This is a genomic window from Pseudomonas sp. MOIL14HWK12:I2 (assembly GCF_000510745.1).
GTDB lineage: Bacteria > Pseudomonadota > Gammaproteobacteria > Pseudomonadales > Pseudomonadaceae > Chryseomonas > Chryseomonas oryzihabitans.
In genome coordinates, this window is record NZ_AZOA01000007.1 from 109,095 (window position 1) to 166,303 (window position 57,209).

Sequence of the window (57,209 nt, forward strand, 5' to 3'; positions counted from 1 at the left end):
GCGTCAAACCCGCGCAACTGGTCGAGCAGTTGCCCTACGTCAATAGCGCCGATGAACTGGCCGTGCTGTTGCAGCAACTGTCGCCACGGCGCTGGGGACACGTCGAATTCGATCCGGCCAGCCAGGAAATTCGGGGTTGGGCGCTGGATACCCGTCATCCGCAAACCCCGGTCAAGCTCACCTTGAAACTGGGTGATCGCCAACAGACCCTCGTTGCCAACCTGCCCAGTCCATTGCTGGCCAAGTCAGTCAATGGAGGGCGTCATGGTGGCATTCGCATCCGTTTGCCTGCTCCCCTCGGGCGTGTGCGCCTGGGCTGGGCGGATGGCAGCGAGGTTCTGGGCAGTCCCCTGGCGGCCGTCGAGCCCTTGCGGCCTATCCCAGTTGAAACACCGGTAGCGTCCATCGAACCGCTCGTGGATGTGCTCATTCCCATCTACCGCGGGCGTGAGGCATCGCTCGCCTGTATCCACGGCGTGCTCGATAGCCTGGACGCCAACCGGACCCCGATGAATGTGGTGGTGCTGGACGACGAAAGTCCCGAACCTGAGTTGAGTCAGGCGCTGCGCGAACTGGCCGAGGCGGGTCGAATCGAGCTCCATCGCAGTCCGGCCAACCTGGGCTTCATCCGCAACATGAATCGAGGTATGGCGCTGCATCCCGGGCGTGATGTGGTGTGGTTGAATGCTGATGCGCGCGTCTGCGATGACTGGCTTGACAGGTTGCGCGAGGCAGCCTATTCCGCAGCCGATGTAGCCACTGCCACCCCTTTCAGCAACAACGGCGAGCTGCTCAGCTTTCCGGAAAGCCGCAAGAGCCACGTCATGCCCACGCTGGACGAACAGCGTGCCCTGCATCGCCAGGCAGCCAGCGACCTGTCGGCGCCGCCCGAGATCGAGGTGGGTTGTGGCTTCTGCTTCTACATCAAGCGTCGCGCACTGGAGCAGGTCGGCCTGCTTGACGAGATCCAGCTCAAGCGAGGTTATGGCGAAGAAACCGATTGGTGCCTGAGGGCCAAGGCCCAGGGCTGGCGGCACGTGGCAGCACAGCGGGCCTTCGTTGCGCATCGGGGCGGTGTTTCCTTTGGTGCGGAAAAGCTCGAGCGGGTGGCCTTCAACAACGCCATTCTCCGCCAGCGCTATCCTGGTGCAGAGCGCGCCTTCGAGCGCTTCTATCGTCACGATCCGCTCAAGCCCTACCGCCAGCGCCTGCAGCGCGAGCGACTTGCTGAGCTCGGCGCACAGCTGGCGACAGCCAAAACTGGCGCAGCCATCATCGCAATTGATCGACTGGATCTTCTTACGGCGCTGGGCGGCGACGGGCCTGCCTTTGTACTGGCCTTTCGGCAGACGGATGCCGAGCTGGAGGTCAGCCTTCAGGTTCATGGCCAGGGGTTGCCGGTGCTCTTGGACTATCGTCTACCCGAAGATTTGGAGCAGCTGATCACAGACCTGCAGCGGTTGCGGCCGAGCGCTCTGGACTACATTCAGCCGGAGCGCTGTCCCACCTTGCTGCAGACCCTGGCCGCACGGATCGGCGTACCCTATCGCCTGATTGATCCGGTCGCTGGTACCTGCTCCCCGGTCACTGGCTTCCGCGAGGCGGCCGGCGAGCAGCGTGTGACCTTCGCCGCGCTCGCCACCGCGTTGCTGATGAGCAATTCCCAGGTCCCTGTGGCGGCGGGCGCACCTTTTGCGTCGCTCGACCAACCACCAGCCCAACGCCTGGGCAATATCCTGATCGCCGATTCCCTGGCTGATCCACGCCTGGCCCAGGCCTGGTTGCAGCTGGTTCGCCTGACCCGGCGGCAGGGCCTGGCCTGCCGGTTCCTGCTTCTCGAGCGCACGCACTGGGAAAAGAGCCTGCTCGCCAGCGGTAATGTCAGCCCCTTGATCGAGCTACCCGGTGTCTCCCGGTCCCGGATACCTGCCCTGGCTGGCTGTACCCTGGCTTTGAGTCTCGAGGCCGCACCGGCCAGCGCCTGGTTTGCCCCTCAGATTGCCCGGCATACCGCTTTGCCCCTCTATGCACCCGCAGGTGCGGTCGCGACCGAAGCGGGCGCCCATCCCCTCAGTCTGCTGCCCGCGCCCCTGAATGCCCTGCTAGGCGACGCCCTTCCCGACAGGTTTCTCCATGACTGAACTCTCTCAAGCTCCCGCCCTGGTCACTGTGCAAGGTCAGATCCAAGGCCTTCACGGCAATGTACTGGAGGGCTGGGCCTTCGATCCTGCGCAGCCCGATCTGCGTCTGGCACTGGAGGTCGTCATCGATGGGGCTTCCGTAGCCTTGGTACGGGCGGATACCTATCAGCACGATCCGCTGGCCGGTGACGGCTTTCATGGCTTCGCTCTCCAGCTGCAGCCGGCCTGGCTCAGTGGAGCTCGGCGTATCGCCGTGCGGTTGGCCAACGAAGGCCCGTGGATCGGTGAACCCCTGGAGCTGCCCAACGAGAAGCCGCGCAAGGCCGAGGCTCAGGTACCGGGCAGTCAGGTCTGGTATGGCGGTGGTCTGGCCGTGGGCGGCTGGGTCTGGGATGACGCTACCCCGGGGCGTCACGTCGAGGTGAGGGCGCGCCTGGGCGATCAGATCGTCGCCCGTTGCCTGGCCGATCTGCACCATCCCGCCCTCATCTATCGCGCCGATGCCGATCATGGCTACAGCTTGGAGCTGCCTTGGCAATTCGGGGACGGCGAGCGTCGCGAAGTGCATATCGAAGACGATCAGGGCCGCCCCTTGCAGGGTAGCCCCATCACCGTCTGTTGCCACACCGATGGGCTCGGCGCACTGGTAGCCGCTCACTGGCCGGAGCAGGCCGATCCGGCACCCCGCGACCTGCTCATTCGCCTGGCGCGCGATTACGATCAGCGCTGCCCGCGTAGTGCCGGCTTCGGCCACTATCCTCAGTGGTTCGCTCATTACCAGCGCGCACCTCAGTATCCAGAAGCCGTGACCGGTAGCCGGATCGCCGTGCTGCTCCATGGGGACGCCGATGAAACCGAGCGGCAGGCGTGCCTGGACAGCCTGAGCCAACAACGCCTGCGACCTTTCACGCAGGCCGTCGCCGATCCCGCTGATGTGTCTACCTCCTTGCAGCTGCTACTGGAGGAGGGGGCCGAAGCCGTGCTGCTCCAGCCACTGGACAGCCGCCTGCTGCCCCACGCCCTCGATCAACTGGCGCTGGCTCTGCAACCGAAAGAGGCAGGCAAGCAAGCGGCCTGGGCTTTCGCTGATAGCGATCAGGACGGAGCGGATGGCCTACGTAGCAACCCCTGGTTCAAACCGAGCTGGGATCTGGACCTCTACCTGGGCGCCGATCTCTTTACCGCCGGCGCCCTGTTTGGCCGCGACATCATCCAGCGCGCCGTCCGACTGCTGAACGCAGCGCCCGAGCTGCCACGCGATCACGAAGGTGTACTCGCCGCCCTTATCCTGGCCACCGAGCAAGATAACCTGGGTGTCACCCGCGTGACCCAGGTGCTCAGCCATCGCAGTGCCAACAGTCCCGCAACGCCGGCCGCCTGCGATGCCGGCAAGCCGCAGCGTCTGGAGCGCTTGACCTGGCTGGTGAACAAGCTGCGTCCCGGTACCCGTCTGAGCCGCCAGTCCAAATTGCCCGGTGCGCTACGCACCCACTGGCCATTGCCCGAGCGACTGCCCAAGGTCAGCCTGATCATCCCTACCCGGGATGCCTACAATCTCCTGCATGCCTGCATGGAAGGTCTGCTGACCCAGACCGACTACCCGGATCTGGAACTCATCATCGTCGACAACCAGACCAGCGATCCCCAGACCCTGGAGTACTTCGACGAACTCAAGACCCGCGGTGTACGCATCCTGCCGCACCCCTATCCCTTCAACTACGCCACCCTGAACAATGTCGGTGCCGAGTTCGCCACGGGGGAATACATAGGGCTGGTCAACAACGACATCGAGATCCTGCATCCCGACTGGCTCAAGGAAATGATGAGTCTGGTCGTACGACCTGATGTTGGAGCTGTAGGCGCCAAGCTGCTGTGGAAGAACGATATGGTCCAGCACGCCGGTGTCGTCATCGGCATCAACGGCCTGGCCGCCCATACGGGCAACAACTGGCTGCGCAACGATCCCGGCTATCTGGGCTTCAACCATCTTGCTCGTCGTCAGAGCGCCTGCACCACCGCCTGCTTGATTCTGCGCCGCGACCTTTATCTGCAGATCGAGGGCATGGACGAGGTACGCCACCCCGTCGCCTTCAACGATGTGGACATGTGCCTGCGCATCAATGAGCTGGGCCTGAAGATCCTCTGGACGCCGTTCGCCGAGTTGATCCATGCGGAATCGGCGAGTCGGGGGAAGGACTCCACGGCGGACAAGGCTGCGCGATCCAAGAGAGAACAAAATCTCCTGCTGTCGCGCTGGGGGAGGTCATACAGGTATGACCCTGCCTATCATCCGTCTCTAAACGCGGACTGGGCATTGGGTACTTACGCCGGCATGAGTTTCTCATCCATGAACGGCGGTGCTTTGGGGGAGGGTAGATGAACTTCTCCCAATACTTCGAGGAGCCAAATAGTTTCGTATCAGCTACCCATTATTATTACGACGAGATTCCTGAACTAGGGGTGGCCGGGATTTCTAAGTTTTACCATATACACCTTGCGATATTGCAGTTGCGCGAAAAGAGTTTCCCAGGGATTTCATTGGAAAGTACTGATTCGCGTCTAGGTTTTTTGGGCTGGTGTGTAGTGCACGGCCGCAGAGAATATCAAGCGCTACGTGAGTTTTCCCAGTACTGGCGAGACCTATCTGTACCAGCAAGCCTCCCTAGAACCAGGTGGTCAGCCGGGATTTCCCGGATGCTGCAACTCGTAATAGCGGGGAGGCCAGACTTAAATATAGATAGCAGGCTAGCCACTGAAGATGATCAGCTAAAGGCGCTGGCATGGTTTTTTGTCGGCGGTGGGCTGGCGGATATCGGCATGACCGCGAAGGATGTACCGGCTTGGCAAAAGAGAGTTCTTTTCCATACTGATCAGATAGAGAAGACAATCTTCTCTCAGCTCATATATTCAGTCAGGCTAGACATACGTTCTGCTTTTGATCTAGGTGATAAAGAAGGTTTGTTAGCCTACCGCTCTTGGATCTACAACTGCGGAATAGTGGAAGCAGGCCTGTCTAATATCTTGAAGGCAAGACCTACTGCATGGCCGGCCTATGAAGAAAAGGCGGAAGAAAGCAGAAGTCTGGTTGGTGGCGTAAATCTCATAGGTTACGCCTATGGTGAGTTGGGCATCGGCGAAGATGTGAGAATGGCGGCCCGTTGTCTCATCGAGCGTGATATTCCTTTCGTAATCGTGAATGTGAGGCCAGGACAGGAGATAAGTCAGGGCGACCGGAGCCTGGAGGCATGGGTTAGCGACGAGCCAAAGTATGCGGTAAACATCATCTGCCTAACGGCGCTTGAGATGCTTCGGGTTTTCTTAGAGCAGGGGAGACGACTCTTCTCAGGTCGATACAATATAGGTTATTGGCCTTGGGAGCTGAGTTCGTGGCCTGGAAACTGGACGCATACCTTTTGCCTAGTTGATGAAATTTGGTGTTCGAGCCAGCATACTTTTTGGGCTATTGATCCAGTTTCCGCAGTGCCGGTAAAGCACATGCCTATGGCGGTATGGATTAATGCAAATCTCCCATCCGTGGTGGATTCTAGAGAAAAATTCAAGCTGCCTCTCGATAGTTTTATATTTATTTTTTCGTTCGATGGTAACTCTTCGGCATATAGGAAGAACCCAGCCGCTGTGTTGAATGCTTTTATATCCGCCTTTAAGGAGGAGCATAAGCAAGTTTTTCTCGTAATAAAAGCAATGAGAGCTACACAAGGTCCTGTCTGGGATCAGATAGTCGCTGCAGCTAAAGAAGATAAGCGAATTAAGATAATAGACGCTGTTCTTGCTAAGGAAGAGGTGGTTTCACTATATAACGCGTGCAACTGCTTTGTTTCCCTTCATAGAGCAGAGGGCTTTGGTCGAGGAATTGCTGAGGCGCTTTTGTTGGGAATGGACGTTATAGCTACCAATTATGGGGGAAACAGGGATTTTTGTATTGGTGAAGGTGCTTACCTGATCCCGTACAAAATGATTTCAGTGGGTTCGGACGAGTACGTCGAAGCTGTTGGCCAACGATGGGCAGATCCTGAGGTTGAGATCGCGGCTCAGGCAATGCGGCAGGTTTACCTAAAAAATGAAGGTAGGTATTTCGAAAAGCACGACATTTCGGAGTATGACGACTTGTTCGGCCTAAAAGAAATCGGGCGAAAGTACTATGATAGGTTGGCTGAGTTAGGATACGTTTGATATGGCACTTGATAATGACGCAGAGCTAATGTTAGGCGCCTATCAAGTTAAGCTCAGATTGAATGAAAATGTAAGCTCCGTAGTAATAATTCTTGCAGGAATTGGCAGCGATTTTTCCAAAGACCCTGAGTTTGACTTTCAAGGTGTAGGTAAGCCTTTTTTTAATCATTCATTTGTCTATGTAAAGGATAATAGTCGGTCGTGGTATACAAATCCCCATGGCTGGATGGACTTGGTGGATTTTATACAGGACCTTATTCCAGACAATACAGAGTCACGAATTACCCTTTTAGGCTCAAGCATGGGAGGAGCTGGGGTTTTAAGGTTGGCGAAGTATGTCAAAGCGGATAGGGTTGTCGCAATCTCGCCCAGATCAACTCTCTCGACCGATTTCGACATTCGTAACATCGAAATCGTAAATGCGGTTGAAAATCCGGAGTTGTTGGACTATTTTCCAGCGGCCGCAGGTGTCGAATATATCGTTCTATTCTCGATCGATGATTACGAAGATACACTGCATGTTGCGCGGCTTCCGTTCACTTCTTACTGGGTAAGAGGCGGGCATAATGTGGCCTATACCTTTAAGAAGCTGAATTTACTAGATGTGCTTTTCGAGGCGCTGTGCGCTCCCGTGCTTTCAATAGCGGATCTAGGGTTCAATAATTCGAATCTTTCGACATTTGACTGCGCTTTGCAAAGAAATAATAACAATTTTGAATTGGCGGCATGTGATGAAAGCATAATGCCTGAGTATCTATTCGATTCTTGGTATCAAAAAAAGCTCTTAGATTATTCGGCTAGTCAATGCAAAGGTCATCTTTTCTTTCCCATGCATTATCTCAGTAGAGTAGCGGGAGTAGAACTTGAGAGATATCTATTCTATGGATGGTCCTACCTGGAGGAGTGGGGCGTTTGGGGCATAGGTCCCGTCCACACGCTTGGTTTCCAGCTCCTTGATCACGGACGTGATTTTGATGTGCATGTCAACATCATGCTTGCGGTGTTCAAACCAAATCCTGAGTATGAACAGCATATTGAAGTCTTACTAAACGGTGAAGCCGTTTTTGACGGCTTCCTGAGTAATGAAAGATGCCTGCTGACCTTTCCTGCAGCGGCAAAGGACAATAGTATTGTTATCCTTACAAAAAATCATATATCTCCTGCAGAATGCGACATCGCTGGTGATGATAGAAGTCTTTCAGTGGGCGTTGAAGAAGTTTTCCTCAAGCCAGTGTTCTAATTGGAATAGACATGAAAAAAATTGAGAGAGTCCTCCTAGAAGGGTCTTTTTGTGGTGACTATAGCCTTGCAATCGTTAATAGAAGCATCGCTGTAGCCCTGCTGCAGGAAGGCTATGAGGTATACATAACCTCCTCGAACGAGGTTTTTGAAAAGATCGCTGCTGACAGTGAAGTCATCAAGGCTGGTTTGAGTGATAAAGTTTTTTCCCAGTCATCCAGCAATGATTTCGATTTGCACCTTTTTAATGATTGGCCAGTACACGTTGATCGGAAGGCCCCTCTGGTTGGAGCAATATGTTGGGCTTGGGAAGAGACTGTAGTTCCTTTTGAAATAGTCGATAAGTTCAACAGGGATTTCGATTTCGTTGCCGTTGCCAGCAAATTCACTGAAGACGCGCTGCTGGTCGGAGGACTGACCGTTCCGGTCTTCGTCGTTGGGGAGGGCGTGGATCACCTTGCCAGCTACTCCAAATTAGATAGGTTCGATAAAAAGAGCAAAGACAAATTTCAATTTCTTCATATTTCGTCCTGCTTCTGGCGGAAAGGGGTCGACGCACTGCTCAATGCCTTTAATGATGAATTCTCCGAAGACAATGGTGCAGAGCTCATCATTAAAACGTTTAGAAATCCGCACAATGGATGGCTCGATGAATTCGTAGATGGCTTGAAACCTTCGGTAAGGTCAAAGATAACGATAATCTATGATTCGTTGGATAGTGGGGACCTCGCAAGGCTTTACCTATCTGCAGATTGCACCGTGTTTCCAACTCGTGGCGAGGGGTTTCTACTTCCTGCTGCAGAGTCCATGCTTTATGGAACGCCGGTTATAGTGACGGGCTTTTCGGGGCATATGGATTATTGTAATCACGGAAATTCGGTGCTCGTAGACTATTCGCTGATTCAGTCTATATCTCACGTTTCTTTTCCAGGCTCTATGGTTGCAGAGCCTGATGTCATGAGCTTGAGGCGAGGAATGCGGCGTGTCCAAAAGTCCTCTCCGATTGCATTGGAAAAATTGGCAGCCGCCGGTATAGAAACTGCTAAATCTTTGACTTGGCGTTCAACGATAGTCCAGCTCAAGAATGGGTTGGAAAAGTCCTTTGGCAAAAAGAAGAAGGCTAAGGTAGTACGTGATATTTCCGTCATTTCGACTTGGGGGGTCGAGTGCGGTATCGCTACTTACAGCCAAGAGCTTCTGGCAGCCTCTTCAATGGCAGAAAGAATCAGGAACGTATTTTGTGAGCGGGTTGTTGCATTAGATGAAGATCAATCGTCGCCTGCTTGCCTTATTGCAAAGGAAGGCGCTGTCGACATTATTCCCGTATGGTATCGCCATAGTAAAGGCATTAAAGCGCTTATAACATCGCTTTTGGAAAGAGCGAGTGACGTGGTTGTGTTGCAACACCACTTCGGCTTCTTCTCGGTTGCAGATATTAATGACATCTCTATGGCGCTTCATTATGCAAATAAAAAGCTGATTCTAGAGTTTCATGGAATACCCGCTGAGGTGGATCTTTCCTTGATAGAGAGCTCTTATATATCACTGTCGATTGCACACAGCAAAGTGGACTTTGGTCGTCTCAAGGCGGCTGGGTTTGAAGATGTAATAAGAGTACCTCATGGAATAGCAGCGAGTGCTCGGGGCCTTGAGGCTAGACAGAGTAGGGATAATAAAGAGATAGTACTATCTACTTTTGGATTTTGCTTGCCGCACAAGAACTTTGAGGTTGTCCTCTATCTGGTCTCACTATTGAATTCGATAGGGGTCGCGTGCCGAGCAAAAATGCTGATTAGCGTCAAGAAGGAGCGCTCGAGTTATGATTACTTGCTTCGGCTCAAAGCGATCATCAGAGCACTATCGCTTGAAGATAAAATCCAACTGGACACTAGATTCAATTCGTTAGATACAGTCATAGCGGAGTTGGCTGATTCCGATGTGGCGGTTTTTCCCTACGCGGAGGTTCCTGAGTCGGCGAGCGGAGCTATCAGAGTCGCGATCCGCGCTGAAATTCCAATAATCTGTTCCACAGCAAGTATGTTCGATGAATTTGAAGGTGTCATTCCTCGTATAGATCCTCAATCTATCTATACGCTAGCAAGTAAGGTCTTGGAAGCGTCTTCGATAAGTGACTCTTCAAGACGTTTGAATGATGCTATCAAGTCTTTTGCACATGCAAACTCCTTTGAACGCATTGGAAGCTTCTACTCGAATGTCATTGATGCTTATTGCTAGTGGAACGTCTTATGGCTAAATACTCAGGTTTTGTTGATACCGTAAATTCAGATCTGATCGCGGGTTGGCTATATGACGCGGACTCTCCAAAAAAACGAATTGACGTGGTGGTTGTCCAGGGAGAGCAGGTATTGGGGAAAGCTACCTGTACGGAGTTTCGTCCCGACCTCTTGTCGCTCGGAATCGCCGATGGGAAGTATGGATTTCGTTTGGAACTCACGTCTAGCTTGTTAAATGTTAAGGCTCCGTTAAGCCTCTATTTTTACGATGAGGGAAAAATCCTGGCTTTTCCCGGAAAATCTGCCTTTGAGATTTTGGCAGGTGACGAACAGGATTTGGAAAAGAATAGTGCGTCTAATTTGTGGTTTAAGATAGTTGCTGCGAATCTGGAAGAGTTCGAGGGATGCCGGGAGCTGATAAAAGAGATTTTGCCGGGGGGCGGATCTCAACGTTTCTGGAAAGTCTTTCGTCATAAATTGCTCTCGGTTTCAGAGGAGCAAAGGCGAGAATTATTTATATGTTTGGCAAGAAATAATGGAGCCCTGGGAAGTGGCTTTCTGACCTCGGCTGATCGAATAAAGTCTTGGATGTCTGGTAGCGAGGTTAGATATTTTTCAAAAGGTGGCGTGCCAGTAATTGATAGCGCAGATCATGTCGATACAGCAACTGTCGTATCAGAGCTGTATATGATGGTGCTCGGACGCATGCCAGATGAGAAGGGTTTGAAAGATTACTGCTCTGCAATTGAGGGTGGTCTCTCCCTTGAGGAAGCTTGGGATAACTTGTCAAATAGCGATGAGTTTTTCTCGATGGACAGGGAACACTATGTCGATATCGATAGCAGGATAGTAGCCGGTGATGATAGCCATTATGAAAACTCCGATAGCTTACCCTTTGCCTCTTATTATAGAGAATGTCCAGGCGAGAATGCTTCCTTAAACGTCAACAGAGTTTCCTGTATGAAATCCGCTAGTGAAAAGCAGTATGTTGTTGCCTATTTGTCGAAAAGCAATGAGTTTTTCCTTGGGGAAGGTGTAGTCGTTGAAGGTATGTTCAATCAAGAAAATACCTCTATCATGCGAAGTGATCCGGGGTTTTTGCTCTATGGTATGAAACTGGATCTGGCGCCCGGAACTTATGTTCTTGATTTAGAGATAGAGGCAGCAGATTGGTCTGCTTATGCTGTAGATGTGGTTTCCGATTTTGGATTCCACAAGCTTTATCACTCCGACCTTTCGGGGTCCGCCAGCTTTCGCACTACCTTTCAAGTCGATGCGAACAATACCTTTGTAGAGCCGAGATTGATTACGCTTAACAATAATGCAAGTCTTAGGGTTGTCCGGCTTTTAGTTTATAAGAAATAATTGATCTGAGGGGTTTTCATCTCAAATGAAGGTCATCACAAAAACGGACCTGCAACTGGCTTTGGAGGCTTGTAGATCAAGCTTCCTGGCAGCAGGTTTCTTTAGTTTGTTTATAAATATTTTGCTCCTGGCTCCATCTTTTTATATGCTGGAGGTTTATGATAGGGTTGTTAGTAGTCGGAGCGTTACTACGCTTTTAATGCTTACAATCCTGATATCTGTGTTGATGGCGACCTACGGGGCTTTAGAGTGGATTCGTTCTCGCATAATGGTGAGGATATCAACTAAGTTAGACCTGTTGCTTGGCGAGCGCGTATTAGGGGCTAGTTTTAAGCAGTCGCTGTACACCGGTAGTACAGGGACTTCTGCCCAGCCTATGGGAGATTTAACAGGGCTGCGTCAGTTTTTAACCGGCAGTGGTGTTTTTGCCTTTTTTGACGCTCCGTGGATGCCTATATATATCGGCATCATGTTTTTTTTCCATCCGTGGTTTGGGATGTTGACAGTCGGTGGCGCATTAGTAGCAACTGCTCTTGCTTTTGCAAATGAACGCGCTACAGCAAAAAGGCTATCTGAGGCAAATAAAGAGAACAGCGCTGCTTTGAGCTTGGTAGGAATGGCGCTGCGTAATTCTGAAGTCCTGTCGGCCATGGGAATGCTTCCTAACCTGACCAAAAAATGGAAGGTGAGAAATTACAAGACGCTTGCTCTGCAGGGCAGGGCAAGCGAGATGGGTGGAGCGATTTCTAATATATCGCGTACTTGGCGAATACTCCTGCAATCATTTGTGCTTGGACTGGGTGCTTATCTTGTCATCAACAACGAGATCACGCCTGGACTCATGACAGCTGCCTCTCTGCTGATTGGTCGGGCACTCGCGCCTATTGATCAAATGATTGCAAACTGGAAAGGCTTCGTTAATGCACGTGGACAATATGCTCGATTGAACGAGGTATTGAAGCAGATTCCAGCAGAGCCCGAGCGGATGTCTTTACCTGCTCCGACTGGAGATCTTTCTGTTGAACAACTGGTGGTTACGCCTCCCGGCGCTCATCTTCCTGTACTCAAAGGGATTAGTTTTCGAGCCCCTCCCGGCGCTTCTGTTGGTGTCCTAGGCGCGAGCGCTGCCGGTAAATCTACCTTGGCACGGGCGCTCCTTGGAATCTGGCCTGCTCAGAGCGGAAAAGTGCGCTTGGATGGGGCAGACATGTTCCACCTTGATCGAGCAGCGGTAGGTCCATACCTCGGTTACCTGCCTCAGGACATCGAGCTTTTCGAGGGTTCTATAGGTGACAATATCGCGCGCTTCGGTGAGGTGGATGCGGCAAAGGTGGTTGAGGCTGCCCAGATCGCGGGTGTCCACGAAATGATCCTCCGCTTGCCCCAAGGCTATGACACCGTCATCGGTGCCCATGGCGGTGCTTTATCGGGTGGGCAGCGTCAGCGTATCGGACTAGCGCGTGCCATATACGGCGATCCGAAACTGGTCATCCTTGATGAGCCGAACTCCAATCTGGACGACGTCGGTGAGCGCGCGCTGGGCGAGGCTCTTATAAAGCTGAAGCAGAAGGGCACTACGCTCTTCATCATTACCCACAGGGTCAGCGCCCTGGCCTATGTGGATAACCTTCTGGTACTGAGCGAAGGCCAGATCGTGATGTCCGGAGCCCGTGATCAGGTACTGGCTCAGCTCAAGGCGCAGCAGTCCGGTGGTCCGCAGCCAGTGGCTAATCCAGGTTCGGTTACCCCCTTGCCGCCCAAGCCTGGTAGTGCAGGAGGAGCGCCCGCATGAAAGACGTCTACATGGAAGCCGAGGCCGCGGGCCTGAAGGTCAATGATGCACCTGTGCGTCGGTTGGGCTTCATCATTCTCTTTGCCGTGTTCGGTATTGGCGGCGGCTGGGCAGCACTGGCGCCGCTCAATAGCGCGGCCTTCGCCACAGGCGTGGTGGCGGTAGACAGCTACCGCAAGTCAGTCCAACACCTGGAAGGCGGTATCGTCCGCGAGGTGCGGGTGCACGACGGCGACGACGTCAAGGCCGGGGACGTGCTGATCGTTCTGGACAGCACCCAGGCGGGTTCGGAACTGGAGGCGACCCGTGGTCAGCTGATCGCCGCCCAGGCGCAGGAGGCCCGGCTCATCGCCGAGCGTGACGACGTTAATGACATCACCTTTGGCGCGAGTGACTTTCCCACCGCGGATAAGCGGGTCCAAGAGGCGCGCGCCAGTGAACGGCAAATCTTCATAGCAGGCCGCAATGCACGCCGCGGTGAGATCGACGTTTTGAAGAATCGCGCCGCAGAGCTCGAACAGCAGATTCGGGGTTACAACGAGGTCATCGCCAGCAAGGAGAGCCTGACGAAATCCTATGCCAGCGAGATCAAGGATCTCACCGGCTTGTTAAAAGAGGGTTTTGTCAGCAACGAGCGTCTTCGTGACCAGGAGCGCAATCTCTCCCGTCTGCAGGCAGAGATCGCCGATCAGCGTTCGGCTATCGCCCGGGCCAAGGTCCAGATCGGTGAGACGCGGCTGCAGATCCTGCAGACTACCCAGAAATTCAAATCTGACGTGGCGAGTCGTCTGGCTGATACCCAGTCGCGAATTTATGAGGCTCGTGAACGGGTAGGGGCATTGCAGGACAAGTACAACCGGACCGAGGTCAAGGCACCGGTCAGCGGCATGGTGATGAACCTGGCGGTGCATACCATCGGGGGCGTCGTGCAATCCGGCACCAATCTGCTCGATATCGTGCCGGATGCGGCCAAGCTCATCGTCGAGGTGCATATCGAACCCAAGGACATCGACCGGGTAGAACTGGGGACCAAGGCCGAGGTTCGTTTCAGTGCCTTCAGCAATGCCACCACGCCCATCATCGAGGGCGAACTGGTCTATGTGTCGGCCGACCGCATCACCAATGAACGTGATGGCACGCCTTACTACCTGGGCCGGGTAAAGCTGACCGAACAGGGCAAGAAGGATCTCGGGCATCGGGAGCTAGTGGCAGGCATGCCTGCCGACGTGCTGATCAACACCGGTTCGCGCACCATGCTGCAATACCTGCTCAAGCCAGCGCGCAATGCCATGGCTCGCTCGATGATCGAGGAGTAGAGCAGACATGAACGCCAAGTTTCTTGCATTGGTGGCCGTGTTGGGCTGCTCTGGCTGGGTACAGGCACAGGCGCCTGTCGCGCCTAGGTCACAGGATTACGTAGACCTCTGGAAGCTCTATCAGGACAGCGCGGTCTCGGATCCCCGTATTCGTGGCGCCGAGGCCCAGGTGAAGAACCTGGAAGGCCAGGAGCGTGCCGCCTTCGGCCAGGTGCTGCCGCAGTTGAGCGGCGGGGCTTCGACCAGTCGGGTTCGGCGCGAGGAAGGCATGCAGACTCTCAACTACAACGGCGAGAGCTACAACCTGACCCTGAGTCAGGCACTCTATAACGCTGCCGCCTGGCGCGGCTTCAAGCGCTATGAGCAACTGACCGAGCAGTACCGTGCCCAATACGAGGATGCCAAGACCCAGTCGGCCGCAGACCTCGTCCAGCGCTATTTCGCCGCCTTGGCGGCCGAAGACACGCTCGAGCTGGTCACGGCCGAGCGCAAGGCGACGCAGCGCAACCTGGATCGTGCCCAGGCGCTGTTTGACAAGCAGATGAGCACCGTCACCGACGTCCTGCAGATCTCCGCCAAGGTGGACAGCCTGAAAACCCAGGAGATCGAAGCACGCAACCAGATCCAGGTGACCCGCGAGGCATTGGGCGAGCTGATCGGCCGTCCGGTCTATCAGCCGCTCAAACGCCTTAACGAAAAAGCCCAACTGGCCATGCCGCAAGGTGACGAAGAGCAGTGGGTGAATTCGGCAGTGGCGAACAACCCTGCACTGGAGGCCAAGCAGCGCGCCGTGGATGCCGCCAACTACGGTATCTCCGAGGCCAAGGCCGGTCATCTGCCGACCTTGAGTTTCAACCTGGGCGCGCAGCGCAGCGACTTCGCCTATGACAACGTCATCGCCTCCTCCGCGATCAACACCTACTCAGCCACCATCAGCGTGCAGATCCCGCTCTATAGCGGCGGCTCGACCAGCGCCCGTGTCGCCAGCTCCTATGGCTCGCGCGATGCCGCGGAGCAGGAGTACGAATCGATCCGTCGTCAGGTGGTGAAGGAAACGCGCACGGCCTACATGAAGAGCGCTGCAGACCTGGCCAAGATCGGTTCTTCGCGTAACGCCCTGGACTCGGCGATCAAGTCCCGCGCTGCCAGTGAGCGATCGCTCAGCCTGGGCGTGGCGACCGCCGTGGATGTGCTCAACGCGGTGCAGCAGGAATACAGCGCAAGACGGGATTATCTGCAGGCGCAATACGACTTCGTCACCAATCAGCTGGTGCTGTTGCGCTGGAGCGGCGGTTTCCGCGATACCGATATCCAGAAGATCAACGGTTGGCTGGCGGTACCTACGCCCGGTGAAGAGCGCAAGACTGGCGTCAAGGAAGGAGAGGTCGCCAAGGGTTAGAAAAGCCAGCAGAAGCAGGACAGGCAAATGTAGTGCTTGCATCCTGAATCGCTGGAAAGGCAGGGATGCCGATTACAGCAAAGAACGCCCTGTACGAAAGGATCGCACAGGGCGTTTTCGTTTTACGCCCAGTCAGTCTGGCCAACGATTTGAATGAAACCGTCATTGCCAGCCGTCAAATGCTGGTTTTCGACGGAATCAGTGAACTGCACCATGGCCTCACCTCGCCCCATCCCGTGATCCAGGCGTCCAGTCCAGTAATCCAGCCCTTGGGCGTCCGCCGCACGGCCAAGAACCGTCGTATATAACTGAGTGGCGAAAGAACGGTTATCCACGGCGCTGTAGAGGGTTGCGAACTCATTGGTCTGGGCGAAGGTATTGGCAATGTCCTTGAAGGTCATGCCGTGGGCCATCTGACCATACCAGTAGTTGAGCCCGTCGAAGTCCGGTACGCGGTCGAAGATCGTATAGAGCCGCGCAACGCTGGCTTGAGCTTCGGTGAGCACGAAAACGTTTTTGTCCTGGAAGCTCAGCATGTTCACGTCTTGCAGGTACATGCTTTGATGCGTCGTGGTATTCGTCACCACCAGGGTGTCGCCGTTGACCATACGGGTGTAATTGGCCGCGTTGCTCTGCAAATGGAGCGTATCGCCACCTTGATAGCCAAACAGGTGGGAGCTAAGGCTGCTGTCGAACCAGAGTTGGCTTTCGTTGAAGGAGTCGGAGAACTTGCTACCAAAGACTACGCCTTTTTCGCTCACCAGGTCGTGGTTGGTCCAGGCGGTGTCCCCTACGATCTGGATGAACCCAGAGGCGCCCTGGGTCAGTTGCTGGTTCTCCACCGAATTGGTGAATTGAACCATGGCCTCCCCCCGTGACATGCCGTGATCAAGCTGACTGGTCCAGAAGGAGACCCCGCTCGCATCGCCGTTACGACCCAGGATGGTGCTGTAGAGCTGTTCCGCAAAGCCGGAATTGCTGACCGAGTTGTAGCGGGTTGCAAACTCCTGAGTTTGGGCGAAGGTCTGGGCAATATCGGTGAACGAAGTTCCTGAAGCATGCAGATTGGTCCAGTACTTCAAACCATCAAAATCGGGAACGCGATCGAAGACCGTGTAAAGGCGGGCGATCTGCGCCTGGTCTGCATCCATGATATAGGTGGTCTTGTCCTGAAAGACCAGTGCATTGACGTCATGCAGATAAAGCTTCTGGCCAGTCACGGCATCCGTGACAAACAGAGTGCTGGTATCGCCATTGACACTTTGAATGCTGTAGCTGGTGGAGTAACCGCGCATCCAGATCTGATCGGCGCCCTTGTAGCCATAGACCGTGGTGCTGTTACTGCTATCGTAGGACAGGCGCGCTTGGATGAAGGTATCGTCATTGTCGCTGCCGCTGGAGATACCCAGGCCGATCGAGCGATACGCAGTGCTCGCGTCGATCAGTCCGTCATTGGCGGCACTGGTCGAGTTGACCCAGGTGGCATTGTCCTTGGTGAGAGCAGCATAGATCGAATAGGTATCTGCAGCGTCTCCTGCCGACAGCACGCCTCGCACGACTGGTACGCCATTGACGGTCTGCAGCATGGGACCGCCGGATGCGCCGGCTCCAAGACCAACATCGATTCGGTAGATGGGATACTGGTCGTAATAGACCGCGATGCCCGAGTCCTCCATCAGACCCGTACCACGGGCGGGATAACCATCGACGGTCGCCAGGAAGTTGCCTGTTTGCGATGAGATGGCCAGTGCACCGGTCAAGGATGAGATGTTCACATCCAGAGTTACCACGGCGAGATCACGACCCGACTCGCTGGCGCTCAACAACCCATCGTTATTGGTATCCCAGTTGCCGGAAATTCCGGTCCAACTGTTAGCGGAGTAGGTGCCCAACGGCGCGGAAAACGAACCGACATTGGCGTTGACGAAGGCGCCCGGCGTAACGGTGACACTGACCGCCTTGCCACCGTACTCGGCGTCGTAGATCACGTGCAGTGCTGTGAGAACATCATTGTTGCCCGTGATAGTGCCGGAGCCACGAACGACTGATCCATCGGGGAAGATGGATTGAATGAAACAGACTTCCTTGTAGGGGGAAATGGAGCGCGTAGTGATTTCGTTCATCCTGGGATACCACCTGTTCATGGGTATCCATGATGATACAGAGCGGTCCAGACGTGATGAGTGAGGATCACGACTACTGGTATTCTGGGTGTGATGGCTGACAGCGAAAGCTGAGGAAAGCGGAGGGAGCTGGATACCTGCGAGAGGCATCTAGAGAGATGGTGCCGGCACCAGGAGTCGAACCCGGGACCTACTGATTACAAGTCAGTTGCTCTACCAGCTGAGCTATACCGGCAAGGGGAGGCCATTATAGCCATGGGAAAGCCCTTGTAAACCAAGGATGTGCGGCGGTTAAGGCTGGCGTAAGCCAGCTGCGGCTAAAATGACGCAAAGAGCTTGCGAGGAGCCGCTGATGAGAACCAAAACCCTGGCCTTCCTGGCCGCTGCCCTGGCCGGTTGCACCAGCCAGGCGAATCTTGAACGCAATCCGCCCATGGAGCTGCGCACCGGCAAGAGTGCCGAGGACTATCGCACCTGCCTGGTGACCGGTCTGGAGAAGGACGGCCGCCATGTGCTGGTCCAGCCGCAGGGCAGCAGTGGGCAGCGGGTGCTGGTGGATAGCAAGGTGCCGGGCGCCACGGCGGCCATCATCGACATCGGCTCGGCGTCGCGCGGTACGCGCATCCAGTTGCGCGAGCAGATGGCCAACAATCCACTGCGGCCGCGGACCATTCTGACGGCGGTGAAGGATTGTCTGTGAGATGAGGGAGTGGGCGGCCCTCGCCCCGGCCCTTTCCCCGAGGGAGAGGGGAAGGAGCGGGCTGTCTTGCTGAGTCCCTTACCAGGCGATTCGAAGAGCCGGATACAAGAAGGGCGCCCGCGGGCGCCCTTCTTGTATCCGGCTGCCTGGGATCAGGCGGCCGGCTGGTTGCGGCGCTGCGGGACCGGCTCGGCGGCGCGCTGACCGTTGACGTCACGCAGCGGGGTACCCCGTACCGGCGCGCCGTTGGCGACGTAGTAGGCGGCGTTGCTGCGCGGCAGCGGGGCGCGACCGCGGATTTTGTCGGCGATCTTCTCGGCGATCATGATGGTCGGGGCGTTGAGGTTGCCCGTCGCGATGATCGGCATGATGGAGGCGTCCACCACGCGCAGGCCTTCCAGGCCGTGCACGCGACCGGCGCCGTCGACCACCGCCATGTCGTCGGTACCCATCTTGTTGGAGCAGGAAGGGTGATAGGCGGTCTCGGCGTGGGAGCGCACGAAGGCGTCCAGCTGGGCGTCGGTCACGCAGTCGCGGCCCGGGTTGATCTCTTCACCACGGTAGGGATCCAGCGCCGGCTGCTGCATGATCTCGCGGGTCAGGCGGATGCCGTCGCGGAATTCGCGCCAGTCCTGCTCGGTGCTCATGTAGTTGAACAGGATGCTCGGGTGCTGGCGCGGATCGCGCGAGGTCAGTTCGATGCGGCCGCGGCTGGGCGATCTCATGGAGCCGACGTGGGCCTGGAAGCCATGGGCCTCGATGGCGTTGGTGCCGTTGTAATTGATGGCGATCGGCAGGAAGTGGTACTGGATGTTGGGCCAGTCGAATTCTTCGCTGGAGCGGATGAAGCCGCCCGCCTCGAAGTGGTTGCTGGCGCCCAGGCCGGTGCCCTTGAGCATCCATTCCAGACCGATCTGCGGCTGGTTGTACCACTTCAGCGCCGGGTACAGCGAGACCGGCTGCTTGCACTCGTACTGCAGGTACATCTCCAGGTGGTCCTGCAGATTCTGGCCGACGCCCGGCAGGTCGTGGACCAGCGGGATGTCGAAGCGCCGCAGCAGCGGCGCGGGGCCGACGCCGGAGCGCTGCAGGATCTGCGGCGAGGCGATGGCGCCGGCGCAGAGCAGGACTTCACGACGGGCGCGCACGGTGATGGCTTCCAGCGAATCGCCCTTCATGTAGGCGACGCCATTGGCGCGCTTGCCCTCGAAGAGGATGCGATCGGTGGTGGCGTGGGTGACGATGGTCAGATTCGGGCGACCCTTGGCCTGATCCAGATAGCCACGCGCGGTGCTGGAGCGACGGCCGTTCGGGGTGACGAAGCGGTCCATCGGGCCGAAGCCTTCCTGCTGATAGCCGTTGAGGTCTTCGGTGCGCGGATAGCCCGCCTGGACACCGGCTTCGACCATGGCTTCGAACAAGGGATTGGTATTCGGCTTGGCGGTGGTCACCGAGACCGGGCCGTCGCCGCCGTGCCAGTCGTTGGCACCGGCATCGCGCTTCTCGGCCTTGCGGAAGTAGGGCAGGCAGTCGAGGTAGGTCCAGTCGTCCAGGCCGTCGAGTTGCGCCCAGTTGTCATAGTCCAGGGCGTTGCCGCGGATGTAGCACATGCCGTTGATCAGCGAGGAGCCGCCCAGGCCCTTGCCGCGACCGCATTCCATCCGGCGGTTGTCCATGTGCGGCTCGGGCTCGGTCTGGTAGGCCCAGTTGTACTGCTTGCCCTGCAGCGGATAGGCCAGAGCGGCCGGCATCTGGGTGCGGAAGTCCAGGCGGTAGTCGGGCCCGCCGGCTTCCAGCAGCAGGACGGTGACGTCCTTGTCTTCGGTCAGCCGGGTGGCCAGGACGTTGCCGGCCGAGCCGGCGCCTATGACGATGTAGTCGAATTCGTGTGCCATGAAAAAGTCTCCTCCTGACGGCGGGTGGGGTCTGGCCCCAGCCCCGGACCCTCTCCAGCGGAGAGGGGAGAACAGCGCTGCCTGAGCGGCTTAGAAGATCGAGGCGTAGTCGCCCAGCTCGACCTGCACCGACTTGATGCGGGTGTAGTGGCCGAGGGTGGTGAGGCCGTTTTCGCGACCGACGCCGGAATGCTTGTAGCCACCCACCGGCATCTCGGCGGGGGATTCGCCCCAGGTGTTGATCCAGCAGATGCCGGCTTCCAGGCGATGGATCAGGCGGTGGGCACGGGCCAGGTCACGGGTGACCACGCCGGCCGCCAGGCCGTACTCGGTGTCGTTGGCGCGACGCACCACCTCGTCTTCGTCGGCATAGGCCAGGATGCTCATGACCGGGCCGAAGATCTCTTCGCGGGCGATGGCCATGTCGTCACGGCAATCGGTGAAGACGGTGGGGGCGACGAAGTTGCCCTTGGCCAGTTCGCCCTGGGTGACGCGCTCGCCACCAATGAGCAGGCGGGCGCCTTCGGCCTGGCCCTGGGCGATGTAGCCCAGCACCTTTTCCATGTGCGGGGTGCTGACCAGCGGCCCGAAGTTGGTCTCGGCGGCCAGGGGATCGCCCAGCTTGATGCGCTTGACCCGCTCCACCACCTTGGCCTCGAAGTCGGCCTTCAGCGCCTGGGGTACGAAGACGCGGGTGCCGTTGGTGCAGACCTGGCCGGAACTGAAGAAGTTGGCCATGACGGCGATATCGGCGGCGCGCTCCAGGTCGGCGTCGTCACAGACGATCAGCGGCGACTTGCCGCCCAGCTCCATGGTGACTTCCTTGAGGGTCGAGCCGGCGGCGCTGGCCATGACCTTCTTGCCGGTGGCGACGCCGCCGGTAAAGGAGATCTTCTCGATGCCGGGATGCTCGGTCAGGGCCACGCCGACCTCCGGGCCGACGCCATTGACCACGTTGAAGACGCCAGCGGGCAGACCGGCCTCGGTGTAGATCTCGGCCAGCTTCAGCGCGGTCAGCGGGGTGACTTCGCTGGGCTTGAAGATCATGGCGTTGCCGGCGGCCAGGGCCGGGGCGGATTTCCACAGGGCGATCTGGATCGGGTAGTTCCAGGCGCCGATGCCAGCAACCACGCCCAGCGGCTCGCGGCGGGTGTAGACGAAGGAGGTCTCGCGCAGCGGGATCTGCTCGCCTTCCAGGGCCGGCACGAGGCCTGCGTAGTACTCGAGCACGTCGGCGCCGGTGACGATGTCCACGGCCTGGGTCTCGGACAGGGCCTTGCCGGTGTCCAGGGTTTCCAGCAGCGCCAGCTCGTCGTTGCGCTCGCGGAGGATGTCCACGGCCTTGCGCAGGATGCGCGAGCGCTGCATGGCGGTCATCGCGGCCCAGACCTTCTGGCCGGCGGCGGCGGCGGCCACCGCCTTGTCCACGTCGGCGCGGCTGGCGCTCTGCACCGTGGCAAGCACCTCGCCGGTGGCGGGATTCAGGGTTTCGAAGGTGGCACCACCGGTGGCGGCGACATAACGGCCACCGATGTACAGCTGCTGTTCGGCGAAACGGGCCATGGACGTTCTCCCAATCTGGGCGGGCGCCGTGGCACCCGCAAGGAACACAGGGGGCGCGAAAGAAAGGTCTCTCTGCGCCAGCGATGAATCCAGTCTACTTAATTTTTATTGAACGTTCAATCAATGAAAAATTCACAGGCGTGCCGAAACGGGGCGATGGGCGGCCCAGAGCGGTTCTGTCGAAGCGGGGAGGGAGCGGGAAACGCGGGAGGAGAGCCCCGCGCCGAGTGGACGGGGCGGGGCCTGGGCGGCGAGAGAGGTCAGGCCTTGGCCAGTTGCAGGTCCAGGTAGTCGTAGGCGATCTGCAGGGCCTGCTGGGTGTTGAAGGTGTCTCCGGAAAGGGCGCCGCGCAGCCAGAGGCCGTCGATGATGGCGGCCAGGCCGCGGGCCGAGGCGCGCGCCTGCTCATGGGGCAGGAGGCGGCGGAATTGCCAGCAGAGGTTCGAATAGAGGCGCAGGTCGTTGATGCGTTGCAGCCGGCGCAGATTGGGCTGGTGCATGCTGGTGGCCCAGAAGGCCAGCCAGGTCTTCATGGCCGGGCCGCTGACCTGGGTATCGTCGAAGTTGCCCTGGATGATGGCGCGCAGGTTGGCGGCTGGGTCGTCACCGGGCAGGGCAGCGCGGCGTTCGCGCACGGCCTGGCGCAGGGCATTCATCAGATGCCGCATGGTGGCTTCGAGCAGGCCGTTCTTGTCCTGGAAGTAGTGGCTGATGATGCCGTTGGAGACGCCGGCCTTGCGGGCGATGAAGGCGATACTGGCATCGCCCATGCCGACTTCGTCGACGGCTTCGAGGGTCGCGGCAATGAGCTGCGAACGGCGGATGGGCTGCATCCCGACCTTGGGCACGAGGCATCTCCTGGACAGAGCGGAAGGAGCCTCGGAGGGTAACTATTTTTTATTGAACGTTCAATCAATAAAAACGGTCACGACCTCCTGGATTGTGCCCTGGCCCAGGCGGCAATACCAGTCCTGACGGGTGGTTACTTTTAATAACCGCCCGAAAGACGTAGGCTGGAAGCCAGTTCTGCTTCGAGGATCGCCATGGACGCCGTGGTCAGTCGTATCTCCAGCCGTCGCCGCCTGCATGCCCACGCCTGTCCGATCAGGGACGTGCTGGACCGGATCGGCGATGCCTGGTCCCTGCTCACGCTCTTTACCCTGGAACCCGGTCCGCTGCGCTTCAACGAATTGCGCCGGCGGGTCGACGGCATTTCCCAGCGCATGCTCAGCGTGACCCTGCGCCAGCTGGAGCGCGACGGCCTGGTGTCCCGCACGGTGACGCCGAGCAAGCCGCCCCAGGTGGAATACGCCCTCACCGAACTGGGCCAGAGCCTGATGGTGCCGGTGGGCGCCCTGGCCGCCTGGGCCTCCGCGAAGCAGCCTCTCATTCAGCGCCACAGGGCGGCCTACGATCAGGTCGCCGAGGAGTTCTCTGATGACCCGTCTCGCTAAGACCGCCCTGTCGGTCCTCGACCTCGCTCCCATCCGTGACGATGGCGATGCCGCCCAGGCGTTGCACAACGCCTTGGATCTGGCGCGCCACGTCGAGCAACTCGGCTTTTCCCGCTACTGGGTCGCCGAGCACCACAACATGGACGGCATCGCCAGTTCGGCGACCGCCGTGCTACTGGGCTATCTGGCCGCTGGCACCAGCACCCTGCGGCTGGGTTCGGGCGGCATCATGCTGCCCAACCATGCGCCGCTGGTGGTGGCCGAGCAGTTCGGCACCCTGGCTTCGCTGTATCCGGGCCGCATCGAACTCGGCCTGGGTCGCGCACCGGGCTCGGATCAGCGCACCGCCTATGCCCTGCGCCGTGATCGCCTGGGCAGCTCCGACGACTTCCCGCGGGATGTGGAAGAGCTGCAGCACTACTTCGGGCCGCAACAGCCGGGGCAGGGCGTGATCGCCATGCCGGGTGCGGGCACCGAGGTGCCGATCTGGCTCCTGGGTTCGAGCCTGTTCAGCGCCCAGCTGGCGGCGGCCAAGGGCCTGCCCTATGCCTTCGCCTCGCACTTTGCGCCGCGCTACGTGCACGAGGCCATCCGCCTCTATCGCGAGAACTTCAAGCCGTCCAAGGTGCTCGATCGCCCCTATGTGATGCTCGGGGTACCGCTGGTGGCAGCCGACAGCGACGACGAAGCCAATTACCTGGCCACCACCGTCTACCAGCGCATCCTCGCCCTGTTCCGCGGCGACAGCCTGCGCCTGCAACCGCCGGTACGCAGCATGGAGGGGGTCTGGCTGCCCCATGAGAAGGAATCGGTGTCGAGCTTCCTCGGCATGGCGGTGATCGGCGGCCCGGACAAGGTCCGCGAGCGTCTGGAGCTGCTGCTGGAGAAGACCGACGCCGACGAGCTGATCTTTACCTGCGACGTCTACGACCAGGCGGATCGCCTGCGCGCCTTCTCGATCCTGGCGGATCTGAAGGGCGGTTGATGGGGATAGGTAGCGTTGGGCCTCGTTGGGCTCGGCATGACCCGGATTTATCGCGGCCATGGCGGTCCGCCGATGCGGCCGCTCCTACGAAAGCATGAAAAGCATCGCCCCTGTAGGAGCGGTCGCTACGGCGTACCGGCATGGCTGTGATCAGAACCGTAGCGTGGAAAACGGCGTAGCCTTTTCCACAGGAGACTTCCTGAGCCGGCGCTCAGGTCCATTTCCGTAGAAGCGGTCGCTACGGCGCACCGGCATGGCTGCGAATAAAAGCCGACCGTCTAGCGACGGTCGGCTTTTTTATGGGTGCTGCTGTTGGGCTTCGCTGCGCTCAACCCAACCTACGCGTGCGTAGCGTGGAAAACCGCACCAGCGTTTTCCACTGGCGGCTACCGGTTCGTACTGTGGATAAGGCTGCGCCGTTATCCACGCTACGCAGGTCTGCATTACAGGAAGGTGAAGACCTGCTCGCGGGTCAGGCGGGACTTGGGCAGGGCGGCGTTGAAGTCGCTTTCGCCGCGATAGCCCAGGCCGACCACCACCAGGGCGGTGTAGCCCTGCTCGCGCAGGCCCAGTTCCTGGTCCAGGCTGTTGGCGTCGAAGCCTTCCATGGGGGTGGCGTCGATGCCGAGGGCGGCGGCGCCCAGCAGCAGGGTGCCCAGGGCCAGGTAGGTCTGCTTCTCCATCCAGTGCTGCACGTCCTTGCGCTCATGACGATGCAGATCGACGAAGTGACGGCGGGTACCGTCCTGGGTGGCGCGCGCCTCGGGCTTGGCGAAGCGGCCGTCCTGGGCTTCCTGCTCCAGCACCTGGGCCAGGTGGCCTTCGGTCATTTCCAGGCGGGTGCACAGCACGATGACGTGGGACGCCGGCAGCACCTTGGGTTCGTTGTAGGGACTCTGCATGCCCTGGGCGATGCGCGCCTTGGCCTCGGCGCTGGTGGCGACCACGAAGTGCCAGGGCTGGGAGTTGACCGAGGAGGGCGCCTGGCGCAGCAGCTCCAGCAATTCCTCGACCTGTTCGGCCGGGATGCTGCGGGAGCCGTCGAAGGCCTTGGTGGTGTAACGGGTGCGGGCGATCTGGGACAGCTGCATGGATAACTCCTGATCGGATCAGTGGGTGGGGGCCGGCTGGGCGTCGATCTTGACGCGGAACAGGCTGTAGGGCTTCTGGCGCAGGTCCTGGCCGCTGTGGAACTGGGCCTGGCGATGGAGCTGGTTGGCGGTGAAATAGAGGTAGCCGTCCGGACCGATGCTGAAGGTGTCGGGCCAGAGCACACGGGGATCATGGACCAGGGTCTTCCAGCTGCCGTCGGCCTGGCGCTGGCGCACGGCGTTGTGCTCGTAGTCGCCGGCATAGACGCGACCCTGGGCATCGGCTTCGAGGCCGTCGGAGGCACCCTTCTCGCCGAGATCCTGCACCCCGGCGCGCACCTGAGCCTCGCTCGCCTTGGGATCGCGCAGCAGGGCGGTGGGCACGGCATAGAGGTGGCGGCTGGACAGCGGGCTGAAGTAGAGGGTGCCGCCGTCCGGCGACAGGGCGATGCCGTCGCTGGCGATGGCCGGTCGGACCTTGCTGCCATCGGGGCGCTGCATCAGCAACGGTTCGCCTTCCACCACCGGGGCGAAGCTGGGGTCGACGTTGGCCTGGGGCGCGCCGGTCAGGCGACGCTGGGCCTGGCCGGTGGCGAGATCGAGGATGATCAGGCCACCGGGAGGCGCCGAGTCGGTGACATAGGCCACTCCGGCGCGACCGACGCGAAAGTCGAAGCGCACGTCGTTGACGTAGCTGTTGGGTTCGAGCACCGCGGCCGGGAAGACCAGGGTCCTGGCGACCTTGTTGGTCTTGAGGTCGATGGCCACCAGCTTGGCGCCGCCGGCCTTGGGCGCCGCGAAGCCCGGCGCGGCGGTGTCCAGCACCCAGAGGTGTCCGCGACCATCGGCCACCACGCTCTGCACGCTGATGAAGCCCTTGCCCGGCTGGCCGGGGGTCTCGACGTTGAGCGCGGCGTCCGGGTAGGGCACGGCCTTGCCGTCCTTGAGTTCGGCCACGGTAAAGGGCACCGCGTCGCCCCAGCGCGGGTAGTTGACGAAGATCCGCCCGGTCTCGCTGACGGTGACGCCGGTGGGCATGGCGTCCTGGAAGGCGAACACCGGCTCCAGCTGGCCGAGGGTGCGCTCCTGGGGCAGGGCCGCCGCCTGGGCCGTCAGGCTACCCACGGCCAGGGCGACGGCGAGGGTCAGGGCACTCAAGCGAGGCATCAGAACCCCTCCAGCACGAGCTTGCCGCGCGCCTGATGGCTTTCCAGCTGGGCATGGGCGCGGCGCAGGTTGGCGGCATCGATCCGGCCCAGGTGTTCGCCGAGGGTGGTCTTGAGGGTGCCCTGGTCGATCAGTCCGGCGACGCGTTCGAGGATCTCGTGCTGACGCACCTTGTCCGGGGTCTGGAACAGCGAGCGGGTAAACATCAGTTCCCAGTGCAGCGACAGCGACTTGGCCTTCATCGGCACCACGTCGAGTTGCGCCGGATCGTCGATCACGCCCAGGCGACCCTGGGGCCGCAGGACATCCACCAGCTGGGTGAAGTGCTCATCGGTGTGGGTGAGGCTGGCCACCAGGGTCACGCCATCCAGACCCAGGGCTTCGAGCTGGGGTCGCAGCGGCTGGTGATGGTCGATGACGTGGTGGGCGCCGAGGGTGCGCACCCAGTCCTGGGTTTCCTGGCGCGAGGCGGTACCGATCACCGTCAGCTCGGTGAGTTGGCGGGCCAGCTGCACCAGCACGGAGCCGACGCCACCCGCCGCGCCCATCACCAGCAGCTGCTGGCCGGCGCCGCCGCCTTCGGTCGCGCCGAGACGGTCGAACAGCAATTCCCAGGCGGTGATGGCGGTCAGCGGCAGGGCCGCGGCCTGGGCATGATCCAGGCGCTTGGGCTTGTGCCCGGCCAGGTGTTCGTCGACCAGGTGCAGTTCGCTGTTGCAGCCGGGGCGGAACAGCTCGCCGGCGTAGTAGACCTCGTCACCCACGGCGAAGCGGCTGACGGCGCTGCCCACGGCGCGGACCACGCCGGAGACGTCCCAGCCCAGTACCTTGGACTCGCGCTGCACCAGGCCCTGGCGCACCTTGGTATCGACCGGATTGACCGACACGGCGCGGACTTCCACCAGGAGGTCATGGGCCTCGGGCGTGGGGTCGGGCAGCACCGCGTCCTGCAGGGCACGGGGATCGCTGGCGGGCAGGGTGGTGTCACCGTGAACGATGGCTTTCATGGGCGGGTTCCTTTGCACGATAAGAAGACGTGAGCCCATGGTCGTCTTCATGCTCGACCGGAAAAAGCGGCAGAATCGGATAGCACCTTCACTGCAGGAGTGAAAATGATCCGCTTCGACGACCTCGGCCTCTTCGTCCGCTCCGCCGCCCTCGGCAGCTTTTCCAGCGCCGCCCGCGAGGCAGACCTCCTGCCGGGGCAGGTGAGCGCCGCCATCGGCCGGCTGGAGCGCGAACTGGGCATCCGCCTGTTCGCCCGCTCGACCCGCAGCCTGCGCCTGACCGCCGAGGGCGAGGCCTATCTGCCCTATGCCCGTGAGGTGCTGGAGACCTTGCGCGAAGGGCGCGAGCGGTTGCAGGGGGAGAGTCCGGAATTGCGTGGGGTGCTGCAGGTGGCGGCGCCTTCGGATCTGGGGCGCAATCTCCTGCTGCCCTGGCTGGCCGAGTTTCGTCAGCGCCATCCCGGCCTGACCCTCAGGCTCTACGTCTCGGACCAGCAGGCCGACGTCTATCGCGATCCGGTGGACATCGCCATCCGCTACGGTCGCAGCCAGGACGACAGCCTGGTGGCCCTGCCGCTGGCCCCGGACAATCGCCGGCTGCTGGCGGCGGCGCCGGCCTATCTGGCCCGCCAGGGCGCGCCGCGCAGCCTGGACGACCTGTCCAGGCACGCCTGCCTGCTCTACCAGCTGCATGGGCGCACCTATGACAAGTGGAGCTTTCCACAGGCCGACGGCAGTCTGCGCCAGGTGGCCGTCAGCGGACCCCTGCAGAGCGACGATGCCGAGGTGGTGCGGCGCTGGGCGGTGGCTGGGGAGGGTATCGTCTACAAGTCCTGGCTGGACATGCGCGACGACCTGCAGCGCGGTCGGCTGGTGCGGCTGCTGCCCGAGCAGCCCGGCGAGCCGTTGCCGCTGCAGCTGTTCTGCCCGCACCGGCGGCAATTCTCGCCGGCGGTGCGGCAGCTGCACGGCTGGCTGGCGGAACGCTTCGCGGCCCTGGGCGAGCAGTCCTGAAACGCAAAGGGGATGGCGCCGCGAACGGAGCCACCCCCGCGGGTACCGCGCCTGCCTTACTGCAGGTGCTGCTTGAGCAACTGGCCGGCCTGGGTCAGCGCAGCCTGGACCTCGGGTACCTTGGCCAGGGCATTGAGCAGGCCATAGTCGTGGATCATGCCGTTGTAACGCACCTGGACGACATCGACGCCGGCGGCGTTGAGCTTGCGGGCATAGGCCTCGCCCTCGTCTCGTAGCACGTCGTTCTCGGCGGTCTGCACCAGCGCCGGCGGCAGACCCTTGAGCTGGGCCTCGCTGGCCCGCAACGGCGAGGCGTAGACGTTGGCGCGCTCGGTGTCGCTGGTGGTGTAGTTGTCCCAGAACCACTTCATCATGTTGCGGGTCAGGAAGCGGCCCTCGGCATAGGTCTGGTAGGAGCCGTTGTCGAAGCTCGCATCGGTCACCGGCCAGAACAGCACCTGGTAGCGCAGCTTGGGCGTGCCCTTGTCCTTGGCCATCAGGCTAACCACCGCGGCCATGTTGCCGCCGACGCTGTTGCCGGCCACCGCCAGGCGACTGCCGTCGACATCGATGTCCTTGCCGTGCTCGGCCACCCACTGGGTCGCGGCATAGGCCTGGTTGATGGCCACCGGGAAGTGGGCTTCCGGACTCGGGGTGTAGTTGACGAACACCGCCGTGGCGCCGGAGGCCACCACCAGGTCACGCACCAGGCGCTGGTGGGTGGGGAAGTCGCCCAGCACCCAGCCGCCGCCGTGGAAGAACATGAAGGCCGGTGTCTGCCCCTTGGCGTTCGCCGGGCGGACGATGGTCAGCTGCAGCGGCTTGCCGTCGACCTGGATGGTCTTTTCACGGGTCTTGACCCCCGAGAGATCGACCTTGACGCCGGATTGGGCGCCGGCCAGCACCGCGCGGGCGTCCTTGGGGCTCAGGGTTTCCAGGGGTTTGCCACCGCTGCCGTTCAGGGCATCGACGAAGCCCTGGGTGGTGCGCTCCAGATGCGGATCGGGCTGGGGCGCGGCGAAGGCGCTGCCCAGGGCCAGGCTGAGCGCGGAAAGGCCAAGCAGGCGAGAGACGGTACGCATGACAGATGACTCCTCGAACGGGAAGGACCGGGCGCCTCGGCGGAGGCGCCTGGGTAATACCGCGACCCTTAGGCCAGGGTCAGGCGCACGTCCACGTTGCCGCGGGTCGCGTTGGAGTAGGGGCAGACCTGGTGGGCCTTCTCGACCAGGTCTTCGGCCACGGCACGCTCCAGGCCCGGCAGGCTGATGACCAGCTCGACGTCCAGGGCGAAGCCGGTGGGGATCGGGCCGATGCCGACCTGGGCGGTCACGCTGACGTCCGCCGGCACGGCGATCTTTTCCTTGGCGCCGACGAACTTGAGCGCGCCGATGAAGCAGGCCGAATAGCCGGCGGCGAAGAGTTGCTCGGGATTGGTGCCGGCACCGCCGGCGCCGCCCAGCTCCTTGGGCGTGGACAGCTGCACGTCCAGGACCTTGTCGCTGCTGATAGAACGGCCGTCACGGCCACCGGTGCTGGTTGCGGAAGCGGTATAGAGGATGTTCATGGCGTGCTCCTGTTTAGGTATCGCGATAACTGATCGTTCGGACGTTAACCGAAGGAATCGTCCGGGTACGGATTTAAGTTATCGCGATATTTGTTATCGCGCAAATATATTTTCAGGAGCAGCCGACCAGCGGCAGCGAAGGAGGCTAACGCTCCAGCTTGGCTCTCAGGGTCATCAGGTTTTCGCGCAGGGCATTCATCTGGGCATCGCCCAGCGCGCAATAGCTGCTGATGGTGCCGTTGATCTCCCGGGCCCGCTCGCGCAGGGCACGGCCAGACTCGGTGAGTTCGATGGACAAGTTGCGCTCGTCCTCGGCATTGCGCTGTCGGGTCACGTAGCCCTCGGCTTCCAGGCGCTTGAGCACCGGGGTCAGGGCGCCGGAGTCCTGGTGCAGCCGGCGCGCCAGCTCCTTGAGCGGCAGCCGATCGTTTTCCCACAGCACCAGCATCATCAGGTACTGCGGATAGGTCAGGCCCACCTCTTCGAGCAGCGGCTTGTACACCTTGGTCATGGCCAGCGAGGTGGAGTACAGCGCGAAGCACAGCTGCTGATCGAGAAGGAGGGGGTCTTTGTTGTTCATCGCGTTCCCGCCTGGGTAAATGAGAAATGATTCTACCCCGAGCATTTGGGTAGCATTAGTCCTTTCGCTCTCAGACCCCAGGGTTTCCATGCGTATCCATGTGTCGTTCATCGATCGTGTCGGCATCACCCAGGAAGTTCTGGCGCTGCTCGGTGCCCGCAATCTCAACCTGGACGCCGTGGAGATGGTGCCGCCCAACGTCTACATCGATGCGCCGACCCTGAGCGCGACGGTGCTGGAGGAGTTGCGCGCCGCCCTGCTGACCGTGGTGGGGGTGGAGGCGGTGCGGGTGGTGGACATCCTGCCCGGCCAGCGCCGCTCCCTGCAGCTCGACGCCCTGCTCGCCGCCATGGCCGATCCGGTGCTGGCGGTGGACGGCGAGGGCCGCATCCTGCTGGCCAATCCGGCCTTTGCCGCCCTGGCCGGGGAAGGCGCCGGCAACACCCTGGCCGAACTCTTCAATGACGGCGAATTGTCCGCCGAACTGCTGGACCAGGGCTTTCGCCTGCCCCTGCGCGAGGTGGTGCTGCGCGGCCAGGCACTGCTGCTGGACGCCACCCCCATCGGCGAACCGGTGGGCGGCCTGGCCGGTGGCCTGCTGACCCTCTACGCCCCCAGCCGTATCGGTGGCCGCCTCTCGGCGCTGCGCCACGACACCCCCGAGGGCTTCGATTCGCTGCTCGGCGACTGCGCCGCCATCCGCACCCTCAAGGCCCGCGCCCAGCGCCTGGCCGCCCTGGAGGCGCCGCTGCTGATCCTCGGCGAGACCGGCACCGGCAAGGAACTGGTGGCACGCGCCTGCCATGCGGCCAGTGCGCGGCGCGAGGCGCCCTTTCTGGCGCTGAACTGCGCGGCTCTGCCGGAAAGCCTCGCCGAGAGCGAATTGTTCGGCTATGCCCCGGGCGCCTTTACCGGCGCCCAGCGCGGCGGCAAGCCGGGCCTGCTGGAACTGGCCGACCAGGGCACGGTGTTTCTCGACGAAGTCGGCGAGATGTCGCCCTATCTGCAGGCCAAGCTGCTGAGATTTCTCTCCGATGGCACCTTCCGCCGCGTTGGCGGGGCCCAGGAAACCCAGGTCAATGTGCGCATCCTCGCCGCCACCCATCGCGACCTGCAGGCCATGGTCGCCGCCGGCACCTTTCGCGAAGACCTCTTCTATCGCCTCAATGTGCTCAGCCTACAGGTGCCGGCACTGCGCGAGCGGGGCCAGGACATCCTGCTGCTGGCACGGCACTTCCTGCAGCAGGCCTGTGCCCAGATCGGCCGACCGCCGTGCCGCCTGGCGCCGGCCACCTATGGGGTGCTGTTGGGCAACGCTTGGCCGGGCAACGTGCGGCAATTGCAGAACATCCTCTTTCGCGCCGCCGCCATCAGCGAGAGTGGCCAGATCGACGTCGATGACCTCGACCTGGCCGGCACGGCGGTGGCGGGGCAGGTCGAGACCGAGGTCAGCACCCTGGAGGCCGCCGTCCAGGGTTACGAGGCGGCGCTGCTGGAACGACTCTATCCGCAGTACCCGTCCAGCCGCCAGCTGGCCGCGCGGTTGCAGACGTCTCACTCCGCCATTGCCATGCGCCTGCGCCGTTATGGTATCCCCCGGCGAGACTAGCCCCGCCGCTTCAAGTTTCGTCACGGCAGCCCGATAACGTCAGACGACATCACGCTCGGACGGGGGGAGGGCTTCGTGACGAGCAGCTTCTTGCATTGGCTGGTTCTCGGTCTGGTGCTGGTGTGCACGGGCGTCCGTGCCGGCGCACTGCAACTGGTGACCGAGGACTATCCGCCGTTCAGCGTGGTCCAGCCGGATGGCCGGGTGACCGGCTTTTCCGTCGAGTTGGTGCGGCTGCTGTTGGCCCGGGCCGAGCTTGCGGCCGAGCCGCAGGTCATGCCGTGGGCGCGGGCCTTCGCCCAGGCCCAGGGCCGGCCCGATGTCCTCGTCTTTTCCATGGCGCGTCTGCCCGAGCGCGAGGCGCTGTTCGAGTGGGTGGTGCCCCTGACCGAGACCACCCTCTGCCTGTTCAGCTGGCGGGACCGCGTGCGCCCCTTGGCCAGCCTGCAGGCGGCCCGCGGCCTGCAAATCGCTACGGTCAACGGCGATGCGGGAGAGCGCATCCTGCTGGAGCAGGGCTTCACCGTCGGACGGGAGCTGCAATCCGGCACGCATTACAGCCTCAACCTGGAGAAACTCAAAGCCGGTCGGGTCGACCTGTGGATCGCCAACCGCGCCGTGGCCGATCACCTCGCTCGCCAGGCCGGCTACGATCCCCAGGGCGATCTGCGGCAGGCCTACTGCGCCGCCCCCTATCCGCTGTATCTGGCGGCCAGCCTGGGCACCGCTCCCGAGGTGATGGCACGGCTGCGGGCGGCCTTCATGACGTTGCAACAGGACGGTACGCTGGCCGAACTCCAGCGGCGCTGGCTATGAAAGGCGTGCTGAAACGCCGCTCGCTCGGTAACCGCCTGGCCTTGCTGACGGTGGCGTTCTGTCTGCTGTTTTCCGCGGCCACGGCAGGGCTGCGCACCTGGAATATCTGGGAACAGAATCGCCTGGGTATGGATACCGAGCTGCAATTGCTGGAGCAGGTGTACCAGTCGACCCTGACCAAGGCCATCTGGGAACTGGACAAGCCCGCGGTGCAGGCGCAACTGGACGGGGCGTCGCGCATCGCCTCGGTCGGCCGTATCGAGCTGCGGCTGACCGGCCACGGCCAGGAGTCCGACGTCCAATCCCGTCAGCAGGCCGACTGGGCGCCCTCGAGCCTGGCGCCGAGTCGAAGCTCCACGCTGGTCTATAGTCCCTATCCGGGCGGTCACGAGGTGCTCGGCGAACTCCTCATCCAAGGCAATGAAGCCCTGCTCTGGCGCGAATTGCGCGACAGCGTGGCGAGTACCCTGCTGACCCAATTGGCACTCGCCCTGCTGCTCGCCGGCCTGGTCAGCCTGGCCTTCAATCGGCTGGTGACCCTGCATGTCCGTCGGATCGCCCGCCACCTGTCCCGGCTGACGGCCGCCACCCTCGCCGAGCCCCTTCGACTGCGGCGGCCCACCCGCCAGGACGAGCTGGATCTGCTGGTGAGTGGCATCAATACCCTGCAGGGCAACCTGGCGGGCTACCTGGCCCAACAGCATCGCCACGAAGAAGAGCTCGCCGCGCATCGCGATCTCCTGGCGGAGCGAGTTCGCGAGCGCACGGCAGAGCTCGAGGCCTTGGCGACGGCGCAGCAAACCATCTTGAGGCTGTCCAACCAACTGATCCATGCGCCTTACGCGGACTTCGACCGGCATTGCCAGCTCTGTCTACAAGAGGTCGCACAACGCTTGCGCGCGCGTCAGGCCTTCTGGTTCAAGCGTGACACCCGGGATGCGCCCTATCGCCTTTACCAGGGCTGGTTCCGCGACGCCGAGCCGTTGGCCGCCGGTCTGACACTGCCGCCGCCCTGCGCCCAGGTGCTGGAAGCCCTGCTGGAACCCGAGGTCCCCCGCACCTTCGCGACGCGCGAGGCGCTCGTGGCCGCCTTCGGTGACGCGGCGGAGCCGCTGTTGGCACTAGGTAACGAAGCCCTGGCGCTGGTCCATCTGCGGATCGCCGAGGACGAAGACGGTTTGCTACTCTTCGGCTGCAATCTGGGTGGCGAGTGGCGCACCGATGAACGCGCCCTCATCAACATGACCACCCAACTGCTCTTGCATGCCTCCCATCACCAGTTGCAATTGCGCGACCTGCTGACGTCCCAGGAGGCGTTGCGCAGCGCCAACGCGCGGCTGGAGCAACTGTCGCGCAGCGATCCGCTCACCGGGCTGCCCAATAGGCGCTGTTTCGACGAGGCCGAGGAGGTGGAGTTTCGCCGCGCGCGACGCTCCGGGGAGCCCCTCGCGCTGCTGCTCTGCGATGTCGACTTTTTCAAGCGCTACAACGATACCTATGGGCATGCCCAGGGCGATGTCTGTCTGCAGCAGGTAGCGACCGCCATGCAGCAGGTCGTCACGCGCCCAGGCGACCTGGTGGCGCGGATCGGCGGCGAAGAGTTCGCGGTTCTGCTGCCCGCGACCGATCTGGCGGGCGCGGGGGCGATGGCCGAGCGCTTGCGCCGGGCCGTCGCCGCGCTGGAAATCACCCATGCCGGCTCGGAGGCTGCTGGCCATGTCACCCTGAGCATCGGCTATGCCACCCTGAGTACCGATATGCACGATTTCGCCAGCCTGCTGCGCCAGGCCGACCAGGCGCTCTACCGCGCGAAAAGCCTGGGGCGCCATCGCAGCTGTCATCTGCCTGAGGAGCCGCTGCCATGAAGCGTCATCTGTTGTTGGCCCTGCTGGCCTTGCTGGGGCCGGGCGTGGAGGCCGCCACGGTGCGCGCCGTGACGGAAGAGACGTCCTTGAGCTGGAGCGTGGACGGTCGGGTGGGTGGGCCGGCGACCTCGGTGGTGGAGCGTACCCTGGCCCTGGCGGGTATCACCGACTACCGCCTGGAACTCTATCCCTGGGCTCGCGCCTATGATCTGGCCCTGCACGAGCCAGGGGTGCTGATCTATCTGATCGCCCGCACGCCGGCTCGCGAGACCCAATTCCAGTGGGTCGGGGAGGTCATGCGCCTGCGGTACTACTTCTATCGGCTGGCGAATCGCGACGACGTGCGTATCGAGCGTCTCGACGACGCCCGCGCCTATCGGCTGGGCGTGATGCGCGACGATGTGCGCCACCAGTATTTGCAGTCGTTCGGCTTCCAGCAGCTGGTGGTGTCAGGCCAGCAAAAGGACAACTTCAGCCGCTTGCTCAATGGTCAGGTGGATGCCGTGCTGCTGCCGGAGCAGGATGCCATTCGCTTCTGCCAGGACGCGGCTAGCGCCTGTCCGGGATTGCGCCGCCTCGCCGCCCTGGAGGATCTCGATACCCCGCTGTACATGGCGTTCAGCCCGACCACGCCGGCGCCGCTGGTAGCCCGGCTGCGCACGGCGTTCGCGCAGCTCAAGGCCAGTGGCGAGGTCGCTCGGCTGCTGGAATAGCCGAGCAACCCCCGACCATCAACGCAGCACGTTGGTCTTGGCCAGGTCCAGCACCTCGCTGCCGCGCCCGCTCATCACCGCGCGCAGCATGTAGAGGCTGAAGCCCTTGGCCTGGGCGGCCTCGATCTTCGGTGGCAGCGACAGCTCCTGCTTGGCGATGCGTACGTCCACCAGCGCCGGGCCGGGGTGGGCGAACGCCTCTTCCAGAGTGGCGTCGAGCAGGCTGGCCGATTCCACCTTCCAGCCGCGCACGCCGCAGGCCTCGGCCACCTGGGCGAAGTCGACGGCGGCGAGATCCGTGGTCTCGTCGATCATGCCGGCGGCCTTCATCTCCATGGCGACGAAGCCCAGGGTGGCGTTGTCGTAGACGATGACCTTGACCGGCAGCTTCTCGCTGGCCAGGGTCGCCAGTTCGCCGAGCAGCATGGACAGTCCGCCGTCGCCGGCCAGCGCCACCACCTGGCGGCCGGGATAGGCCGCCTGCAGACCCATGGCCTGGGGCAGGGCATTGGCCATGGAGCCATGGGTAAAGGAGCCGGCCAGCTTGCGCTCGAAATTCATCGCCAGGTAGCGCGCCGCCCACACCGTGGGCGTGCCGACGTCGCAGGTGAAGAGGGCGTCCGCCGCGGCCAGTTCGCTGACGCGGGTGGTGAGGTACTGCGGATGCAGCGGCTCGCCATCGGCGGTGGCGGTAGCCAGTTCGTCCAGCTCGGCGCGGGTCTTGCGGTAGTGCTGCTGGGCCTTTTCCAGGAAGCGGCTGTGGCTGTTGGGCTGGAGTCGCGGCAGCAGGGCGTCGAGGGTGGCGCGGACATCGCCCACCAGGCCCTTGAGCAGCGGGGTGCGTACGCCCAGGTGGGCGCCGCGCACGTCGATCTGCACCACGCGGCCGTGATCCGGGAAGAAGTTGCGATAGGGGAAGTTGCTGCCCAGCATCAGCAGCAGGTCGCACTCCTTGAGTGCGTGATAGCCGGACGAAAAGCCGATCAGGCCGGTCATGCCCACGCCATAGGGATTGGAATACTCGATGTGGGCCTTGCCGCGCAGCGCATGGACCACCGGCGCCTGCAGGCGCTCGGCCAGGGCCACCACCTGGGCATGGGCACCGGCGCAACCGGCGCCACAGAGCAGGGTGATGCGCTTTTCCCCGGCCAGCAATTCGGCCACGGCATCCAGCTCGGCCTCCGGCGGCACCACCACCGGACGCACCGGCTCGCTCCACTGGGCTTCCTTGATCGGCGCCTCGGCCAGGGCCACGTCGCCGGGAATCACCACCACCGACACCGAACGATTGAGGATGGCCGAACGCATCGCGGTCTCGAGGATGCGCGGCAGTTGCTCGGGATGGGAAACCACCTCGCAGAAGTCGCTGCAATCACGGAACAGCCGCTCCGGATGGGTCTCCTGGAAATAGCCCAGGCCGATCTCGCTGGAGGGAATCTGGGCGGCGATGGCCAGCACCGGCGCACCGCTGCGCTGGGCGTCGAACAGGCCATTGATCAGGTGCAGGTTGCCCGGGCCACAGGAGCCGGCGCAGACCGCCAGACGCCCGCTGGTGTCGGCCGCGGCACTGGCGGCGAAGGCCGCGGCTTCTTCGTGCCGCACGCCACGCCAGCGGATGCGCTCACGCTTGCGCAGGCTTTCGGTGAGGCCGTTGAGCGAATCGCCCGGCAGGCCCCAGATGGTGTCGACACCAGCCGCTTCGAGGGTGGCGACGAGCAGATCGGCAACGGTTTTCACAGCCATGACAAAGACTCCAGACAAGGATGGAAGAGGGCAAAGCCGCTTGGCAGAGGTCTTGTTGTGCCTTCTTGGTCCGACGAAGCGGGGCGGAAGTTCGCGGCGGGCGCGCTTGTCCGAATCTTGCCCCGCGCCGATGACATTTCCGCCTCCGGCGTCTTTCCCAAGGCTTCACCAGGTGTCATCCGCGCGAAGAGCGCTATACCAGCTGTGATGCCTGATGCCGAGAGGGTGCCGATTGACAGATCCAGCCTTGCCCCTAATATGGGATATACATCCGATATATCCCGGAGGTCGATCATGGATCAAGGCGCCGTATTCCAAAGCAATCGCAGTCAGGCGGTGAGACTGCCAAAGGCGGTTGCCCTGCCCGCAGACGTGAAGCGCGTCGATGTGGTCGCGGTCGGTCGCACGAGGATCATTACCCCGGCCGGGGAATCCTGGGATTCCTGGTTCGAGGGGGAGGGTGTCACGGCGGATTTCATGGCGGAACGGGACCAGCCCGCCGAGCAGGAGCGCGAGGGCTTCTGATGCTCAAGTTCATGCTCGACACCAACACCTGCATCTTCACCATCAAGAACCGACCGACGTCGGTTCGCGAGGCCTTCACCCGGCACCAGGGGCAGTTGTGCATCAGTACGATCACCCTGATGGAGCTGATCTACGGTGCGGAAAAGTCTTCCAGCCCGGAGCGCAACCTGGCGGTGATCGAGGGCTTCGCCGCGCGGCTGGAGGTGTTGACGTACGGTCCCGAAGCCGCAGCCCATACCGGGCAGTTGCGCGCCGAACTAGCCCGAGCGGGTCAGCAGATCGGTCCTTACGATCAGATGATCGCGGGGCATGCGCGCTCTCTGGGCCTGATCGTGGTCACCAACAACCGTCGCGAGTTCGACCGGGTGCCAGGCCTGCGCGTTGAAGACTGGGTCACCGCGGGAGGAAATTAGCGCGCAAGGCGCTCTATCCGCCTCTGTCTGCAGCACGGTGATAAGGAACAGCAGGGCCCTGGCGTACAGCCCAGCTGTCGGACCCAGGAGCCTGGCTAATATCGTAACGATTTCGATACACCGTTTGTAAATCGATACGAGTGTAGCGGGTTGGGGCGTCAATCGTAACGATTTCGCTACGGCGCAATAGGGGTTCTTTAGCTAAACCCCTGAAAACACTGGCCTTTGTTCCTGGCATCACCCTTGCAATCCCAGACCCATCTATCCATCAGGACAAAGGTCCGCAGGAGTCTGGCAATGGGTCTGCGCTATACCGAAGAACACGAATGGCTGCGTCAGGAAGCCGATGGCAGCATTACCGTCGGCATCACCGACTATGCTCAGGACTCCTTGGGCGACCTGGTCTTCGTGCAATTGCCGGAGCTGCGCAGCTACGCCCAGGGCGATGAGGTGGCGGTGCTGGAGTCGGTCAAGGCCGCCAGCAACATCACCATGCCGCTGGACGGCGAGGTCCTGGCGGTCAACGAGGCGCTGAACGATGCGCCCGAGACCATCAACAGCGATCCGCTGAACGCCGGCTGGTTCTTTCGTTTCCAGCCCGCCAATGCCGAAGCCTTCGCCGCGCTGCTCGACGAAGCCGCCTATCAGCAACTGATCAAGGGGTAAGACCGCCATGTCGCTGCACGACACCCTCAGCACCGCCGACGAATTCGTCCCGCGCCACATCGGTCCGCGCGAGCTCGACGAGATCGCCATGCTGAATCTGCTCGGCTATGAATCCCTAGACGCGATGACCGCCCAGGTGATTCCCGAGAGCATCAAGGGCACCAGCGTGCTGGACCTGCCCGCCGGGCTGTCCGAAGCCGACGCCCTGGCCGAGCTGCGCGCCATCGCCGGCAAGAATCGCCTGCTCAAGAGCCTGATCGGCCAGGGCTACTACAACACCCATACCCCGGCGCCGATCCTGCGCAACCTGCTGGAAAATCCGGCCTGGTACACCGCCTATACCCCCTACCAGCCAGAGATCTCCCAGGGTCGTCTGGAAGCCCTACTCAACTTCCAGACGCTGATCGGCGACCTCACCGGCATGCCGGTGGCCAACGCCTCGCTGCTGGACGAGGGCACCGCCGCCGCCGAGGCCATGACCTTCTGCAAGCGCCTGGCGAAAAACAAGGCCAGCGCCTTCTTTGCCTCCGTGCACTGCCATCCGCAGACCCTGGACGTCCTGCGCACCCGTGCCGAGCCCCTGGGCATCGAGGTGGTCGTGGGCGTGGAAACCGAGATCGAGGACCACGGCCGCTTCTTTGGCGCGCTGTTCCAGTATCCGATGACCACCGGCGAGATCCGTGACTACCGGGAAAGCATCCAGGCCTTCCAGGCCGCCGGTGCCCTGGTGGCCATGGCCGCCGACCTGCTGGCCCTGACCCTGCTCACCCCGCCCGGCGAACTGGGCGCGGACGTGGCCATCGGCACCGCGCAGCGTTTTGGCGTACCGCTCGGTTTCGGCGGCCCGCACGCGGCCTACTTCGCAACCCAGGACAAGTACAAGCGCGACATGCCCGGGCGCGTCGTCGGCGTGTCCATCGACCGCCACGGCAACCCGGCCTATCGCCTGGCGCTGCAGACCCGCGAGCAGCACATCCGCCGCGAGAAGGCCACCAGCAACATCTGCACCGCCCAGGTCCTGCTGGCCAACATCGCCAGCATGTACGCGGTCTACCACGGTCCCGAAGGCCTGACCCGCATCGCCACCCGGGTGCAGCGTCTGACCAGCCTGCTGGCCGCCGGCCTGCAGCGCCTGGGCCACGAGACCCAGCACACCGCCTTCGACACCCTGACCCTGGTGTTCGGGGCGCGCACCGCCGCCCTGCACGAGGCCGCCCGTGCCCGTGGCTACAACCTGCGCGAAGTCAGCGCCGAGGCCCTGGGCGTGTCTTTGGACGAGACCAGCACCCTGGCCGATGTCCAGGCACTGCTGGAGATCCTGGCCGACGGCAAGCCCGCGCCCCAGGTCGCCGAGCTGGGCGATGCCCAGGGCGTGGAAGTGCCCGCGGCGCTGCAGCGCCAATCGGCCTTCCTGACCCATCCGGTGTTCGCCAGCCACAGGTCCGAGACCGAGCTGATGCGTTACCTGCGCAAGCTGGCGGACAAGGACCTGGCGCTGGATCGCACCATGATCCCGCTGGGCTCCTGCACCATGAAGCTCAACGCCGCCAGCGAGATGATCCCGGTCACCTGGGCGGAATTCGGCGGTATCCACCCCTTCGCCCCGGCCGACCAGGCCGAGGGCTATGCTCAGCTCACCACCGAGCTGGAGGCCATGCTCTGCGCCGCCACCGGCTATGACGCCGTCTCCCTGCAGCCCAACGCCGGCTCCCAGGGCGAGTACGCCGGCCTCCTGGCCATCCGTGCCTATCACGCGAGCCGCGGCCAGGGAGAACGCGACGTCTGCCTGATTCCGGCCTCGGCCCACGGCACCAACCCGGCTACCGCCAGCATGGTCGACATGCGCGTGGTGGTGGTGGCCTGCGACAAGCGCGGCAACGTCGACCTCGACGACCTGCGCGCCAAGGCCGAGCAGCACAGCGAGCGCCTGGCCGCGCTTATGATCACCTACCCGTCCACCCACGGGGTGTTCGAAGAGGCCATCCGCGAGATCTGCCAGGTGGTCCATGACCACGGCGGCCAGGTCTATATCGACGGCGCCAACATGAACGCCATGGTCGGTCTCTGCGCCCCGGGTCAGTTCGGCGGTGACGTCTCCCACCTCAACCTGCACAAGACCTTCTGCATCCCCCACGGCGGCGGCGGTCCGGGCGTCGGCCCCATCGGTGTCAAGGCGCACCTGGCGCCCTTCCTGCCCGGCCATGCCCGGCTGGAACGCAAGGAGGGCGCGGTCTGCGCGGCGCCCTACGGCAGCGCCAGCATCCTGCCGATCTCCTGGATGTACCTGAAGATGATGGGCAGCGCCGGTCTGACCCGCGCCTCCCAGGTGGCCATCCTCAGCGCCAACTACATCGCCCGTCGGCTGGAAGAGCACTACCCGGTGCTCTACAGCGGCACCGGCGGCCTGGTGGCTCACGAGTGCATCCTCGACCTGCGCCCGCTCAAGGACAGCAGCGGCGTGACCGTGGACGACGTGGCCAAGCGCCTGATCGACTTCGGCTTCCATGCGCCGACCATGTCCTTCCCGGTGGCCGGCACCCTGATGATCGAGCCCACCGAGAGCGAGTCCAAGCAGGAACTGGACAGATTCTGCGACGCCATGATCGCCATCCGCGAAGAGATCCGCGCCCTGGAAGCCGGCACCCTGGATCCCCAGGACAACCCGCTGAAGAACGCGCCGCACACCGCGCGCGAACTGGCAGGCGAGTGGACCCACCCCTACAGCCGCGAGCAGGCGGTCTTCCCGCTGCCGAGTCTGGTGGACGGCAAGTACTGGCCGCCGGTGGCGCGCATCGACAACGTCTACGGCGATCGCAACCTGGTCTGCTCCTGCCCGCCGATCGAAGCCTACGGCGAGGCCTGACCCTCACCCCCGGCCCCTCTCCCAGGGGGAGAGGGGAGGAGCGCCGCGGCACTCCGATAGCTCTGCAGCGGTTGTGCAGGATGTCCGAGCGAAGCACTGCTCTTCCCCCTCTCCCTTGGGGAGAGGGCCGGGGTGAGGGAAATCCGAAGCACCGAGGTCGCGTCTCGCTCATCAGCGGCAGGCACGACCCACTCAGATCACAGCTTCCTGCTCTGGAGGACCGGAGTGCGGAAGCCGCCACCCGACACGGAGCCCCACCATGTCCCTGCTCAAGACTTCGCTGCACGCCCTGCACCTGGAACTCGGCGCCCGCATGGTGCCCTTCGCCGGCTACGAGATGCCGGTGCAATACCCGCTCGGCGTGCTCAAGGAGCACCAGCACACCCGCGCCCAGGCCGGGTTGTTCGATGTGTCCCACATGGGTCAGGTCCTGCTCGAAGGCGAAGAAGCCGCCGAAGCCCTGGAGTCCCTGGTGCCGGTCGACATCATCGACCTGCCCAGCGGCATGCAGCGCTATGCCCTGCTGACCGACGACAACGGCGGCATCCTCGACGACCTGATGGTCGCCAACCTGGGTGACTGCCTCTATCTGGTGGTCAACGCCGCCTGCAAGGAAGCCGACCTCGCCCACCTGGAAAAGCACCTGGGCGATCGCTGTCAGGTGCTGCCGCAATTCGATCGCGCCTTGCTGGCCTTGCAGGGCCCGGCCGCCGCCGCGGTGCTGGCGCGCCTGGCGCCAGAAGTGGCCGAGATGACCTTCATGCAGGTCCGCCGCGTCAAGCTGCTGGACCAGCCCTGCATCGTCAGTCGCAGTGGCTATACCGGCGAAGACGGCTACGAGATCTCGGTGCCCAGCGCCGCCGCCGAGGCCCTGGCCCGCCGCCTGCTGGCCGAGCCGGAGGTCGAGGCGATCGGCCTGGGCGCGCGCGACTCCCTGCGCCTGGAAGCCGGCCTCTGCCTCTATGGCCATGACATGGATGCCGGTACCACGCCGGTGATGGCCAATCTGGGGTGGGCGCTGTCCAAGGTGCGGCGTGAAGGCAACGGTCGCGCCGGCGGTTTTCCCGGTGCCGAGCGCATCTTCACCGAGCAGCGTGAAGGCGTGAGCCGCAAGCGCGTCGGCCTGCTGGTGCAGGAGCGGGTGCCGGTGCGCGAGGGTGCCGAGCTGGTGGATGCCAATGGCGCCAGCATCGGCCGTGTCACCAGTGGCGGCTTCGGCCCGACCCTGGGGGCGCCGGTGGCCATGGGTTATGTCGACAGCGACTTCGCCGCCCTGGATACCCAGCTGTTCGCCGTGGTGCGCGGCAAGCAGGTGCCGGTCAAGGTCGCCAAGACCCCCTTCGTGCCGCAGCGGTATTACCGCGGATAAAGATCGGGCTGGCTGATCGTAGCTATGGCGGTCCGCCGCTGCGGCCGCTCCGGTGACGAGGATTGACCGTTTTATCGCGGCCATGGGCCGCTCCTACAGGATCCCGTAGGAGCGGCCCATGGCCGCGATGCCTTTCACGCCAGCGGATAATTGCGAAACACCGACAGCGCCTCCGCTTCGGCGGTCAGGGCCTCCAACGTCGGGTAGTTACGCCGCTCGATCAGCCCCTGCAGGGCGAAGTGCAGGAAGGTCCAGGCCACCGCCGTGTCGATGGCGTCCTGGCCGATACTGTCTTCACCCAGCGGCGGACGCGGGCCCAGCCAGGCCTTGTCGAGGGCGCCACAGGCCGCACGCAACTGCCCTTCCACGCGCTGCTGCCAGGGCGCATGACGCTTCTCTTCCGGTCGCAGATCACGCTCGTACACCAGCTGCACCGCCTTCTCGGACAGGGCCAGCGCCAGGCCGCTGCGACTGAGGGCGGTGGCCCGGGCCGCGTGGCCGCTCGGCCGCAACTGCCGACTGCCACAGGCGAGATGCTGGGCATAGTCCAGAATCAGCGACGAATCCATCAGCCGCTGACCGTCCAGGCAGATCAATGTGGGTGCCTTGAGCACCGGATTGAAGCTGCGAAAGCGCTCGACCTCACGAAACAGCGAGATCTGGCGCAGCTCGAAGGGCAGAACCAGCAGGCGAAGGGAGATCGCGACCCGCCGCACATAGGGGGAGTCGAGCATGCCGATGAGTTGCATGGGGGCGTCCTGTCAGAAAGAGTGAATCCTGTTTCACGTGGAACGTCATCCTGGCCGTGTGTTTCACGCCAGGTGCCGCTCTGGACAAGACATTAAGGATTCGGCGAAGCTGCTTCCAGCGAGAAATTCTGACCGGACCATTAAGGAAAGCTTACATGTCCCGTGTGCCGCCCTTGAATGCCCTGCGCTGCTTCGAAGCGGTTGCCCGCCTGGGCAGCGTGACCCGCGCCGCCAATGAATTGCACCTCACCCATGCCGCGGTCAGTCAGCAGGTGAAGGGCCTGGAGCACCAGCTGGGCATGGTGCTGTTCGAGCGCCAGGGGCGCGGGATCGAGGTCACCGGCGACGGTCGCGTCTATGCCGAGCAGGTCCGCCAGCTGCTCGAGGATCTGGGCGAGGCGACCCGGCGACTGCAGGCCCGCCCGCGGCGCAACGAGCTGGTATTTGCCACCTTTCCCTCCTTCGCCACCCACTGGCTGCTGCCCCGGCTGCCGCGTTTTCGCGCCCTGTACCCGGACTATCGCATCCGTATCCAGACCAGCCTGGATTTCCAGGATCTGCGCCAGGGCATGGTGGATATCGGAGTGCGCATGGGCGAGGGCCAGTGGGATGGCCTGACGGCGCTTCGGCTGTTTCAGGACGATGTGCTGCTGGTGGCGGCACCTGGTTACAACGGTGGGCAACTGCCGTGCAGCCTGGACGAGGCTCTCGCGCAGCCGCTATTGCACACGGAGGAAACCTGGCTGCACTGGGGCGAAACGGCTGGTCTAGGCGAAGCAGCACCCAATCGCGGCATCAGCGTGAATGATTCCAACGTGGTACTGGAGGCGCTACGCCTTGGTCAGGCGCTAGCGCTGGAGCGGCGCAGCCTGGTGCAGGCCGCGCTGGACGAGGGGCGTCTGGTCCAGCTCAGTCCGGTAACGGCGCCCTATCCCTATGCCTACTGGCTGGTCTGGCCGGAACGCGCCGAATCGGCGGAAAAGCAGGAGCGCTTCAGTGCCTGGATCCAGGCCGAGGTCGCGACCTATCTGGCCGCGCTGGAGGCGCCGACGCCCGCCTAGGGCGTCGGGCGGGAGGTCTTAGCGCAGCAGCAGCTTGCGACGGCCGTCCGGCCAGACTTCCCAGAGTTGATCGTTGATGCGCTGCACCTGGCTGGTGGTCCGGCGCATGGCCGAAATGCTGGCCCGCAGGGCCTGGCCGCTGGCGGTGTCGACGATATTTCCGGCGCCGGTGCTCTCGGCCGTGGCGCGATCCATAGCTACAGTGTTCATTGACGCCTCCCAGAGCTCGGCTAAAGACGGCGAAAGTGCCGTAGCCCAAGGACTGCCCAGCCACGGCAAGATTCCGCGTCCGCGGCGGCCGCCGTTCAAGCTGTGATCCACGTCCTGAGCATGCTGTGGCCCACTGGGCGAATTTGCGCAAAGGCCGCTTTCTGTACGGATATACAGATTAGGCCTTGCGCCGCTCGCGCAGGCTTTGCATCCTGTGGCGATTCCCCTCGTGCGACGCCCGCCATGCAGCTGTATCTCTGCGAAAAACCCTCCCAGGCCAAGGACATCGCCCGCATCCTCGGCGCCACCCGCCGCGGCGAGGGCTGCCTGCAGGGGCAGGGCGTGACCGTGACCTGGTGCATCGGCCACCTGCTGGAAACGGCGCCACCGGACGCCTATGACGCCCGCTACAAGCGCTGGTCGCTGGACGACCTGCCCATCGTCCCCGAGCAGTGGAAGCTGCAGGTCAAGAAGACCACCGGCAGCCAGTTCAAGGCGGTCAAGCGCCTGCTGGGCGAGGCCAGCGAATTGGTGATCGCCACCGACGCCGATCGCGAAGGCGAGATGATCGCCCGCGAGCTGGTGGAGCATTGCCGCTATCGCGGGCCGATCCGCCGGCTGTGGCTGTCGGCGCTGGATGACGTCTCCATCCGCCGCGCCCTGGCCGCGCTCAAGCCCGGTGCCGAGACCTATGGGCTCTATCAGTCCGCCCTGGGCCGCTCGCGCGCCGACTGGCTGATCGGCATGAACATGAGCCGGCTGTTCACCCTGCTGGGGCGTCGCTCCGGCTATCAGGGCGTGCTTTCGGTCGGACGGGTGCAGACGCCGACCCTGCGTCTAGTGGTGGACCGCGATCGTGCCATCGCCGCCTTCGTGCCGGTGCCCTTCTGGACCGTGGAGGCGACCCTGGACGCCTCCGGCAGTCGCTTCCAGGCCCAATGGCAGCCGCCAGAGGACGTCTGCGACGACCAGGGCCGCTGTCTCAAGCCCGAGGTGGCCCAGGCGGCGGCGCGGGCCATCGAGGCGGCTGGGCAGGCGCGGCTGGTCAAGCTCAAGACCGAGCGCGTCCGCGAGGCGGCGCCCTTGCCCTTCGATCTGGGCACCTTGCAGGAGGTCTGCTCCAAGCGCCTCAACCTGGGCGCCCAGCAGACCCTGGACGTCGCCCAGGCGCTCTACGAGAAGTACAAGCTGATCACCTATCCGCGCAGCGATTGCGGCTACCTGCCGCTGTCCCAGCACGCCGAGGCGCCGGCGCTGCTGGCCGCCTTGCTGGGCGCCGACAGCAGTCTCGCCCCACTGCGCGACCATCTGGACGCCAGTCGCCGCTCGCGGGCCTGGAACGATGCGAAGGTCAGCGCCCACCACGGCATCATCCCGACGCAGGTGACCCGCGACCTGGGCCGCCTGAGTCCGCAGGAGCGCAACGTCTATGGCCTGATCCGCGCGCGTTACCTGGCGCAATTCCTGCCGCCGCACGAATTCGATCGCACCCAGGCCGACTTCGCGGCGGGCGGCGAACGCCTGCGGGCCACCGGCAAGCGGCTGGTGGAACCCGGCTGGCGGCGCGCCTTGCCCGAATCGCTCACGCCGCCCAAGGGTCGCGAGGCACCGCCGCCCCAGGCGCTGCCCGAGTTGCGCGAGGGTGAGTCCTATCCGGTGGTGGAAGTGCGCTGCAAGGATCAGCTGACCCAACCGCCCAAGCCCTTCACCGAGGGCGATCTGATCAAGGCGATGAAGAATGTCGCCAAGCTGGTGGAGGATCCCGCCCTCAAGCAGAAGCTCAAGGACACCACCGGCATCGGCACCGAGGCGACCCGCGCCAGCATCATCCAGGGCCTGCTGGACCGCGGCTACCTGGTCAAGCAGGGCAAGGCCCTGGCGGCGACCCCGGCGGCCTTCGGCCTGATCGACGCCGTGCCCCGGGCCATCGCCGATCCGGGCACCACGGCGCTCTGGGAGCAGGCGCTGGATCGGGTGCAGGAGGGCGAGCTGAGCCTGGCCGAATTCGTCACCAAGCAATCGGCTTGGATGGGCAAGCAGGTGGAGCGCTGTCTCAGCCTGACCCTGACCATCAGCGGGCCGCCGCCGGCGGGCAAGGGCGCGCCCTGGAAGAAGAAGCGACGTACGGGCGGGAGCAAGGCCAAGGCGACGGCGAAGACGGGTGGCGCACCGTCGCGCGTGCGCAAGCCGAGGGTCAAGCCGGGCTGAGGACGGCGAAGAGGCGCTCGAGCACGGCGTCGGGCTGGGTCAGGACCTCATGATTCCAGAAGCGAATGATCTTGAATCCTTGGGCCTGCAGCCAGGCGTCGCGCTCGCGGTCATTGGCGCTGCCCTGATGCTGGCCGCCATCCAGTTCGATCACCAGCCGCGCTTCCAGGCAGACGAAGTCCAGGATGTAGCGGCCATAGGGATGCTGACGGCGAAATTTATGGCCCTGCAGACGATTGCCGCGCAGGTGATACCAGAGGGCGCGCTCGGCGTCGGTCTGACTCCGGCGCAGGGCACGGGCATGGCCGATGAGGGGCATGGGAATCCTTTCCCTGGGTGTTCTGGTGTCGGGTTTACCCTCACCCCAACCCTCTCCCGGAGGGAGAGGGGGGTGGTACGGAGTGAGGGGTGATCTGAGGAGTATCGCCTGGGGAAATAGTGTTGACGAGGCTCTAATGCGTGGTTCGTAAGGCTATGACGTGGGTGCCGATGCGGCCCTCACCCCAACCCTGTCCCGGAGGGAGAGGGGGTGGTACGGAGTGAGAGGTGATCCGGGGAGTATCGCCTGGGGAAATCGTGTTGGCGAGGCTCTAACGCGCGGTTCGTGCGGCTATGACAAGGGTGCCTGTGCGGCCCTCACCCCAACCCTCTCCCGGGGGGAGAGGGGGCCATACGGAGCTATGGAGTAGCTCTCGCTGAAAGACAGTCAAAACTGCTATCGCAGCAGCACTGAAAACAGCTTCAGGACCCACGTCTGGAGAAAGAGCCCGCCACCGCTCCAGGCCGCTCCCTCTCCCTGAGGGAGAGGGTTGGGGTGAGGGCGCAGGGCCCCAGCGAGTCTTGCTTCTTCTCGAACGCCGCTGCCGCAGTGGCGTAGGCCGCTTTGTGATATTCAAAGCTGGCTGACTGCGCCAACATGATTTCCCAGTCCTCGATAAAGGCGATCACCGAGCGCTAGGAGAGGCTGTCAGCCTTGATTTCGGCTCTGTCGATGAAGTTGGAGGGGGTGGAGGTGAAATGGCCTCAACTGGCCTAAGCGAATCGCTATCGCAGTAACAATGAAAACAGCTTCAGGACCCACGTCTGGAGGAAGAGCCCGCCACCGCTCCAGACCGCCCCCTCTCCCTGGGGGAGAGGGTTGGGGTGAGGGCGCAGGGCCCCCCCGCGAGGCTTACTTCTTCTCGAACGCCGCCGCGGCGGTGGCGTAGGCCGCTTCGTGATAGTCGAATTCGGCGGACTGCACCAGCAGGGTTTCCTCGTCCTCGGTGAAGGCGATCACCGGGCGATAGGAGAGGCCGTCGGCCTTGATTTCGGCTTCGTCGATGAGCTTGGAGAGATCGAAGGCGAAGTCGCCGCAGATGGCCTTGGCCTGGGCGTCGGTGATGCCGTGCTTCTTCAGGGCATCGCGCAGCAGGCTGCTCCACTGGTATTGAAACTGGAGACCCAGTTTGGCGTAGCTGGGACCGTAGTCGATTTCCATGAGTGTGTAACCGGGGCTTGGGAGGAGGGGGCGAACTCGCCACAGCGGTCAGCGAAATGACCGTTGTGGACGCTGCCGGTGACACTACGATGGCGTGCCCCAAAGCCCAGGCAAAGGGGGGCGGGCCGGACGGCCAAATCTAATGACCGAGAGGCCCGCACCCAGGGACGAGCGGTTATTCGTGCACGATGCGCGAGTGATCGCGGGTGTCCTTCATGAAGACGTAGACCAGCAGCGAGCAGGCGATGCAGCCGGTCACGTACCAGTAGTAGCCGCTCTCCATGCCGATGCTCTTGAACCACAGGGCCAGGTATTCGGCGGTGCCGCCGAAGATGGACACGGTCAGGGCATAGGGCAGGCCGACGCCCAGGGCGCGGATCTCGGTGGGGAACAGCTCGGCCTTCACCACGGCGTTGATCGAGGTGTAGAAGCTGACGATCACCAGCGCCACCATGATCAGGCCGAAGGCGCCCCACCAGGTGGTGACGCTGCCCAGGGCGGAGAGGATCGGGTAGGTGAACAGCGTGCCGAGCACGCCGAAGGCGATCAGCACCGGGCGCCGGCCGACGCGGTCGGAGAGGGCGCCGACCACGGGCTGCAGCAGCATGAACAGGAACAGCGTCGCCGCCGAGATGGAGGTGGCGTCGGTCTTGCTCATGCCCACCGAGTTGACCAGGTACTTCTGCATGTAGGTGGTGTAGGTGTAGAAGGCCAGGGTGCCGCCCATGGTCAGGCCGACCACGGTGAAGAATTCCTTGGGATGGCGCATCAGGGTGCGCATCAGGGATTCCTTGGGTTTTTCGGCCTTCTTGAAGGAGCTGGTCTCTTCCATGCCACGGCGCAGGTAGAGCGCGGTCACGGCGCAGGCGGCGCCGATCAGGAAGGGGATGCGCCAGCCCCAGCTTTCCAGCTGTTCGACCGTCAGGGTCTGCTGCAGCACGATCAGGGTGGCCAGCGCCAGCAGCTGGCCGGAGATCAGGGTGACGTACTGGAAGCTGGAGTAGAAGCCACGGCTTTCCTTGGTCGCCATCTCGCTCAGGTAGGTGGCGGAGGTGCCGTATTCACCGCCCACCGAGAGGCCCTGCAGCAGCCGCGCCAGCACCAGCATGATGGGGGCGGCGACGCCGATGGTGGTGTAGCTGGGGGTAAGGGCGATGATCAGCGAGCCGGCGCACATCATGATCACCGAGACCATCAGCGCGGACTTGCGGCCGGCCTTGTCGGCATAGAGGCCCATCAGCCAGCCGCCGATGGGGCGCATGAGAAAGCCCACGGCAAAGATGGCGGCGACGTTGAGCAGCTGGGCGGTCTGGTCGCCCTTGGGAAAGAAGGCCTTGGCGAAATACAGCGAGAAGGCGGCGTAGACGTACCAGTCGTACCATTCGACCAGGTTGCCGACCGAACCGCTGAAGATGGACTTGATGCGCTGCGAGGTGGTCTTGGGCGCGGTCTGGCCGGCCGCGAGGGTAGCGGTGCTATCCACAGGGTGTTCCTCTTGTCGTTGTTATTAGGGCGCTCGGGGCGTCGACAAGGGCTATAGCAGGGCCCGTGCCAGGTCGCGAAGCCGCGTCCTGACTGGGTTTTGCAGAGACGGATCGGCGAAAGATCGCCGAAAGGCGGTGAGCAATGAGCGGATTTCCGCCTATTGCCTCTCAATCCTCGTCGCGGAAGTCGGCCCGCACCAGGCCATGGCGCTGCATCTTCTCGTTGAGGGTGCGCCGTGGCAGTTGCAACTCGTCCATCACCGCCTTGATCTCGCCGCCGTGGCGGGCCAGGGCGGCGCGCAGGCACTGGGCCTCGAAGGCTTCCAGCTGATCGGCCAGGGAGTGGCCCGCGGCCGCGGTGGCGGGGGTACCCAGGCCGAGGGCCTCGCGCTCGGCGGCATTGGCCAGCTCACGGACATTCCCCGGCCAGCCGTGACCCAGCAGCTGGGCCAGGCGCGCCGCGCCGGGCGGGGTGACCGGCCGGCCCAGGCGGGCACCGGCCTCGGCAAGGAAGTGATCGAACAGCAGCGGGATGTCTTCGCGCCGGGCGCGCAGCGGCGGCAGGTGCAGCTCGGCGACATTGAGGCGATAGGCCAGGTCTTCGCGAAAGCGTCCGGCGCGGGCTTCTTCCAGGAGATCCGGCTTGGTGGCGGCGACGATGCGCAGGTCCAGGGCGATGCTCTGGTTGGAGCCGAGGCGCTCCAGACGCTGCTCCTGCAGCACCCGCAAGAGCTTGACCTGCTGCGCCAGGGGCATGCTCTCGATCTCGTCGAGAAACAGGGTGCCGCCGTTGGCGTATTCCAGCTTGCCGATGCGCTTGCCCTGGGCGCCGGTGAAGGCGCCGCTCTCGTGGCCGAACAATTCGCTCTCGAACAGCTGCTCAGGGATGGCCGCGCAGTTGAGGGCGACGAAGGCCTTGTCGGCGCGGGGACCGAAGTCGTGCAGGCAGCGGGCGACCAGTTCCTTGCCGCTGCCGGTCTCGCCGCGCAGGAGCACGTTGACCGGTGTCGGCGCCAGGTCGAGGATCTGCTGGCGCAGGCGGACGATGCCGGGCGAGACGCCGAGCAGGCGGCGGGCGAGGGTGCTCTGGTCGTCGACCCGGCGGTGCAGCTGGCGGTTCTCCAGCACCAGCCGGCGCTTTTCCAGGGCGCGGCCGAGATCGCCGAGCAAGGCCTCGGGGCTGAAGGGCTTTTCCAGGAAGTCGTAGGCGCCCTGGCGCATGGCGCTGACCGCCAGGGCGACATCGCCGTGGGCGGTGAGCAGGATCACCGGCAGGTCGGCATCCAGCGCCTGCAGCCGTTCCAGCAGGGCCAGGCCGTCCATGCCGGGCATGCGCACGTCGCTGACCACCACCCCGGCGAAATCCGGGGTCACTGCCGCCAGGCAGTCTTCGGCGCGGGCGAACAGCCGCACCTGATGCCCCGACAGCTCCAGCCACTGGCGTACCGCTTCGCGGATGCTGGCTTCGTCGTCGACCAGATAGACCTGGGCTTGCATGGGAGGCGTCCTCTCGCGGCCGGTGCGCCGCTACCTTGCCCGAAGGCCGGCGACGGGTCGAGTCCCTAGCCGGGTCCCGGCAGCACCGGCAGGCCGAGACGGGCGCAGGCGCCGCCCTCCGGGCGGTTGCCCAGTTCGATGCGTCCGCCCAGGTGCTGGGCGACGGTCTGGACGATGGACAGTCCCAGGCCGGCGCCGTTGGCCGCGCCGCTGCTGTAGAAGCGCTCGAACAGCCGCGGCTGGATCTCCGTGGCGATGCCGGGGCCCTGGTCGAGGATCTGGATCTCCGCCCAGTCGGCGGTGACCTCCAGGCGGATGCGGATCTCGCCGCCGGGAGGCGAGACGTTGACTGCATTGGTCAGCAGATTCTGCAGGGCGATGCCCAGCATGGCGCTGTCGCCATGGACCTGCACCCGGCAGGCTTCGGCGTCGAGGCTGAGGTCCAGGCCCTTGTCGAGAATCCAGGGACCCAGTTCTTCCAGGGTGGCGCTGAGGGCGGTGCGCAAATCGAAGCGCTGCTCGGCGCTCCAGCTCGGCCGGGGTTCCAGGCGTGCCAGGATCAGCAGCTGGTTGACCACCCGGGTCAGTCGGTCGGTGCCGCTGACGACGAATTTCAGCGCCTCGTCGCGGGCCGCCGCCGTCTGCGCGGACAGGGCGTTCTGCGCGTGCAGGCGTAGCACCGCCAGCGGCGTGCGCAACTCGTGGGCGGCGTCGGCGATGAAGCGGCGTTCGCGCTGCAGCAGTTGCTCGATCTGCAGCAGCAGCCGATTGAGCGCCGCCTGCATGGGTTCCAGTTCGCGTGGCAGGGGATCGAGCTGCAGCGGTTGCAGGGATTCCGGGTCGCGGTGGCGGATCAGCCCGGCCATGCGCCGCAGTGGTTTCAGGCCCCAGCCAATGGCCAGCCAGGCCAGCAGCGACAGCAGCACCAGGCCGATCAGATGCGGCGTGAGGGTGTGGCGCAGGATGCGGCGGACCAGATCGGCGCGCACCTCTTCGCGCTCGCCGACCCAGAGCATCAGGTCGTGCTCGGGATCGGGCAGCAGGAAGCCATACCAGGCCTCGCCCTCCAGGGTCTGCTCGGTGAAACCCGGGGTCGTCGGCATGCTGAAGATGGGCGCGCTGGGCGAGCGCATCAGGGGGACGCCGCGGGCGTTCCAGGCCTGGAAGGCCATCTTGGCCTCGTACCTGTGGCCATAGGGACTCTCCGTGGCTTCGGCCAGGGCCTGGGTGACGCTGGCGTGCAGCGCCAGGCGGCCTTCGCCGCGGGGGGCGGCGCGCAGCATGCCCTGCAGGATGCGCGCGCTCTGCGCCAGCTGGGCATCGTAGATCTCGCCGATCTCGCGCTGGCTGTCGTGGACGTTGGTCAGGGCGATCAGCAGGGTGCCGATCAGCAGCAGCGAGAGCACCAGGCCGACGGTGCGGCGGCGGATGGAGGTCATGGACATTCGAGGCGGTAACCGATGCCCCTGACCGTGCGGATCAGGTCGGCGCGCAGCTTCTTGCGCAGGTTGTAGATGTGGACTTCCAGGGTGTTGCTTTCCACCCCCTCGTCCCAGCCGTAGAGCAGCCCCATGAGGCGGTCGCGACTGAAGATCTTGCCCGGATTGGCCAGCAGTTCGTGCAGCAGCTGGTATTCGCGCGGGGTGAGGTTGACCGGCTGGCCATCGAAGGTGACCCGGCGGGTGGCCGGATCCAGGGCGATGCCGCCGCCTTCGAGCTGGATCTGCGAGGGACCGTTGCGCCGCCGCAGCAGGGCGCGCAGGCGGGCCTTGAGTTCCTTGATGTCGAAGGGCTTGACCAGGTAGTCGTCGGCGCCGGCGTCGAGGCCGGCGACCCGGTCCTCGGTGTCGTCGCGGGCGGTAAGGATCAGCACCGGCGTGGTCAGGCCATTGGCGCGACTCTGGCGCAGCACCTGGATGCCGTCCAGGCGCGGCAGGCCGAGGTCCAGCACCACCAGGTCGAAGCCCTCTTCGCGCAGGGCGTGGACGGCGCTTTCGCCGTCCTTGAGCCAGTCCAGGGTATAGCCCTCTTCCCGCAGACTGGTGCGGATGCCCTCGCCGAGGTCGGGATCGTCTTCGATCAGCAGCACGCGCATGGAGGCCTCGTCACTTCAGCTTCTGGTCGACGTCCTTGAGCAGCGCGGCGATCTCGCCCCGCCGTCCCTGGTCGGCCAGTTCGCGTCCGGGCCGCGGTGCGGCCTGCTGCGCCTTGAGCAGGGCGGCGCGGGCTTCGGCATAGCGCTGCTGGCGATACAGGTGGTCGCCCCAGAAGTATAGGGTATCGATACCGCTGGGGTTGAGGGCGAGGGCCTGCTGCAGCAGAGGATCGGCTTCGCTGGCGTCACCGAAGGCGATCGGCCAGCCGGGAACCCGGTCGTAGAGGGCGGCGAGACTGGTGTAGGCGGAGCCCTGCAGCGCCGTGGGATCGAGCTTGAGCGCCTGTTCCAGGTCGCTGCGGGCCTCCTTGACCTTGCCCAGCGCCCCCAGCCCGCCCTGGGCGCCGGCCCAGCTGCTGAGCACGATGCCCTGCCAGATCAGCGCTGGCGCCGACTGGGGCGCGGCCTGGGTGAAGGCGCGCGCCTCGCCGGCCAGCTGTTCGAAGGCCGCGGGTTTTTCGGCGCTGGGCAGGCGGTACTGGATCTCGGCCCAGCGCTGCTGGATCTGGGCCAGGCGCTGGCCATCGTCGGCCAGGGCAAAGGGGCTGGCGAGCAGCGCGGCGAGCAGCAGGCCGAGGGCCTTGCGTGGGGACATCATGGGTGTTTCTCCGGGGCGAAGGCGGGGTCGATGAAGCGGCGGATCACCGGCAGCTGGCGGCGCAGGGCGCGATCCACCAGGCCGGGCAGCAGGCCGTTGAGGCGGACGAAGAGCTTTTCCGGCCAACCGAGATGGAGCTCCTGGCGGTCCTCGACCAGGGCACGGATCACCGCGCCGGCGACCACGATGGGGTCGTCCACCTGGCTCTTGAGCGCCTGGTTCACGGCCATGGCCGCCGGGCCGTTCATCGCCGTGCGGGTGGCGCGGGGCGCCACGTAGAGCACCCGGATGCGGGTGTCGGCCAGCTCCCGGCGCAGGGCCTGGGTGAAGCCGCGCAAGGCGAACTTGCTGGCGCAATAGGGCGCATAGCCGGGATAGCCGATGGAGCCCAGGGTGGAGCCGACATGGGCGATCACCGCCCGCGGCTGGCGGCGCAGCAGCGGCAGCAGCAGGCGGGTCAGCTGGATGGCCGCGCCGATGTTGATCGCCAGCAGGTTGTCGATGACGTCGTCGTCGAGGGCGTCGAGCAGGGCGAAGCTGTTGCTGCCGGCGGCGTTGAGCAGCACGTTGACACCCTGGCCGCGGCTGGCCTCGGCCAGCACCGCCTGGCGATCGGCCCGGCGGGTGAGATCGGCATCGAGCAGGCGCAACCGGCCACCCAGGCGCTCGGCCAGGGGCTGCAGGGCGCGGGTGTCGCGGGCGACCGCCAGCACCTGGGCGCCGCCGGCGCAGAGTTGTTCCACCAGTGGCAGGCCGATGCCACCGCTGGCACCGGTCAGCAGGATACGGCAGTCAGGCAGCTGCATGGCGCTGCTCCGGTTGCTGGCCGGCGCCGGGCAGGGCGCGGAACATGTCGGCATAGAGGCGATAGACCACCTTGGACACGTGGATCACCGCGGCCTGGTCGGCCGGATCGTCCAGCCGATCCATCAGCTGGCGGTAGGTCGCCATGTGTTCCTGGTCGAGGCTGCCGTGGGAGTCCAGGTAGCTGAAGGCCGTGGCCGGCAGGCCCAGCTGGCCGCGGATGGCGCCGGCGGCCTGGGTGGCCAGGGCGATGCTGGTGCCTTCGAGCACATTGACCATGCCGAACAGGCCGACCGGATTGTCGCGGGCGATGAAATCGTAGAGATAGGCCACCATCAGCTCGATGGGCAGTTCGGGGCGGCTGGCGCGTACCGCCTCGGCGTTGCCGCCGCAGGCGGCGATGTCACTGAGGATCCACTGGTCGTGGCCGTATTCTTCCTCGATGTATTCGCAGACCGCGCCGCGCAGCCATTCCAGCCGCGCCGGCAGGCGGGCGCCGCAGGCCATCATCAGCGGCGCGGTGTGGCGGACGTGGTGATAGGCCTGGCCGAGAAAGGCGACATAGCTCTCCAGGGCGACGTTGCCGCCCAGGGCGGCGCGGATGATGGGCACCTCGAACAGCGCCTGGCGTTCCACGGCGGTTTCGGCTTGCAGGGTGGCGAAGAAACTCATGCTGGTACCTCCAGAAGGTGCGAGAGCAGGGCCGCGTGATGCGCCTGGATGGCGTCGCGGCGAAGGCGTCCGGTCGCGGTGAGCAGGCCGTTGGCGGGGGTGAAGGGTTCGGCGAGGCGGCGCCAGGCGCCGATGCGGGCATAGTCGGGCAGGCGCTGGTTGAGGCGGGCGATCTGGTCGGCGAGCAGGCTGTCGGGCAGGTCCGGCTGCCGTGGCCAGAGCAGCGCCACCAGGTGCCGGGCACCTTCGCCCTGCACATAGGCCTGGGCGATGGGGCCGCCCTGGGTGAGTTCGGCCTCGATCCAGCCCGGATCGACATTGCGTCCCGAGGCCAGGCTGAACTGGTGTTTCTTGCGGCCACGCAGGTAGAGATAGCCATCGGCGTCGAATTCGCCGAGATCACCGGTGGCCACCTCGTCGGTGGCGCTCGCGGGTTCGCCCAGATAGCCGGCGAAATCGACGCCGCCGACCAGGATCTCGCCATCGGCGGCCAGGCGCAGGCGCACATGGGGCAGGGGCTGGCCGACGCTGCCCGGGCGGTTGGCCTCAGGGCGATTGAGGGTCACCACCGAGGCGCACTCCGACAGGCCATAGCCCTGGAACAGCGGCAGGCCCAGGGCGCCGGCGCGGGTCAGCAGCGCCTCGCTCAGCGGCGCCCCGCCCACGGCGGCGAAGCGCAGCCCGTCCAGGCGCAGCAGCCCGCGTTCGCCCAGCTCCACGAGTCCCTGCAACAGCTGGGGCATGAGGATCAGACTGTGTGGCTGGCGCTCCTGCAGGCAGGCGGCCAGCTGGGCCCAGTCGATGCCGGCGGAGCCGCGGACACCCTGGTCCTCGGCCTTGAGCACCACCACCTCGGCACCGGCCAGCAGTGCGGCATAGACCCCGA

The 57,209-nt window shown here is 63.4% G+C and carries 47 protein-coding genes and 1 tRNA gene (2 of these 48 cut by a window edge); 24 read left to right on the plus strand and 24 right to left on the minus strand.

Annotation, left to right across the window (positions count from 1 at the left end):
- The 9 genes in view from PSK12I2_RS24475 to PSK12I2_RS23635 are tightly spaced (at most 25 nt apart) and all read left to right on the plus strand, a layout consistent with a single transcriptional unit that may run on beyond the window.
- A protein-coding gene (locus tag PSK12I2_RS24475; RefSeq protein WP_177324634.1) for a glycosyltransferase family 2 protein crosses the window boundary here: on the plus strand, nt 1-2,141 show its 3' portion. 358 nt of this gene lie to the left of the window's left edge; 2,141 of the gene's 2,499 nt are visible here — the last part of the coding sequence; the start codon falls outside the window, past its left edge; its stop codon occupies nt 2,139-2,141.
- Nucleotides 2,134-4,521 carry a glycosyltransferase gene (locus PSK12I2_RS23620; protein ID WP_051398675.1) on the plus strand — a complete coding sequence of 796 codons (2,388 nt, stop codon included), beginning with the start codon at nt 2,134-2,136 and terminating at the stop codon, nt 4,519-4,521. The genes PSK12I2_RS24475 and PSK12I2_RS23620 overlap by 8 nt, the downstream gene beginning before the upstream one ends.
- Nucleotides 4,518-6,332 carry a glycosyltransferase gene (locus PSK12I2_RS24480; RefSeq protein WP_084222058.1) on the plus strand — a complete coding sequence of 605 codons (1,815 nt, stop codon included), beginning with the start codon at nt 4,518-4,520 and terminating at the stop codon, nt 6,330-6,332. Before PSK12I2_RS23620 ends, PSK12I2_RS24480 begins: the two co-directional genes overlap by 4 nt.
- 1 nt (nt 6,333) lies before the next feature.
- Nucleotides 6,334-7,572: a hypothetical protein gene (locus tag PSK12I2_RS24790; RefSeq protein WP_156930118.1), complete on the plus strand. Its 1,239-nt coding sequence runs from the start codon at nt 6,334-6,336 to the stop codon at nt 7,570-7,572.
- 11 nt (nt 7,573-7,583) lie between these two features.
- A complete protein-coding gene (locus PSK12I2_RS24485; RefSeq protein ID WP_084222059.1) occupies nt 7,584-9,806 on the plus strand; it encodes a glycosyltransferase in 2,223 nt (740 codons plus the stop codon).
- Nucleotides 9,807-9,817: 11 nt separating this feature from the next.
- Nucleotides 9,818-11,170: a DUF4214 domain-containing protein gene (locus PSK12I2_RS24490; RefSeq protein WP_081347953.1), complete on the plus strand. Its 1,353-nt coding sequence runs from the start codon at nt 9,818-9,820 to the stop codon at nt 11,168-11,170.
- A gap of 25 nt (nt 11,171-11,195) precedes the next feature.
- Nucleotides 11,196-12,962 (plus strand): type I secretion system permease/ATPase, encoded by a 1,767-nt coding sequence (locus PSK12I2_RS23630; RefSeq protein WP_037007500.1) that lies wholly within the window; start codon nt 11,196-11,198, stop codon nt 12,960-12,962.
- Entirely contained in the window at nt 12,959-14,278 is a 1,320-nt protein-coding gene (locus tag PSK12I2_RS0103660) for an HlyD family type I secretion periplasmic adaptor subunit (RefSeq protein WP_027597344.1), read from the plus strand. The genes PSK12I2_RS23630 and PSK12I2_RS0103660 overlap by 4 nt, the downstream gene beginning before the upstream one ends.
- A 7-nt stretch (nt 14,279-14,285) precedes the next feature.
- On the plus strand, nt 14,286-15,677 hold the full coding sequence (locus tag PSK12I2_RS23635; RefSeq protein ID WP_037007501.1) for a TolC family outer membrane protein: 1,392 nt from the start codon (nt 14,286-14,288) through the stop codon (nt 15,675-15,677).
- Nucleotides 15,678-15,799: 122 nt separating this feature from the next.
- On the opposite strand, the gene PSK12I2_RS24365 is transcribed toward PSK12I2_RS23635, so the two are convergent.
- Both PSK12I2_RS24365 and PSK12I2_RS0103675 read right to left on the minus strand, forming a co-directional pair.
- Complete coding sequence (locus PSK12I2_RS24365; protein ID WP_177324635.1) at nt 15,800-17,800, minus strand: DUF4214 domain-containing protein; 2,001 nt, start codon at nt 17,798-17,800, stop codon at nt 15,800-15,802.
- 159 nt (nt 17,801-17,959) lie between these two features.
- A tRNA-Thr gene (locus PSK12I2_RS0103675) sits at nt 17,960-18,035 on the minus strand.
- Nucleotides 18,036-18,152: 117 nt separating this feature from the next.
- On the opposite strand from PSK12I2_RS0103675, the gene PSK12I2_RS0103680 reads away from it, so the two are divergent.
- Nucleotides 18,153-18,500, plus strand: coding sequence for a hypothetical protein (locus PSK12I2_RS0103680; protein WP_027597345.1), 348 nt, complete (start codon nt 18,153-18,155; stop codon nt 18,498-18,500).
- 152 nt (nt 18,501-18,652) lie between these two features.
- On the opposite strand, the gene betA is transcribed toward PSK12I2_RS0103680, so the two are convergent.
- The 3 genes from betA to betI form a co-directional block, all read right to left on the minus strand.
- Entirely contained in the window at nt 18,653-20,395 is a 1,743-nt protein-coding gene (gene betA, locus PSK12I2_RS0103685) for a choline dehydrogenase (RefSeq protein ID WP_027597346.1), read from the minus strand.
- Nucleotides 20,396-20,485: 90 nt separating this feature from the next.
- Nucleotides 20,486-21,958 carry a betaine-aldehyde dehydrogenase gene (betB, locus tag PSK12I2_RS0103690; protein ID WP_027597347.1) on the minus strand — a complete coding sequence of 491 codons (1,473 nt, stop codon included), beginning with the start codon at nt 21,956-21,958 and terminating at the stop codon, nt 20,486-20,488.
- Between the two features lie 260 nt (nt 21,959-22,218).
- On the minus strand, nt 22,219-22,806 hold the full coding sequence (gene betI / locus PSK12I2_RS0103695; protein ID WP_027597348.1) for a transcriptional regulator BetI: 588 nt from the start codon (nt 22,804-22,806) through the stop codon (nt 22,219-22,221).
- 195 nt (nt 22,807-23,001) lie between these two features.
- Here betI and PSK12I2_RS0103700 point away from each other — a divergent pair, with 195 nt between their 5' ends.
- The gene (locus PSK12I2_RS0103700; protein WP_027597349.1) at nt 23,002-23,412 is read left to right on the plus strand and encodes a helix-turn-helix domain-containing protein; all 411 of its coding nucleotides are present in this window, start codon (nt 23,002-23,004) and stop codon (nt 23,410-23,412) included.
- Entirely contained in the window at nt 23,396-24,397 is a 1,002-nt protein-coding gene (locus PSK12I2_RS0103705; protein ID WP_027597350.1) for an LLM class flavin-dependent oxidoreductase, read from the plus strand. The genes PSK12I2_RS0103700 and PSK12I2_RS0103705 overlap by 17 nt, the downstream gene beginning before the upstream one ends.
- Before the next feature lie 443 nt (nt 24,398-24,840).
- Here PSK12I2_RS0103705 and nfsB read toward each other — a convergent pair whose 3' ends face one another.
- The 3 genes from nfsB to PSK12I2_RS0103720 are packed head-to-tail and all read right to left on the minus strand — an operon-like array spanning nt 24,841 to nt 27,662.
- Nucleotides 24,841-25,488, minus strand: coding sequence for an oxygen-insensitive NAD(P)H nitroreductase (gene nfsB, locus PSK12I2_RS0103710; protein WP_027597351.1), 648 nt, complete (start codon nt 25,486-25,488; stop codon nt 24,841-24,843).
- An 18-nt stretch (nt 25,489-25,506) separates the two neighbouring features.
- Entirely contained in the window at nt 25,507-26,655 is a 1,149-nt protein-coding gene (locus tag PSK12I2_RS0103715; protein WP_027597352.1) for an L-dopachrome tautomerase-related protein, read from the minus strand.
- Entirely contained in the window at nt 26,655-27,662 is a 1,008-nt protein-coding gene (locus tag PSK12I2_RS0103720; RefSeq protein ID WP_007159946.1) for a zinc-binding alcohol dehydrogenase family protein, read from the minus strand. The genes PSK12I2_RS0103715 and PSK12I2_RS0103720 overlap by 1 nt, the downstream gene beginning before the upstream one ends.
- A 105-nt stretch (nt 27,663-27,767) precedes the next feature.
- Between PSK12I2_RS0103720 and PSK12I2_RS0103725 the strand changes: the two genes are divergently transcribed.
- Nucleotides 27,768-28,676, plus strand: coding sequence for a LysR family transcriptional regulator (locus PSK12I2_RS0103725; RefSeq protein ID WP_027597353.1), 909 nt, complete (start codon nt 27,768-27,770; stop codon nt 28,674-28,676).
- A gap of 56 nt (nt 28,677-28,732) precedes the next feature.
- On the opposite strand, the gene PSK12I2_RS0103730 is transcribed toward PSK12I2_RS0103725, so the two are convergent.
- From PSK12I2_RS0103730 to PSK12I2_RS0103740, 3 genes are all read right to left on the minus strand, one after another.
- A complete protein-coding gene (locus PSK12I2_RS0103730; RefSeq protein ID WP_027597354.1) occupies nt 28,733-29,758 on the minus strand; it encodes an alpha/beta hydrolase in 1,026 nt (341 codons plus the stop codon).
- 68 nt (nt 29,759-29,826) lie between these two features.
- Nucleotides 29,827-30,243: an organic hydroperoxide resistance protein gene (locus PSK12I2_RS0103735; protein WP_027597355.1), complete on the minus strand. Its 417-nt coding sequence runs from the start codon at nt 30,241-30,243 to the stop codon at nt 29,827-29,829.
- 145 nt (nt 30,244-30,388) lie between these two features.
- Nucleotides 30,389-30,823 (minus strand): MarR family winged helix-turn-helix transcriptional regulator, encoded by a 435-nt coding sequence (locus PSK12I2_RS0103740; protein ID WP_027597356.1) that lies wholly within the window; start codon nt 30,821-30,823, stop codon nt 30,389-30,391.
- A gap of 88 nt (nt 30,824-30,911) precedes the next feature.
- Between PSK12I2_RS0103740 and PSK12I2_RS0103745 the strand changes: the two genes are divergently transcribed.
- From PSK12I2_RS0103745 to PSK12I2_RS0103765, 4 genes are all read left to right on the plus strand, one after another.
- Entirely contained in the window at nt 30,912-32,432 is a 1,521-nt protein-coding gene (locus PSK12I2_RS0103745; protein ID WP_027597357.1) for a sigma-54-dependent transcriptional regulator, read from the plus strand.
- 90 nt (nt 32,433-32,522) lie between these two features.
- Nucleotides 32,523-33,248 carry an ABC transporter substrate-binding protein gene (locus PSK12I2_RS0103750; RefSeq protein ID WP_051398677.1) on the plus strand — a complete coding sequence of 242 codons (726 nt, stop codon included), beginning with the start codon at nt 32,523-32,525 and terminating at the stop codon, nt 33,246-33,248.
- Complete coding sequence (locus PSK12I2_RS24370) at nt 33,245-35,113, plus strand: diguanylate cyclase (RefSeq protein WP_051398678.1); 1,869 nt, start codon at nt 33,245-33,247, stop codon at nt 35,111-35,113. The genes PSK12I2_RS0103750 and PSK12I2_RS24370 overlap by 4 nt, the downstream gene beginning before the upstream one ends.
- Nucleotides 35,110-35,826 carry an ABC transporter substrate-binding protein gene (locus tag PSK12I2_RS0103765; RefSeq protein WP_027597358.1) on the plus strand — a complete coding sequence of 239 codons (717 nt, stop codon included), beginning with the start codon at nt 35,110-35,112 and terminating at the stop codon, nt 35,824-35,826. Before PSK12I2_RS24370 ends, PSK12I2_RS0103765 begins: the two co-directional genes overlap by 4 nt.
- Before the next feature lie 18 nt (nt 35,827-35,844).
- Here PSK12I2_RS0103765 and poxB read toward each other — a convergent pair whose 3' ends face one another.
- On the minus strand, nt 35,845-37,569 hold the full coding sequence (gene poxB, locus PSK12I2_RS0103770) for a ubiquinone-dependent pyruvate dehydrogenase (protein ID WP_027597359.1): 1,725 nt from the start codon (nt 37,567-37,569) through the stop codon (nt 35,845-35,847).
- A 294-nt stretch (nt 37,570-37,863) separates the two neighbouring features.
- Here poxB and vapB point away from each other — a divergent pair, with 294 nt between their 5' ends.
- The 5 genes from vapB to gcvT all read left to right on the plus strand — a co-directional run bounded on the left by vapB (nt 37,864) and on the right by gcvT (nt 43,405).
- Nucleotides 37,864-38,094, plus strand: a complete 231-nt coding sequence (vapB, locus tag PSK12I2_RS0103775; RefSeq protein ID WP_027597360.1) for a type II toxin-antitoxin system VapB family antitoxin — start codon at nt 37,864-37,866, stop codon at nt 38,092-38,094.
- Nucleotides 38,094-38,507 (plus strand): tRNA(fMet)-specific endonuclease VapC, encoded by a 414-nt coding sequence (vapC, locus tag PSK12I2_RS0103780; protein WP_027597361.1) that lies wholly within the window; start codon nt 38,094-38,096, stop codon nt 38,505-38,507. Before vapB ends, vapC begins: the two co-directional genes overlap by 1 nt.
- A 297-nt stretch (nt 38,508-38,804) precedes the next feature.
- Nucleotides 38,805-39,173 (plus strand): glycine cleavage system protein GcvH, encoded by a 369-nt coding sequence (gene gcvH / locus PSK12I2_RS0103785; RefSeq protein WP_007159937.1) that lies wholly within the window; start codon nt 38,805-38,807, stop codon nt 39,171-39,173.
- A gap of 7 nt (nt 39,174-39,180) precedes the next feature.
- Nucleotides 39,181-42,036 carry an aminomethyl-transferring glycine dehydrogenase gene (gene gcvP / locus PSK12I2_RS0103790; protein ID WP_027597362.1) on the plus strand — a complete coding sequence of 952 codons (2,856 nt, stop codon included), beginning with the start codon at nt 39,181-39,183 and terminating at the stop codon, nt 42,034-42,036.
- Between the two features lie 259 nt (nt 42,037-42,295).
- Complete coding sequence (gene gcvT, locus PSK12I2_RS0103795; protein ID WP_027597363.1) at nt 42,296-43,405, plus strand: glycine cleavage system aminomethyltransferase GcvT; 1,110 nt, start codon at nt 42,296-42,298, stop codon at nt 43,403-43,405.
- A 134-nt stretch (nt 43,406-43,539) separates the two neighbouring features.
- On the opposite strand, the gene PSK12I2_RS0103800 is transcribed toward gcvT, so the two are convergent.
- Nucleotides 43,540-44,154, minus strand: a complete 615-nt coding sequence (locus tag PSK12I2_RS0103800; RefSeq protein ID WP_027597364.1) for a glutathione S-transferase — start codon at nt 44,152-44,154, stop codon at nt 43,540-43,542.
- A gap of 155 nt (nt 44,155-44,309) precedes the next feature.
- On the opposite strand from PSK12I2_RS0103800, the gene PSK12I2_RS0103805 reads away from it, so the two are divergent.
- Nucleotides 44,310-45,215 carry a LysR substrate-binding domain-containing protein gene (locus PSK12I2_RS0103805; RefSeq protein WP_027597365.1) on the plus strand — a complete coding sequence of 302 codons (906 nt, stop codon included), beginning with the start codon at nt 44,310-44,312 and terminating at the stop codon, nt 45,213-45,215.
- A gap of 18 nt (nt 45,216-45,233) precedes the next feature.
- On the opposite strand, the gene PSK12I2_RS24795 is transcribed toward PSK12I2_RS0103805, so the two are convergent.
- Entirely contained in the window at nt 45,234-45,425 is a 192-nt protein-coding gene (locus PSK12I2_RS24795; RefSeq protein ID WP_144945249.1) for a hypothetical protein, read from the minus strand.
- Between the two features lie 243 nt (nt 45,426-45,668).
- Here PSK12I2_RS24795 and PSK12I2_RS0103815 point away from each other — a divergent pair, with 243 nt between their 5' ends.
- Nucleotides 45,669-47,633 (plus strand): DNA topoisomerase III, encoded by a 1,965-nt coding sequence (locus PSK12I2_RS0103815; RefSeq protein WP_027597366.1) that lies wholly within the window; start codon nt 45,669-45,671, stop codon nt 47,631-47,633.
- Here PSK12I2_RS0103815 and PSK12I2_RS0103820 read toward each other — a convergent pair.
- The 10 genes from PSK12I2_RS0103820 to PSK12I2_RS0103870 all read right to left on the minus strand — a co-directional run.
- Complete coding sequence (locus PSK12I2_RS0103820; protein ID WP_027597367.1) at nt 47,620-47,952, minus strand: endonuclease domain-containing protein; 333 nt, start codon at nt 47,950-47,952, stop codon at nt 47,620-47,622. The genes PSK12I2_RS0103815 and PSK12I2_RS0103820 overlap by 14 nt on opposite strands.
- Before the next feature lie 852 nt (nt 47,953-48,804).
- The gene (locus PSK12I2_RS0103830; protein ID WP_027597369.1) at nt 48,805-49,113 is read right to left on the minus strand and encodes a hypothetical protein; all 309 of its coding nucleotides are present in this window, start codon (nt 49,111-49,113) and stop codon (nt 48,805-48,807) included.
- A gap of 175 nt (nt 49,114-49,288) precedes the next feature.
- Complete coding sequence (locus PSK12I2_RS0103835) at nt 49,289-50,596, minus strand: MFS transporter (RefSeq protein WP_027597370.1); 1,308 nt, start codon at nt 50,594-50,596, stop codon at nt 49,289-49,291.
- Between the two features lie 169 nt (nt 50,597-50,765).
- The gene (locus tag PSK12I2_RS0103840) at nt 50,766-52,094 is read right to left on the minus strand and encodes a sigma-54 dependent transcriptional regulator (protein ID WP_027597371.1); all 1,329 of its coding nucleotides are present in this window, start codon (nt 52,092-52,094) and stop codon (nt 50,766-50,768) included.
- Nucleotides 52,095-52,159: 65 nt separating this feature from the next.
- Nucleotides 52,160-53,533, minus strand: a complete 1,374-nt coding sequence (locus tag PSK12I2_RS0103845; protein ID WP_027597372.1) for a HAMP domain-containing sensor histidine kinase — start codon at nt 53,531-53,533, stop codon at nt 52,160-52,162.
- A complete protein-coding gene (locus tag PSK12I2_RS0103850; protein WP_027597373.1) occupies nt 53,530-54,189 on the minus strand; it encodes a response regulator transcription factor in 660 nt (219 codons plus the stop codon). Before PSK12I2_RS0103850 ends, PSK12I2_RS0103845 begins: the two co-directional genes overlap by 4 nt.
- A 10-nt stretch (nt 54,190-54,199) precedes the next feature.
- Nucleotides 54,200-54,847 (minus strand): hypothetical protein, encoded by a 648-nt coding sequence (locus PSK12I2_RS0103855; protein ID WP_027597374.1) that lies wholly within the window; start codon nt 54,845-54,847, stop codon nt 54,200-54,202.
- Nucleotides 54,844-55,653 (minus strand): SDR family oxidoreductase, encoded by an 810-nt coding sequence (locus tag PSK12I2_RS0103860; RefSeq protein ID WP_027597375.1) that lies wholly within the window; start codon nt 55,651-55,653, stop codon nt 54,844-54,846. Before PSK12I2_RS0103860 ends, PSK12I2_RS0103855 begins: the two co-directional genes overlap by 4 nt.
- On the minus strand, nt 55,640-56,323 hold the full coding sequence (locus tag PSK12I2_RS0103865) for a TenA family transcriptional regulator (protein WP_027597376.1): 684 nt from the start codon (nt 56,321-56,323) through the stop codon (nt 55,640-55,642). Before PSK12I2_RS0103865 ends, PSK12I2_RS0103860 begins: the two co-directional genes overlap by 14 nt.
- Nucleotides 56,320-57,209, minus strand: the 3' portion of a protein-coding gene (locus tag PSK12I2_RS0103870; RefSeq protein ID WP_027597377.1) for an AMP-binding protein. The gene runs 589 nt beyond the window's last position; 890 of the gene's 1,479 nt are visible here — the last part of the coding sequence; its start codon lies off the right edge, out of view; the stop codon is at nt 56,320-56,322. Before PSK12I2_RS0103870 ends, PSK12I2_RS0103865 begins: the two co-directional genes overlap by 4 nt.

Coding starts and splice junctions, on each gene's coding strand:
- PSK12I2_RS0103705 (WP_027597350.1), top strand. CDS start 23,396: ATGACCCGTCTCGCTAAGACCGCCCTGTCGGTCCTCGACCTCGCTCCC.
- PSK12I2_RS0103680 (WP_027597345.1), top strand. CDS start 18,153: ATGAGAACCAAAACCCTGGCCTTCCTGGCCGCTGCCCTGGCCGGTTGC.
- PSK12I2_RS0103715 (WP_027597352.1), bottom strand. CDS start 26,655: ATGCCTCGCTTGAGTGCCCTGACCCTCGCCGTCGCCCTGGCCGTGGGT.
- PSK12I2_RS0103805 (WP_027597365.1), top strand. CDS start 44,310: ATGTCCCGTGTGCCGCCCTTGAATGCCCTGCGCTGCTTCGAAGCGGTT.
- PSK12I2_RS0103850 (WP_027597373.1), bottom strand. CDS start 54,189: ATGCGCGTGCTGCTGATCGAAGACGATCCCGACCTCGGCGAGGGCATC.
- PSK12I2_RS24790 (WP_156930118.1), top strand. CDS start 6,334: ATGGCACTTGATAATGACGCAGAGCTAATGTTAGGCGCCTATCAAGTT.
- PSK12I2_RS24485 (WP_084222059.1), top strand. CDS start 7,584: ATGAAAAAAATTGAGAGAGTCCTCCTAGAAGGGTCTTTTTGTGGTGAC.
- PSK12I2_RS24490 (WP_081347953.1), top strand. CDS start 9,818: ATGGCTAAATACTCAGGTTTTGTTGATACCGTAAATTCAGATCTGATC.
- PSK12I2_RS0103815 (WP_027597366.1), top strand. CDS start 45,669: ATGCAGCTGTATCTCTGCGAAAAACCCTCCCAGGCCAAGGACATCGCC.
- PSK12I2_RS0103735 (WP_027597355.1), bottom strand. CDS start 30,243: ATGAACATCCTCTATACCGCTTCCGCAACCAGCACCGGTGGCCGTGAC.
- PSK12I2_RS0103700 (WP_027597349.1), top strand. CDS start 23,002: ATGGACGCCGTGGTCAGTCGTATCTCCAGCCGTCGCCGCCTGCATGCC.
- PSK12I2_RS0103800 (WP_027597364.1), bottom strand. CDS start 44,154: ATGCAACTCATCGGCATGCTCGACTCCCCCTATGTGCGGCGGGTCGCG.
- PSK12I2_RS0103820 (WP_027597367.1), bottom strand. CDS start 47,952: ATGCCCCTCATCGGCCATGCCCGTGCCCTGCGCCGGAGTCAGACCGAC.
- PSK12I2_RS0103865 (WP_027597376.1), bottom strand. CDS start 56,323: ATGAGTTTCTTCGCCACCCTGCAAGCCGAAACCGCCGTGGAACGCCAG.
- betB (WP_027597347.1), bottom strand. CDS start 21,958: ATGGCCCGTTTCGCCGAACAGCAGCTGTACATCGGTGGCCGTTATGTC.
- PSK12I2_RS0103660 (WP_027597344.1), top strand. CDS start 12,959: ATGAAAGACGTCTACATGGAAGCCGAGGCCGCGGGCCTGAAGGTCAAT.
- gcvH (WP_007159937.1), top strand. CDS start 38,805: ATGGGTCTGCGCTATACCGAAGAACACGAATGGCTGCGTCAGGAAGCC.
- PSK12I2_RS0103745 (WP_027597357.1), top strand. CDS start 30,912: ATGCGTATCCATGTGTCGTTCATCGATCGTGTCGGCATCACCCAGGAA.
- PSK12I2_RS0103840 (WP_027597371.1), bottom strand. CDS start 52,094: ATGCAAGCCCAGGTCTATCTGGTCGACGACGAAGCCAGCATCCGCGAA.
- PSK12I2_RS24370 (WP_051398678.1), top strand. CDS start 33,245: ATGAAAGGCGTGCTGAAACGCCGCTCGCTCGGTAACCGCCTGGCCTTG.
- PSK12I2_RS0103855 (WP_027597374.1), bottom strand. CDS start 54,847: ATGATGTCCCCACGCAAGGCCCTCGGCCTGCTGCTCGCCGCGCTGCTC.
- PSK12I2_RS0103845 (WP_027597372.1), bottom strand. CDS start 53,533: ATGACCTCCATCCGCCGCCGCACCGTCGGCCTGGTGCTCTCGCTGCTG.
- PSK12I2_RS0103740 (WP_027597356.1), bottom strand. CDS start 30,823: ATGAACAACAAAGACCCCCTCCTTCTCGATCAGCAGCTGTGCTTCGCG.
- PSK12I2_RS0103730 (WP_027597354.1), bottom strand. CDS start 29,758: ATGCGTACCGTCTCTCGCCTGCTTGGCCTTTCCGCGCTCAGCCTGGCC.
- gcvT (WP_027597363.1), top strand. CDS start 42,296: ATGTCCCTGCTCAAGACTTCGCTGCACGCCCTGCACCTGGAACTCGGC.
- gcvP (WP_027597362.1), top strand. CDS start 39,181: ATGTCGCTGCACGACACCCTCAGCACCGCCGACGAATTCGTCCCGCGC.
- PSK12I2_RS0103720 (WP_007159946.1), bottom strand. CDS start 27,662: ATGAAAGCCATCGTTCACGGTGACACCACCCTGCCCGCCAGCGATCCC.
- PSK12I2_RS23620 (WP_051398675.1), top strand. CDS start 2,134: ATGACTGAACTCTCTCAAGCTCCCGCCCTGGTCACTGTGCAAGGTCAG.
- PSK12I2_RS0103860 (WP_027597375.1), bottom strand. CDS start 55,653: ATGCAGCTGCCTGACTGCCGTATCCTGCTGACCGGTGCCAGCGGTGGC.
- PSK12I2_RS0103725 (WP_027597353.1), top strand. CDS start 27,768: ATGATCCGCTTCGACGACCTCGGCCTCTTCGTCCGCTCCGCCGCCCTC.
- PSK12I2_RS24795 (WP_144945249.1), bottom strand. CDS start 45,425: ATGAACACTGTAGCTATGGATCGCGCCACGGCCGAGAGCACCGGCGCC.
- nfsB (WP_027597351.1), bottom strand. CDS start 25,488: ATGCAGCTGTCCCAGATCGCCCGCACCCGTTACACCACCAAGGCCTTC.
- PSK12I2_RS23630 (WP_037007500.1), top strand. CDS start 11,196: ATGAAGGTCATCACAAAAACGGACCTGCAACTGGCTTTGGAGGCTTGT.
- PSK12I2_RS24365 (WP_177324635.1), bottom strand. CDS start 17,800: ATGAACGAAATCACTACGCGCTCCATTTCCCCCTACAAGGAAGTCTGT.
- PSK12I2_RS0103830 (WP_027597369.1), bottom strand. CDS start 49,113: ATGGAAATCGACTACGGTCCCAGCTACGCCAAACTGGGTCTCCAGTTT.
- vapB (WP_027597360.1), top strand. CDS start 37,864: ATGGATCAAGGCGCCGTATTCCAAAGCAATCGCAGTCAGGCGGTGAGA.
- PSK12I2_RS0103765 (WP_027597358.1), top strand. CDS start 35,110: ATGAAGCGTCATCTGTTGTTGGCCCTGCTGGCCTTGCTGGGGCCGGGC.
- PSK12I2_RS24480 (WP_084222058.1), top strand. CDS start 4,518: ATGAACTTCTCCCAATACTTCGAGGAGCCAAATAGTTTCGTATCAGCT.
- poxB (WP_027597359.1), bottom strand. CDS start 37,569: ATGGCTGTGAAAACCGTTGCCGATCTGCTCGTCGCCACCCTCGAAGCG.
- vapC (WP_027597361.1), top strand. CDS start 38,094: ATGCTCAAGTTCATGCTCGACACCAACACCTGCATCTTCACCATCAAG.
- betA (WP_027597346.1), bottom strand. CDS start 20,395: ATGGCACACGAATTCGACTACATCGTCATAGGCGCCGGCTCGGCCGGC.
- PSK12I2_RS23635 (WP_037007501.1), top strand. CDS start 14,286: ATGAACGCCAAGTTTCTTGCATTGGTGGCCGTGTTGGGCTGCTCTGGC.